A 57,671-nucleotide genomic window follows, 5' to 3' on the forward strand; every position below is an offset into this window, starting at 1 on the left:
ATAGATAAGACTCAACTTTTCACCTGCTGATACTTCTGATAAAAATACATCGGTATCATTCCAAAATTTAAAAAAGTAAGAAGCCAATAAAAACAATAACACCTCTGTAAGGCCAGGTTAAAAATTCAAACATAGCGCCAATACCTAAAACAAAAAAAGTAAAAAAGCCAACAACATAAAATGATTTTTTCATAGTATTTAGTTTCAAAAAATGAATGAAATTTATGGAATTAAAAAAAACGTAGCAGCAACTAATTGCCGTTGCTTAGTTCTCTCCTTCTTTTTTAAAGAAAACATCTTTTATAGTACCTTCACTATACAAGACCATCCCTACAACATGACCTTCTTCATCTCTAGTAAAATGATACAGTGTTCTATTGTTATTTCCAAATGCATCTAACTGAATCGGATGCAAAGGTATATTTTCATTGTTTTTATAAGATAATTTAAAGGCATTATCCGCAACAAAAAAGCGATAGGTAACGTCCATTTCTTCCGAAAAATAAGAACCTACAAAATCATTGTTGTTAACCATTTCAGAATCTATTAATGTAGCACGTTTAAAATAAAAAGGAGTACCACCAAATAGAATAACCATATCATGACTGGTTGCAGGTGTAAAATCATATTTCACTTGAGTACTATTTTTTCTATGAAATTTATTTTCCGCAAATGGTATTAATGAGGTTGCACTTCGACCTATCGATCCTTCCGATTTTAGGGTATCATTCTCTACAAATATTCTAATAGTCATATCACTATTAATTTCCTTATAATCACTAGTGTATTTATCTAAGGCTACTTGCTTAAAAACTTCTTCTTCTTTATTAACTTCTACATTATTATTTTCATCAGATAGAAGAATATCTAAAATTTGATATGCAATGCTTGGCGCATTAATAGATTGCAAATTAGTGAGCACTACAATACCTAATTGCTTTTCTGCAATAGTAATTAATTGCGTACGTCCACCAAAACTATACCCTCCATGACTTGCAACTATATTACCTTTGTAATTATCTATCATAATACCGCGTGCATATTTTGCTTTTTCACCGTCATTTAAAACCTCGGTGGTTTTCAAAAATTGAGACAAAGGTTTAAACTCCAAAATTTGTTCATTTAGCATCTGCATCCAAATAGCCATATCTTGAATAGAAGACCCCATGCTACCTGCACCATAACTTAATTGATTACTAGAAGAATACACAAATTCATTATGCTGTTTTTGGTAACCAACCGCTTTATTCTTAATTGTTTTACCATTTTCTACGCGCACAAAAGTAGCATCCATTTTTAGTGGATTTAAAATATGATCCTTTAAAAATTCATTTAAATTTTGTCCAGATATTCGTTCAATAAGTACTGCTAATAAAGTATAATTAGTATTAGAGTACGCTACTTTTTCACCTGGAAGATTACATAACCCCTTTTGCTTACACGCTAATTCAAACACCGTATTATTATCATAATAGGTATTGTCATAATCAAATCCAGACAAAGACATTAATGCATGATAATTTCTAATACCACTTGTATGATTCAATAAATGCTTAATTTTTATAGGTTGCTGATATTCTGGAAACTCAGGCAAATACTTTCTTATATCATCTTCTAAACTAATCTTACCTTCCTGAACCAATACCCAAATAGCGGAAGCTGTAAATTGCTTTCCAATAGAGGCTAAACTAAAAATAGTAGCATCCGAATTTTTAATGCCATAATCCAGATTAGCCAAACCAAAACCTTTACTGTATATACTTTCTTTTCCAGATATAACTTTAACACTTAAGCCTGGAGCATCTGCACTTTGATATTTTTCAAGAAGTTGATCAATCTCTGAAGTATATTTATTTTGAGCACTTAAAAAAGCACAAATCAATATACAAAAAATAGTAGGATACTGTTTTAAATTTCGCATTGTTTATTATTTGGAATTGTTTTTAGCCTAAGAAAATTTGTGAATAGATTTTTTATATCGACCATATAAACTAACTGGAGCAAGAAACATTACTAAAACAGCACAACTCAAAAGCATAAATAAATTGGCATAGGGCCAATGCATGATTTTAAATATAAAACCTAATACCAGAAGTATTATTAAAAGAAGACCTCCAATAAACTGAAGCTTACTTAAAACTGTCATTTGTTGTTCTATTTTCTGCAAATTGCTTTCTAATTGCAAATTTTTAAAACTCGCATAGCCTCCAAATTTTTGCAAAGCTTCTTGATATAAAACATCAAAATCTGCTCCATCTTTACTTTCTATATACGTACAAATATGATCTACCAAATCTTCTCTTAAGCTTTCTGATTGCACACCATAAAGCTTTAAACTCTTTTCTATAAAGGCAATGTGTTTTTGTTGTATTTGCATTATATAATAGGTTTAGGGTTAAAAATTAAATTCAAAGTCTCCATAAAGTTATTTATTTCTTGTGTCATTGCTTCGGCCACTTTTTTTCCTTCCGAAGTAACCGAATAATATTTCCGAACGCGTTTACCTATATAAACCTTCTCCGTTTCTAAAACGCCTTTAGCTTCCAGCTTATGCAGAATAGGATATAATGCGCCTTCTGATATATCAATCTTACCAGAAGTCAACTTCTTCACTTCTTGTGTAATCTCATAACCATACATTTTATCACTTTCGCTAATCAGTTTTAAAATGATAGGTTGTAGTGTTCCTTTTGTTAATTCTTTGCTATACATATTTCAAATATACATTTTATTTAAATGCATTGTAATAAAATTACAATAAATTTTATCTTTTATATTTTCTTTACACTAGTTTTATGAAACAAAACGTAAATTTGTAGCATGTTAGATTTGAAGAAAATAAGAGCCGATTTCCCAATACTTAAAAGACAAGTAAATGGTAAACCGTTGGTGTATTTTGACAATGCAGCAACATCACAAACACCACAACAAGTAATTGATGTTATTGTAGATTATTACAGTAACTACAACGCGAACATTCATCGTGGTGTGCACGCATTAAGTCAAGAAGCTACAGATAAATACGAAGCAGCAAGACATACCATTCAAAACCATTTTAATGCAAAGCATGCACACGAAATAATTTACACCTCAGGTACTACAGAAAGCATCAATTTAGTTGCTCATGGTTTTGCTTCCATACTACAAAAAGGAGACGAAATTATTGTTTCTGCCCTAGAACATCATAGTAATATTGTGCCTTGGCAAATGTTATGCGAAAAAATAGGTGCTGTTTTAAAGGTTATACCAATGAACCAAGATGGTGCACTTGTTATGGCTGAATATGATAAATTACTAAATAACAATACCCAACTTGTTTTTGTAAATCATATCTCTAACGCATTAGGTACCATAAACCCTATTGAAGAAATTATTGAAAAAGCACATCAGGTTGGTGCAGCTGTTTTAATTGATGGCGCACAAGCTTGTCCGCATATAAAACCAGACGTACAAGCACTAGACGTAGATTTTTATGTAGCATCGGCACATAAAATGTGTGGACCAACAGGAGTTGGTATGCTTTACGGAAAAGAAGCATGGTTAAATAAACTACCTCCTTACCAAGGTGGTGGAGAAATGATTGCTGAAGTTTCTTTTGATAAAACCACTTACGCAGGATTACCACATAAAATGGAAGCAGGAACGCCAAATATTTGTGGTGGTATTGCTTTTGGTGCAGCAATAGATTATATGAATGCTATAGGTTTTGACGCTATTGCAAACTATGAACACGAACTTTTAGAATACGCCACCAAATCACTTTTAGAAATTGAAGGTTTAAAAATTTACGGAACCGCTAAAAATAAAACTTCGGTTATTTCTTTTAATCTAGATGGTATACATCCTTATGATGTTGGTACTATTTTAGACAAACTAGGAATTGCTGTTAGAACAGGACACCATTGCGCACAACCTATTATGGAGTACTTTAAAATTCCAGGAACCGTTCGTGCATCGTTTGCATTTTATAATACCAAAGAAGAAATTGACGCCTTAGTTGCTGGTGTAAAAAAAGCTAAAATGATGCTTTCTTAAAGTTTGGCCTCTTTTTTGTATATTATCTTTTAAATTTTAACAAATGAAAATTATGAAATTCATTACGATACTATTTAGCATTTTTACACTTAACTCGTGTGGAAACTCTAAAGCAACAACAAATATGCAAGAAAACACAGACGCTAAACAAACCCAAATACTTACTGGCAAATACTTAATTTCTTCTCTAGTAGCTATGGATGAATTACCAGCAGACACGCATTTAAGTTTTGATGAAACTACAAATCGCGTTTCAGGATATGCTGGATGCAATAGATTTTCGGGAAATTATACTGTAGAAGGAAACCATATTGAGTTTACCAATATTATTGCTACAAGAATGTATTGTAAAGAAACAATGACTGCAGAACAAAACGTAATAAACGCCCTAGAAAAAGCAACTACATTTACTATAGCCAATAATGAATTAACATTAAATAACGAAAATGAAATTTTAGTACAAGCAACCAAAAATGTAAGCACTAAAATAGCAAAAGAAGAAGATTACAGTATAGAGTATACTGCTGTTACAAGAGGAACATTTATAAATATTGTAGTTAAAAATGATAGTATTACTTTTCAAAAAAATAGAGGTACAAAACCAGAAACCAGAACCTTTAATACACAAGAAAAAAACACTATCTACGCTAAAGTAAATGAGGTAAATGTAAAAGAATTACCTAGTCTAGAAGCACCATCAAAAGCACACCAATATGATGGAGCAGCTGGAGCTATTTTAACCATTGTTAAAAATGGCCAAACATACAAAACACAAACTTTTGATCATGGTCAACCTCATACAAAAATTGAAGATCTAGTAAGTACTATTTTAAGTATGACGGAAAAACAATAATTATAATGATGAAAATAATACTAAATTGTATTTTTGCTTAAAATAAAAAACCATGAATATTCAAGAGGTACAAAACGAAATAATTGAAGAGTTCTCTATGTTTGAAGACTGGGAAGAACGCTATCAATACATGATAGATTTAGGAAAATCTTTACCACTTATTGAAGAACAATACAAAACCGAAGATAATATTATTAAAGGTTGCCAAAGTAAAGTATGGGTACATGCAGAATTAAAAGAGGATAAAATAGCTTTTACTGCAGATAGTGATGCTATTATTACAAAAGGAATTATTGCTATATTAATTCGCGTTTTTTCTAACCAACACCCAAAAGATATATTAGAAGCAAATACCGATTTTATTGACCAAATAGGACTTAAAGAACATTTGTCTCCTACAAGAGCAAACGGTTTAGTAAGCATGATTAAGCAATTAAAATTATACGCTATTGCGTATCAAACACAATTAAATTAGTTGTTATTGCTGCAAAGGCAAGAAACTATTTATAATAAAAACATTTCCGTTTACACGGAAATAAAATAATAAAAATTCCCGTTTTTATGGGAACATAATACATTTTCCAATGAGCGAAACTATAGATACATCTGTATTAGGAGAAAAGATTGTAAAGGTTTTAAAAACTATTTTCGATCCAGAAATTCCTGTAGACATATATGAACTAGGACTAATTTACGACGTTTTTGTAAACGAAGATTATGATGTAAAAATCTTAATGACTTTAACCACACCAAACTGTCCTGTTGCAGAAACACTTCCGTTAGAAGTAGAAGAAAAAGTAAAATCTTTAAACGAGGTAAAAGATGCAGAAGTAGAAATCACTTTTGATCCGCCTTGGTCTCAAGATTTAATGAGCGAAGAAGCTAAGTTAGAACTTGGTATGCTTTAATTAAAATTAGCCAATGCCAAGACGTAAACTAACATCTCTTAAAGATGGTGAAAAAACCAATTTAAAAAAATCGTTTAGCGCGTTGGTTTTTATTCCACGGTTTTTTAAAGAAATCTGGAAAACCAACAAAAAACTATTTCTATTATCTGCATTTTGTAGGCTTATTGGTGCCCTTTTACCTGTTGTAATTCTGTGGATTGGTAAAATAATTATTGATGAAATAATTCTTCAAACGAAAACAGATGTTTCAGATTTAACCTTACTGTGGACCTATGTTGCCATAGAATTTGGTTTAATTATTCTTTCTGATTTAGTAAGTAGAGCCATTTCATTAACAGATAGCCTGCTTGGTGACTCTTATTCTATAGACTCTTCTGTAAGAATCATAAAAAAAACAAATCAAATAAACATTAGTCTTTTAGAAGACTCTGAGTTTTATGACAAGCTAGAAAGAGCAAGAACACAAACAACAGGTCGTGTTGGGTTAATGTCTAACGCATTAGGCGAAGTACAAAGCTTAATATCTATTTTAACCTTAGTTGCTGGTTTAATTTATTTTGAACCTTACCTAATCATACTTTTAGTATTAAGCATTATACCATCTTTTATAAACGAAATTTGGTTTAGCCAACAACAATATTCACTGGCAAGAGGATGGACTGCAGAACGCAGAGAACTAGATTATTTACGTTTTATTGGAGCAAATGATAAAACAGCAAAAGAAATTAAACTCTTTGGCTTAACAGATTTTGTGGTAGATAGATTTAAAAACCTATCGCAAGAATACTATGATCTTAATAAAAAACTAGCAGTAAAACGCTCTGCATTAGGATTTGTTTTTAATGTTTTAGGTACTTTAAGTTATTATGGCGCTTATGTATTTATTATTTACAGAGTTATTTCTGGTGTAATCACTTTAGGTGAGTTAACCTTTTTATCTGGATCTTTTAACAGGCTTACCAGAAATTTACAAGACTTCTTCTCAAAGTTTACACGCATTACAGAAAGCGCATTATACTTAAAAGATTATTTTGATTTTCTAGACATTTCAATAGAACCAACACATAAAGAAGACATACCACTTCCAGAAACAATACAAGAAGGCTTTACATTTAAAAATGTACGTTTTGCCTATCCAGGATCTGAAAACGAAATATTAAAAGGTATTAGTTTCACTATTAAAGCTGGAGAAAAACTTGCCTTTGTTGGTCAAAACGGAGCAGGAAAAACAACATTAACCAAGTTACTATTGCGTTTTTACGAACCTACTTCTGGTGAGATTTTATTAGACGGAATTAATATAAACCGATTTAATAAAGCTGCCTACCAAGAATATTTTGGTGTTATTTTTCAAGACTTTTTTAAATACGAATTTACAGTTAGAGAAAATATAGCCATTGGTGATATTGATGAAATAGACAATCAATCTAAAATAGAAAATGCGGCAGAACTTAGCTTAGCTAATGAAGTTGTAGAAGATTTAAAATTTGGTTACAACCAACAATTAGGAAAACGCTTTGCAAAAGGACAAGAACTCTCTGGTGGTCAATGGCAAAAAGTAGCATTAGCAAGAGCATACATGAAAGACGCCAAAGTAATGATATTAGATGAACCTACTTCTGCATTAGATGCTAAGGCAGAAAGTGAAGTTTTTGATCGTTTTATTGGTTTAACACAAGATAAAACAAGTGTTATTATTTCACATAGATTTAGCACTGTTAGGCAAGCTAATAGAATTTTAGTTCTTGAACAAGGACGCGTTTTAGAAATTGGCACACATGAAGAACTAATGAAAAACAAATCTTTATATGCCGATTTATTTACGCTACAAGCAGAAGGCTACCAATAAATTGTAAACACTTATTTTTTAAGAATTCTTCTTAAACTCACAAACAACAAATAGTATAAAAACACGTATCTTAGTATTATGGCTAAAGAAATTATAAACCGCGTTGCAAATAGCAAACTAGAAGTTTTTGACTTAGAAGATTATTATCCGCAAGGAAAACGCATACTTTTTGATATAAAAGACTGGCTTTATGAAGGTTTTGTTTTACGAGAAAAAGATTTTAGAGCCTTAGTAAAAGAACATGATTGGTCTTTATATCAAGATGCTTATGTGGCACTAACTTGTACTACAGATGCCATAGTACCAGATTGGGCGTATATGCTTTTAAGCATTCATTTAGAACCTTTTGCTAAAAAAATAGTTTTAGGAAACCTGGAAACCTTAGAGGTTTCTCTATATCAAGACATTATCCATGATTTAGATATTAGCGCTTTTAAAAATAAACCAGTAATTATAAAAGGATGTTCTAAAAAACCTGTTCCATCAAGCGCTTACATAATGATTACCAACAAGTTAAAACCTTTAGCAAAATCTATTATGTTTGGTGAAGCATGCTCTTCTGTACCTCTATTTAAAAACACTTCATCGATAAAATAGGTTATTTTATCTATTTTAGTAAGAAAATACAAGAAACCTTGTAAACAATTGTTCGCTTAATACTTATTTTTGCGCGTTCAAAAAAACAATCAAAATGAAAAAAATATTTTTATTAGTTGCATTATTTATTGGAGTAGCTTCAGTAAACGCACAGACAGATGAAAACAATTTAACTAAAGAAGAATTAGCTGCTAAAAAAGCAGAAAAACAAGCAATTGCTGATGCTGCTCAAGCAGAAGCTAATGCTTTACAAGCACAAATTGATGCTTTACCAGGCTGGAGAACAGGTGGAAACATTTTACTAACTTTTAACCAATCTGCATTCAACAACGAATGGACTGGTGGAGGAATTGGTAATACTGCTGGCAACTTATTAATTAACTACAATGCAAACTTAATTAAAGGAGATTACATCTGGGATAACAACCTTATTGTAGATTATGGTGTATTAAAAAACAAAGGAGATGAAAGTTTTACTAAGTCTAATGACAGAATAGAACTAAACTCTATTGCAGGAAAAAAAGCTAGCGCAAACTGGTTTTACTCTGCTTACTTTAATGCTAAAACACAATTAGATAGAGGTGCAGATGGTAATACTCACTTTTTCTCTCCTGCTTATTTTCAAGCTGGACCAGGCATGTTATGGAAAAAATCTAATAACTTAAATGTTATGATTTCTCCTGCTGCTGCTAAATTAATTATAGTACACGATGAGTATACAGATGCTGCTGCTTACGGATTAACAGATGAAGAGTTTAACGATGCTGGTGGTTACTTTGGTGTTGAATCTGGTGACACTACTCGTTTTGAGTTAGGAGCTGCTTTAAGAGGGTACTATAAATTAAACATTGTTAAGAATATTGCTATGGAAAACATCTTAGCATTATACACAAACTATTTAGAAGATCCTCAAAATGTAGATATTGATTATACTATGAATCTTGCTATGTCTATAAACAAGTACATTTCTGCTAACTTTGTATTTCAAGCAATCTATGATGATAATGCCAACAGTAACGGTTTTCAAATTAGAGAAGCTTTTGGTTTAGGATTTAACTACGGTTTCTAAAATATTAGAAAAAGAAAAATTACACTATTAAAAACGCGCTTTAAAAAAAGCGCGTTTTTTTTGTTTTATAAGAGCTACACCTTCCTTCTTGCGCTCAAGGAAGCTTAAGTGTATTGTAATAAAACAAAAAGGCTTTTTAGTAAAATAAGCGAAGCGCATTTTTTAGAGTATACCCTTACAAACAATCTATAACTTTGCTGTACCTAACTATAAACAGTACAGATGAGCGCAATAAGGATTGCAACGGCATCCTTTTTAAAATGTAATGTCCATACCTTAAGTATACCATTAAACAAAAAGATTAGCACCTAATAAACTACTAGCAGTACCTTTTTAAAAAGATATAGTGTAAAGCCTGGTTGCTTTTGGTTTTTACCAAAAGCAAATTGCCCTAAAAACATTAAAAAGCATCTTAATTACTTTTAAACTTTCTTTTTTTCTTTTTGTTTCCAAACAGCCTTTTAATAAAACCGTCTCGTTTTTCTGGGTTACAGTTTAGAGCTTCTAAAACTTCTGTAGGAGCACTTTCAAAGTGGCTCTTGGTGATGCTATTAAAGGCAGCATCTGCATTTAATTTCTGGTAGAATTTTGCAAAAATTGGTAAGGCAGAATTTGCTCCTTGTCCCATTCCTGTGGTTTTAAAACCAATATTGTAATTGTCATTTCCTACCCAATTTATAGTTACCAATTTAGGTGTAATACCTACAAACCAACCATCTTTATTGTCTTGGGTAGTTCCTGTTTTACCTGCTATGTCATTTTTTAGTTGGTAGCTTGTTCTTAATCTAGATGCTGTACCTTTATTTACAGTAGATTTCATCATTTCTAAGAGCACTTGTCTGGTGTAATCACTATATGCCTTAACTTCGTTTACTTGCGGCTTAAAAGAGGCTATTTCCTTTCCGTTTTTGTCTTCAATTTTTGTAATATAATATGGTTTTACTGCTTGGCTATTGTTTACATAGCTTGCATAGGCTCCTGCTAAATCTTTGATATTTATTTCAGCCACACCTAATGCTAAAGAAGGTTGGTTTGGAAGTTCTTTTTCTATGCCTAACTTTTTTACTTGTGCTAATACCTTTTGTATACCTACTTCTTGTAACACTTTTACTGCAATGGTATTTACAGAGGTACTTAAAGCGCGTTCTAAGTTATAGTTAAGAAATGGATCTTCTTCGTTAGCTCCAGAGTTGGTTGGTGTCCAGTTTTTATAATTGGTGTAGGTTATTGGTTTTACAGAAAAATAGGTACAGGGTTGCATACCATTTTCTATTGCTGCTGTATACACAAAAGGCTTAAAAGTAGAACCTACTTGACGTTGGCTTTGCGAAATATGATCGTATTTAAAATAACGATAGTCTATACCACCAATATAACTTTTTACAGCTCCTGTTTCTGGGTCTATAGCAATCATTCCTGTGTTTAAAAACTTTAAATAATGCTGTAAACTATCTTTAACAGATACGTTTTTGGTAGTGTTTTCTTGCCACTCAAAAAGTTCTATATCTTGTTTTACTGCTAATTTTTCTTCTATTTGTGCTTTAGTTAAACCTGCTTTTTTATAGCTTTTATAGGTTGGGGATTGTTGTATTGCTTTATCTATTAATGCTTTATTGGTATACCAAGGTGCTTGTGTACCATACGATTTTTCAAAAGCTTTTTGCAAATGGGTTAGATGCTCTTTCATTGCCTCTTCGGCAAGTATTTGCATGGTATAATCTAAGGTGGTATGTATAATTAGCCCATCGTTATAAATATCATACGCTTCGCCATTTTCCTTTTTATAATCTTTTAAAATAGTGGTTAGTTCTTTTTTTACTTGTTCTCTAAAATAAGGTGCAACACCTAAATCGTGATTAAAAGATTGATAATCTATGCTAATGTCTTCTTTTTGTATTTGTTGTGCCTTTACAGTATCTAAATAATTATATTTTACCATTTGATTAAGTACTACATCTCTTCGTGCTTGGCTGCGTTTTACATGTAATCTTGGGTTATAACTATTATTGGCTTTTAAGGTTCCTACTAGTGTTGCAGCTTCAGAAATGGTTAATGCAGTTGCCGATTTATTAAAAAACTTTTGCGAAGCACTTTCAATACCATAGGTGTTATCTGGAAACGGAACTGTATTAAAATACTGTGTAAGAATTTCTTTTTTAGAATAAATGTTTTCCATTCGCTTAGCAATAATAGATTCTTTAAATTTATTAATAAGCATACTTAAAAACACATAGTCTTTTCTTCCAAATACATTTTTAGCCAATTGCAAGGTAATGGTACTACCTCCTCCAGAAGACCGATCTTGTAAAAGTATGGTTTTAAAAAACACACGAAGTAAGCTTATATTATCTACCCCATCATGTTCATAAAAACGAACATCTTCTGTAGCTACTAAAGCATCAATAAGATGTTTTGGTAAGTCTGTATATTTTAATGGTTGCCTATCATAGATAAAGTATTTACCTATTAGCTTCTGGTTTGCATCTAGTATTTGTGTAGCTTCGGCTTGTTTTAAAGAAGCTAGTGTAGCATTTTCAGGTAGTTTTCCGAAAACACCAAAATACACACTTGCATACAACCCAATTACAAATAGTATTGCTGATGCAACAGCAAGCAAAGGCCACTTAATCCACTTTTTTTTTATCCATACTTGTATTTTTTGCATAGTATTGAAACGTAAAAAATCTTGAATTATTAGTTAAAACTAGTATTGTGTAAAGAAATAATTACTCTTCCTCTTCAGAATAGTCAGGATATAGAAAATGGTTATAAGGGAAACGGGTTACATGAATTTCACGCACCTCGTCATAGACACGTTTTTTAAATTCTTCTAAATTCTTTTTATTTAATGCAGATATAAACAAAGCATTGTTTTTACCAACTCTATGCATCCAAGTATTTTTCCATTCTGCTAAAGAATAATGCTCTTCGGTACGTTCTGCTATTAAATCGGTTTCATCATAAGGTTCTGCTTTATAAGCGTCAATTTTATTAAAAACCATAATCATGGGTTTGTCTGCACTATCTATTTCACCTAAAATTTTATTTACAGACTCTATATGCTCTTCAAAATTAGGGTGTGAAATATCTACCACATGCAACAGTAAATCTGCTTCTCTTACCTCGTCTAGGGTACTTTTAAAACTCTCTACCAGTTGTGTTGGTAGTTTACGTATAAAACCAACGGTATCACTTAATAAAAAGGGTAAATTTTGAATAACCACTTTACGCACTGTAGTGTCTAAAGTTGCAAAGAGTTTGTTTTCTGCAAAGACTTTACTTTTACTAATAACATTCATTAAGGTAGATTTACCAACATTGGTGTATCCTACAAGTGCTACTCGAACCATTTTACCACGATTACCACGTTGTACAGACATTTGCTTGTCAATGGTCTTTATTTTGTTTTTAAGTAGAGTTATTCTATCTCTTACAATACGTCTATCGGTTTCTATTTCTGTTTCTCCAGGTCCACGCATACCAATTCCACCTTTTTGTCTTTCAAGGTGTGTCCACATACCTTTTAAGCGAGGAAGTAAATATTCGCATTGTGCTAATTCTACTTGAGTTCTGGCATAACTGGTTTGTGCTCTTTGTGCAAAAATATCTAGAATAAGGTTGGTTCTATCAAGCACTTTACATTGTAAAATTTTACTAATATTTCGTTCTTGTGCTGCAGAGAGTTCATCATCAAAAATAGCAGTACCTACTTCATTTTCTTCAATATATATACGAACGTCTTCCATTTTTCCTGTACCAATAAAGGTTTTAGGATTTGGCATGTCCATTTTTTGGGTAAAGCGTTTTAAAACCTCTCCTCCTGCTGTATAGGTTAAAAATTCTAATTCATCTAAATACTCTTTAGACTTGTCTTCATCTTGACTTTTAGTAATTACTCCTATTAAAACTGCTTTTTCAAGCTCTATATTTTTTTTCTCTAGCATACGTAAAATTAAAGTACAAAGTTAATGAATTGTAAGCAGTTTAATTTTTATATTTTTGAGGAAAGATAAATACTCCTTTAACGCAAAGAATAGAGACTTAATAAGCACATGTTTTTGATCTTATTCTAATAAAAATAAATACGAACATGCCTATACTGCAAACCCAACAATTAGTTTAATGAATACTTTTTCTGAATTTACTGTAAACACCAATTTACACACCGTTGCTTTTTATAATACTGAAAATTTGTTTGATGTTTTTGATGAAGAAAAAAAATATGACAATGATATGTTACCCACTGCAGATAAGCGATGGACAGTAAAAAGGTATCAAAACAAATTAACAAAGTTGGGCTATGCTATAGCTAATATAGGAAAAAAAGAAAACGGAAAACATCCTGCGCTTATAGGATTAGTAGAAGTAGAAAACGCTACTGTTTTAAAAGGATTAATTGCCTCTAAACATTTAAAAAATTGCAATTATGATTTTGTGCATTACGAATCTAAAGATGAACGCGGAATTGATGTTGCTTTGCTCTATGACACTACCGTATTTACTGTAGAAAGCTCTGAAGTGTTTGCGTTAGAACTGTATAACGATAAAGGTTTACCAGATTACACTAGAGATATTTTGTTGGTTTCTGGGTTACTTGCTGGTACTAAAATACACGTTATTGTAAACCATTGGTCATCTAGACGTGAAGGCGAAAAAGAAACCGAACATAAACGAATGGCTGGATCTAATAAGGTTGGTGAAATTATCTCTAACTTAAAACTACAAGATCCAGATGCTAAAATTATGGTTCTTGGCGATTTTAATGATGACCCTTCTAGTAAAACGATAAAACGATTAGTTACTGCTTATAACTTATTTAACCCAATGGAAACCTTACGTTCTTACACCAGAGGAACTATAAAACACCAAAGAAGATGGTATTTGTTTGATCAAATATTAATTACTACTAACTTTTTTGAAAAAACTAAAAACACTTTACAATACGAAAATGCTAATATTTTTGATGAAGATTTTTTAAAGGTAACTACTGGTAAATATAAAGGTTCACCATACAGAACCTACGCTGGAAAAAAATACCAAGGAGGCTATAGTGACCATTTTCCTGTGTATGTAGTTTTAGCTAAAAACCCTTAGTTTAAAGGAATATGAACGTGATAAAATTTTAAAACAATTTTCTAAATAAGCAACGACAAAGCAATTAATTAAACACGGTGTTACCTGCAGGTTTTTATTATCTTAATTAAATCATCTGTACTTAAATTTCTCTTTGGTTCGTAAATTACTGTACCTGATTTATTTTTCCATTTTTCTATTTGAATACCTTCATTTTTAAATCTGACCTTTAAACTAAAATCTTCTTTTTCAATTTCTAAAAATCCTCCTTTTATATTTTTGTGATATTCACTTTTTATGTTTTTTCTGTTCAAATCACTTTTGAAGTTTTGTAAAAAAATATTTCTTTTTGAACGAATTTCTCTATTTTTTATAGTTTGTATAAAATCCTTGTAATAATCATATTGCTCATTGACAATATATTCATTCGGATTTTTCTCAATTTTACTGTCAATTCGTTTAATGAAATGGCTTAAAATAATTTGTTTAAATTCATTATGGTTTTCAAAATATTTTTCAGCTTTATCAATTGCTTTCTTTTTATATGGTGTTAGAATGAAGTAATATTTTTTCTTCTCATTAAATTTATTTTCATTATCTATAAAATTTTTATATTCTGTCAAAGGATTATTTAAATCGTGATTTATTTTGAATTCAATACAAACTACAAATGTGTTAGTAACTATCAAAATATCAATTCTTTTTTTAAATTCTGTCGGTTGCTCAACAATAACTTTAACTGATGTTATTTCATAGTCTGGAATTTCTGGAGTTGATTCTTCATTTGAATTTTTCCCAATATTTGTAAATTTCGTTTCGAGTAAAGCATCAAGAAAAAGAGTTCCTAAATTATGATTTTCTTTCGGTCTGAAAAAGAATGCTAAAACATTTGCAAATGGAACTTCTTGGTTATGAACTTTTAAAATTTCCATAAAAGTTTTTCGAGGTTCTTTGAATATAATTTCTTCTATGTTTTCCATCTATTTTAGTTTCTTTTTTAAGCAGAATTTTAAATTAAACGCAGGTAACTAATAACTAAAAGAATCTTTTTTTTGTTAGGTACTTACATATACCTAACAAAATTTTAAAACTAAACCGCTTGATAAATAACAACTGCTAAAGCAATACAAGCAACAGGAAGCAACCACAGCATAAACATACTATACGTTGCTGTTTTTTTTCTAAGCATTTTAGCGTTTAATACTTTTCTTTTTTGTCCTGCATACTGCATCCAGTTTTTAAAGAAAATAAATATACCTATTAAAATAAATATAACAATTGCTTTGTCTTGAGACATAGTACTCATGTTCATTTGCTTAAAAAAACCAGCAAAGAAAACACCTAGAAGCAATATTAAAGCACATTGTAAAACCGATATATAAACGGTTGCTAGTTGGTTTGCTTTTTTGCTTTTAGCATCTTTATAATGCTTAAAAACGCTAAAAAATAAGGTATCAAAAAGAGTCATACATGGTTGGTTATTTAAAAACAAAAAAACCTGCTAAAATAAATTAGCAGGTTTATATTTTAGGTTTATTGTTAAGACTATTGTCCTAATACTTTAACATTATCAATTTCAAAAGTACCAGTAAAATCATCAACATCACCTCCTGTATATTTAAAAGCAACGTTAACAGAACCTGTATATGTACTTAAATCTACAATACCTGAACTTACCCAGTTTTGGTAATATTCTGAATCTTCAACTATTTGTGCATCTAAAGTAGACCATGTAGCAGTTAATACACCAGCTTCAGTACCATCCCAATCTGTAGAGATTAATACTTCTAGCTCACTATTATCAGAGAAGCTATTAGAAGATTCGAAGTTTAAAAACTCATCACTAGTAGCATCTAAATCAATTCCTGGTGTAATTAACCAAGTAATATTAGAAGTATCTCCAGAGTTATAAGCACTCATAGAAGCAATAGTTGTGTTATTACCAGTATCTGAAGAAGAAACTGCTCTCCAGTTGTAACCACCTTCTTGTGCATATGCTAACCATCCGTTAGAAGCTATCGTTGTATATGTTGGCATAGATTCGAAATCTTCTTCAAAAACAACAGAAAAATCATCTTCATTCCATAATACACATCTGTCTTGATCAAAAACTACATCTTCTAAAGAGTTTAAAGCTAATACTAAATCATCTCCACCATAAGATTTTGTTACAATACCTGAGATAGAACCACCTTTATCTACTGGTAAAGGAGTATTATAAAAATTAGCAAAAGAACTAGTTTCTACTATAAAGTTAGAATAAGAAAAACCATCACAAGATTGTAATGTTCTTTGTGTATCAAAATCTTCTGAAGAATCTCCGTAAAGCTCTCCATTTAAATAAGCAGGAAATTCTGCATTGTCAATTTTAACAAACATACCAACATGAGTTTCGTTGATAGAAGATAAGTTAATATCTAAAGCAGTAATTACTTCTGTATTTGTAGATCTTAAAATATAATCTGGAATTTGTGTTGCAGTAAATTGCCCTACTTCATCATCATCTGTTTTACCACCAATAGCAATAATTTCAGAAGAAGTTAAACCAACATAAGTACCTTGAAGTTTAATATAAACTTCTCTACCTTGGTTATACTGGTTATAAGAATCTGCTTGGTTTAATACTACTTGTATTGCAGCAGTTGGGTTTGATGGGCTATCTTGAATATAAAATTCTTTGTAAAAGTTACCTGTTACATCAGAAGAAGATACATAACCTTTAACCACTACATTAGATGTAATTTCATAAAACTTATCATAATCAAATCCTGATTGAGTATCTTCATATGCTGTATAAAGTTCTTTAACCTGGCTTATGGTTAACTCAGTTACACCACTGTTCACGTCTGCTAACTGCATTAATAATTCTGTTAATGCTTCGTTTTCTTCATCTCCTAAACTATTAGGAACTGTATAATCGTCATCTTGTACACAAGATGTAATAGCTATAGCAGCTACCATTGTAAGTATAAGAGTTAAAAATTTATTCGTTTTTCTCATGGCATTATTATTTTTAATTTTTGAATTGTTGAATCCTTTACAATTCATAATTCTAATGTTATTATAATTAATTTTTCTTTTTCTAAAATCTAAAGTACACATTTACAAAGTAATTAGCACCACGACCATACCAATATTTTGACCCGAACACACGTGTTGGGTTGGCATTATCGTCTCTTAGCTCTCTATAATTTGCGTTTCTTCCTTGTTCAAAACCACCAGTTTTATATTCTTTATCTAGTAAGTTTCCTACACTTGCAAAAAAGCCAACATAGTATTGGTCAATTTTCCAAGATTTACCACCAACAAGGTTTACCACCATGTATTCGTCAAATTCTTCTTGTTTTAATAATTCTGTTGCAACTTCTACATCATAATCATTAAATGGTAAGCCATCAGCATCTAAGTAAAAGTTTTCTGTTCTAGTTAATGCATTTACATCTACGTAAGCATTAGAGAAAAAGTTTGCTGTTGCACCAAACCACCAGTAATCTGGATCTCTATATTCAAAACCTACAGATGCTGCACGTTGTGGTCCTCCAGCAACTTTGTAATCTTTAAGATTTGCTTGACCATAAGAAATAGAACCACCTTCAGACTCAAAACTTGCAGAAGTTAGGTATAAGTCTGGGTTGTTATCATAAGTATATTGACCAACGGAACCTGCTGCTTTTAATTTAATAGTAGGTGTTACTTGTGCCTCAATACCAAATTCAACACCAATATTCTTTTTGTTTATTCCTGTTAAAACTTCTTGTACAAAAGCCGAAGTTTCATTTTCTGCAATTGCATCACCACTTAATCCATCTGCATAATAGAAACCAACTTCATTAGCATCATTAACGGTAGAATAGAATCCTGTTAATTTTGCTTTTACAATTGGAGATCTAAAAATATAACTAGCATCAAAAGAAGTTACTTTTTCTTCTTCAATACCTCTTACTATGTTATGATTTTCTCTTGAGTTAGAATACGTATTACGTAATGAAGGAGCTCTAGTAATATAACCACCATTAACATCTATTAAATGCTTACCAGTAATTTTATAAGTAAATCCTCCTTTAGCTCCAAAACCATTAAATGTAAGTTCTTCACCTTTTCCGTAAGAATTATCAGCAAATCTACTATGTTGCCATAACCCTTCTCTTTGGTAGGTTGTATTTGTTACACTACCAGAAACGAAAAAGTCAATTTTGTTGTATTTAAATTGTGCTTGAGCATATCCTGAAAGTACATCAGCAAATAAATTATAGTTGTATCTAAATTTATCTCCTTCTCCTACTAATCTGTCTGGATTTTGCGCATCATATTGGTAGTTATCAAAAGAATCTACGTTTAATGCTCCAACTGTAGAACCTAATAAGTCGATGACTTCACCAAAGTTTTCCGATTTTAGTTTCTTGTAATTAAGTGAAGCATTTACTAAAATGTTTTCATTAATTTCTGAACTTAAGATAGAGTTAACAGTAAGTTGTTTATCATCTGCACGGTCTTCATATAAAACATATGCAGCAGGAACACTACCATTAGTATCTATATTATTGTTTTGGTTAGCTGTAAGAATATACTCCCAATCAATTTGACCATCATTTAAAAACTCTTGTTGTAAATCATAAGCAGTTGCAGTATCTGGTCCATCAGGATCTGATAATGGGTAACTTGGCAAATCTTGGTAGTATGCAGGACTTGGGTTAGTACCTCCAGAATAATCTAAACGACTGTTTCCTAATTTACCAAATTGGTAACCAACATTAGTATTTAATTTTGTTTTAGAAGAAATATCCCAATAATGGTTTAACATTAAGATTGGCTCTTCTACTTCTTTTATACGTGAGTTTCTTTTCTCACCATCTAACCATCCCCAATATTCGTTGTATTGAATACCTTTAAGGTCGTATACTTCTTGTGTATTTGGTGATGATTTACCTCTTCTGTTTGGTGCGTAAATTGTAGTAAAGTTTAAGCTATGCTTATCACCAAATTGTTTTTCAACAGATGCAAAAAACGAGTTAGAGTCATATAATGAAGCATCTTGATATCCTTCATCTCCCCAACGTCTTCCAGCCATAATAGAATAAGCCCATCCGCCTTCTAAAGCTCCAGAAGAATAACTAGCCATTAAACGGTTAGTATAACTTCTGTTAGAAGAAGAGTATGTTACACGACCACCTTCTCTATAAGAAGAAGCTCTTGTATTAATATTAGTTGTTCCTAAAATACCACCAAAGTTATATGCTGAAGGTGTTAAACCTGTTGTTAACTCTTGGTTACGCATTACATCATTAAGTCCACCCCAATTACTCCATTGTGGTCTACCATTATAAAGTTTATTCATTTCAATTCCGTTAATTAAAACAGAACCATTGTCAGAATCTAAACCTCTTACTTTAAAGAAAGAAGAACTAAACTCAAAAGCAGCTGTACGTTGAAAAACGTCTTGTGAAGAGGAAAGTAAACCAGAAATATTATCTGCTCCACTGGTATCATCATTTAACTCATCATCAGAAAGTGCGATGGTAAATAAATCGTTTCCAGCAAGGTCTCTTTCCATAACCATATCATTTATGGTTAATGTTTGACCTTCATTAACTACTATTGGGTAACGTTGCGGTACGTAACCATCTTTAGTTAATCTTAAAACTTGTTCGCCTAATGGCAAGTTACTGCTAAACGAAAACACCCCTAGCTCATTTGTTTGAGTAGACTGTTTTGTTTCTTCAATAGTTACAGTAACATCTGAAATAGGCTCTTGAGAAATTGGTTGTTTAACACTTCCTGTTACCATCGTTTGCTGTGCAAAGGTGGTAAAGCCTGATAAAATTCCGAAGAAAAGAATTAATAATCTTTTTTGCATACTTAAATTTATAGTTAGTAAACTTTTAATACATTAAATAAATATTATTTAAAGCACGCAAATTTACATTTTTTATAATAAATATTTACATTTGGCAGGAGTTTTGTATTAACATAACTATAACATAACATTTGCATTCATGAAAAATTTAAAATTCTGGCTTACAACACTGTGTTTAACAGTACTTTTAACTGTAGAGGCTCAAGAAAAAAAGAAATTCAAAGTCCACACTGTAGGATTTTACAATCTAGAAAACTTATTTGACACTATTAATGACAAAACGAAGTTTGATGAAAGAAGTCCTATAATGGAAATGAAAACCAAACGATCTGAAGTTTACCTTCAGAAAGTTAAAAATATGGCACATGTAATTTCTGAAGTAGGTAAAGACGTAACACATAACTCTCCTGTTTTATTAGGAGTTAGTGAGGTTGAAAACAGAGAGGTTCTAGAAGATATAGTAAATGATTCTTCATTAATTCATCAAGATTATGGTATTGTGCATTACAATTCACCTGATGTAAGAAGTATTGATGTTGCTTTATTATACCAGAAGAAATTTTTTACCCCTTTATCTACAAGTAGTCATGAATTAAAGATTTTTGATGATAGCTCAAACGAAAGAATTTACACTAGAGACCAACTATTAGTTAGTGGTAAATTAGAAGGAGAAATGATTCATGTAATTGTTAACCACTGGCCTTCAAGAAGTGGTGGAGAAGCTAAAAGTAGACCAAAACGTGTTGCTGCAGCTAAACTAACAAAGAGACTATTAGATTCTTTACAATCTATAGATCCTTACGCAAAGGTTTTTATTATGGGAGATTTAAATGACGACCCAACCAATGCCAGTGTAAAAGATGTTTTAAAAGCACAAAGTAAAAAAGAAAAGGTTGGCTTAAAAGGGCTTTATAACCCATATACCAACATGTATAAAAAAGAAGGATTAGGTACTACAGCATATAGAGATGCTTGGAGTTTATTTGATCAAATTATGGTAACCCAACCACTACTTGAAAAAGACTATTCTTCTTTTAGATTGTATAAAGCAGGTATTTTTAACAAAAACTATTTAGTAAACAAACATGGTAGATATAAAGGATACCCAAAGCGTAGTTTTGCGGATGGCGGATTTACAAATGGTTATAGTGATCATTTTCCTGTATACACCTATCTAATTAAAGAAATTAGCGAATAATACTTAAAGCTTATTCTATTTATTTTTATATTGAACGGAAGATAATACGCTTTTGTTCAAAAAAGAAAAAACAAATACATATCTAGTGCGTAAATCACTAAATAACAGTAATAAAAAAGGCTTCCTTACACGGAAGCCTTTTTATTATAATACCATTTAAATAGAGACAGATAATCTTTGTATAACAACTAAAAACTCTTTCTCTTATAATGTATATAGTGTTAACAACAAATTATTTTAACCTAACCAAACACTCCAAGGTATTCTAGACAAAACCAATAATAAGGCTATAGTGTAAAATATAGCAATGGTTTTATGTTTTGGCTTTGAGGTTAGTTTCTTTTTGTGTTTAGAATATCCTATAGTAATAAAAGTTACTGCAAGAACACCAACAAAAGGATGTTCTACAGCAAGAAGTCTTGCAAAAGAAGACAAGCCTCCCATACCATTATTAACAATGTTTTGTACACCATTTGGTGAGGTAAAATACAACACCAAACCTATTAATAATTGAATATGCGAAACGATAAGCGTAAACAATGCTATTCTAAAATCTTTAGCTTCATACTCTTTATCACTAAACGTTTTAATTAAGCTATTTACTACTGCTAGTATTAAAATAATAAGGACTAAATAAGCCCAATAAGAGTGAAGGTTTTTTACAATACTGTACATATAATTTATGTTTAATTAGTTTAAAAACAAAGGTAGCAATAATTAGGTATAAAAAAACCTCTTCAAATAAATGAAGAGGTTTTTAAATAAATAAATTTCAAAAATTAGAATTTGTATCTAATTCCAAAGTTCCAAGTTCTTCCGTTTCCAAAGTACACTTGGTTGCTTTGATTAATACCTAAGTAAGTAGCATCTCCAGCTTCTGCTTGAATTGCTGTACTAGATTGAGAGAAATACTCTTCATCTAATAAGTTGTTAATATTAAATCTAAAGTTTACAGAGTTAGACTTGTCTTTTCCTACTAACATTTTGTAAGATAATCCCATGTCCATTAAACCATAACTTGGTAATTCTAAGTTTTCTTTAATTGCTCCAACATCCGCGTATAATTTATCGTAATGTCTGTAATCTGCATCGATTGAAAATCTTTCAACGATTTCAAAATCTGCTCCTAAACCAAAAGTTGTTTGTGCAGCACCACCAACTTCACCACCATCTACATCTTCCATTTCAACAGATAATGTTTCTAGGTTTTCATTTCTTGTTGTTGTTTGTGCATCACCTACATACTCCCAGTTACCAACAGAAGCAAAACCTTTGATTCTTAAAGAATTAATTGGTTTAACTTGTAATTGTAATTCAGCACCAGTGTGTAATTGCTCAACACCTTCATTGGTTCTGTAAAACAACTCATTAGTATCTCCGTCTGTATAAGATGAAGACTCTACACGATCTTTCCAGTTTGTTCTATATACATCTAATGCTGCAGAGAATACAGATGATGTGTATGAGTAACCAACTTCTAAACCTAATATTTTTTCGTTTTCTGTTAGTGGATTAACCTCATTAGTATAGTTTAAGTAAATATTATCGTGGTAAGGTTGACGTGAGTAGTACCCTCCATTAACATATATTTTACTGTTTTCACCAATAGAATAGCTACCACCAGCTTTAATATTAAACCCAGTATTATTTACTGTTTCAGATTCTTCATCTGCTTCTACATAGTTAAATCTATCCCATCTTACGTGGCTTTGTGTAGAAACGGCACCTTGAAAAAAGGCAGAAAAATTATTTTTAGCATACTCTAATTGACCAAATACTCCTGCATAGTTAATACGCTCATCATAATCATAATCAATTCTCTCATCCTCATCTGCATAGTTAAATACTGTAGACCAAGGATTAATACTGTTAGTAGAAGAAACAATATAGCTATCTGGATACTGCGCACTAGTTTGTCCTTCTTCAATACCGTTAAGACCTAATAAGTCTACTATTTGTCTGAAGTGAGTACCTTTGTACGTACGTAAATCTGCACCAAAGTTTAAGCTTAAATTATCTGATAATTGATTTTCGTAGTTAGATACTAAACCGTACCATGCGTGGTTGTTCATAGAAGCACGAATTGCAGTTCCTACATAAGGACCACTTCCGTTTCCAATACCACCTGCTACTTCTTCATTAGCAGCTATTGTAGCATCCCAATCAACAAGACCGTCTTCTGTTGATGCAGTGTAAGCTCCGTAACCACCAGTTCCTCCTCCACGTCCCCATGAAGCATAAACTACAGTTGATAAGCTTGATTTTTCATTGATTGTCCAATCCCAGTTTAAGTTAGCTACTGGTTTGTGGTAAAAGTTAGTTCTTAAACTTAAGTACTCACCATTGCGGTACCCATAGTTATAGTTATATTTTTTACCATGTTCTAAATAGTCAGAGATGCTTTTTCTATAGTTTTGGTCATGTTGTTGTGGCGCACCTGTAACTAAAAAGTTTAAGCTGTGCTTATCATTTACTTTATAACCAAAAGAGATAAAATATGTTTGTCCTTCTCCTTTCGTTCCAAAGTTATACCCATCACCTTGCCAGTGAGATAACATAACTGTTGCACCAAATCCTTTATCATTTGTTCCTGTGCTATAACCAGCAGCAGTTTTTAAGTAGTTGTTGTATCCTGTAGAAACAGCAGCAAAACCACCTTCTCTTTTCTCTGTACTTTTAGTTACGAAGTTTACCGTACCACCAACAGAAGAAATAGCTAATTTAGAAGAACCTAAACCTCTTTGTATTTGTACTGCATTAGCAATATCAGAAATACCAGACCAGTTAGACCAGTACATTTTACCGTCTTCCATACCATTAATTGGCTGTCCGTTTAATAAGAAAGCAGTGTTATCTTGGTCAAAACCACGAACACGCATGTTTGTATCTCCAAAACCTCCAGCTTGACCAGATACGTATACAGATGGTGTATTTACCAAAGTAGCGGTAACATCTTGCGTTCCTATTTTTTGTTGAATTTCTGCAGCTTTAATAGTAGAAACAGCAACAGGTGTTTTTCTGTCTTCTGCTAAATCAATAACTCCAGACCCCATAACAACAACTTCTTCTAATGAGTTATCACTAGCTAAAGTAATGCTACCTAAGTTGGTGTTACCATTAAATTTTAGTGTTACTGGTGTGTAACCTACATATGAAATAACAACCTCTCCCGAGTTTGCTTGCGTTGTAATTGTAAAATTACCATCAAAATCTGACGACGCACCATTTGCAGTTCCTTTTTCTATAATGTTCGCTGCCGGAAGTGGCGCGTTCATTTCGGCATCAATAATAGTACCTGTAACCGTACTTTGTGCCATTGCTCCTGTAGTAACAAAAGCTACTACTAAAAATAAAAATCTTGAAATTTTTTTCATTTTATTAAATAAGATTGGTTTAATTTTTTGGCAAAATTACATCTAATTAATGGTTTAACATTAACTTAATGTTAACATTTTTTTTAAAGCCTTAATTTAATAAAATCTAGTAAAGTATTTATTCTTAAGCAGAAAAAGCTATAAACAATCTTTTTAACAATTATTTTGTTAAATTTTTATAATGCTTTAATAAATTTAAAGTAGAAGAGTCGTGATTGGCAAAACTATCGTTTTCAAATTCTTTTAATATTTTTCCTGCAAGTTGCTTACCAAGCTCTACACCAAACTGGTCATAACTAAATATATTCCAGATTACTCCTTGTACAAATATCTTATGTTCATACATAGCAATAAGTTTTCCTAAACTTTCTGGTGATAGTTTATTTACAAAAATAGTATTGGTTGGTTTATTTCCTGCAAAAACTTTAAAAGGCACAAGTGTTGCTTCTGCTCCTTCTGCTATTACCTGGTTTGTATCTTTTCCGTTTAAAAGCGCTTCTGTTTGTGCAAAGAAGTTAGACATGAGTTTGTCTTGATGTTCTTTATTACCATGCAAAGATTCTGCAAAACCTATAAAATCTGCTGGTATTAATTTTGTACCTTGATGTATTAGCTGAAAAAAGGCATGTTGTGCATTGGTTCCTGGTTCTCCCCAAATAATAGTACCTGTTTGGTAGCTTACTGGTTTACCGTTTCTGTCTACACTTTTTCCATTGCTTTCCATAATACCTTGCTGTAAGTATGTAGCAAATTGGTTTAAATACTGTGAATACGGAATGACAGCTTCACTTTCTGCTTTAAAAAAGTTATTATACCAAACACTAATTAATGCTAACACAACAGGAATATTACTTTTAAAATCTTCATTTTTAAAATGGGTATCCATTTTGTTTGCTCCTAGAAGTAGTTTTTCAAAGTTTTCATTTCCTACTGCTAAGCTAATAGTTAAGCCAACAGCACTCCAAAGAGAAAAACGCCCTCCTACCCAGTTCCACATTGGGAAGATATTATTTGCATCTACACCAAAATCTTGCACCTTTTCAAGATTTGTAGAAACTGCTACAAAATGCTTAGCTATATCTTCTTGTTTTGCGCTTTTTAAAAACCATTTTTTTAAAGTAGTTGCATTAGATAAGGTTTCTTGAGTGGTAAATGTTTTAGAAACAATTACAAACAGTGTCGTTTCAGGATTTAGTTTTTTAATTACTTCATTTACATGGTCTCCATCTACATTACTAACAAAATGAGTGGTTAGCTGGTTTTTATAATATTGTAATGAATCTACTACCATGGCAGGACCAAGGTCTGAACCTCCAATACCAATATTTACAACATCTGTAAAGGTTTTGTTTGTGTATCCTTTTTTGTTTCCTGAAATAACGGCTTCAGAAAAATCTTTTATTTTTTGTTTTACCGAAAATATTTCGGGCATTACATTAACACCTTCTACCTTAACATCTGCTTCTTTTGGTGCTCTTAATGAGGTATGTAGCACTTCTCTTTTTTCGGTTTCGTTTATAACTTCACCCGAAAAATAAGCTTGCATGGCTTCTTTTAACTGTACCTCATCTGCTAATTGCAATAAAAGTTTAAATGTTTCTTCTGTGATTCGGTTTTTTGAAAAATCTACATAAAAATCTTCCCATGAAATGGTAAACTTTTCTGCTCTTTTTGCATCTTGAGCAAATAAATTTTTCATTTCAACATCTTGCACTTTATTAAAATGTGCTTCAAGGTTTTTCCAAGCTTTAGTACTTGTTGGGTCAATTTTTGGTATAGCCATAGTCTAGTGGTTGTCTTATGAAATTAAATTAGTATCTATTACTTCTTCTAACGGTTCTGCTTTATACTGAATATTATCTAACTGCACTTTAAGAGGTTTGATAAATTCTAGATATTTTGATTTTAAGCTATCTGAAATAGGTTCTGCTTCTGGTAATTTTTCTTTAAAAGGATCTACTTCTTTTCCGTTTTTCCAGAAACGATAGCACACGTGAGGACCTCCTGTATTTCCAGTCATACCAATCCACCCAATAACATCTCCTTGTTTTACAAACTCTCCTTTTTTAACGTTTTGTGCTTTCATGTGCAGGTATTGCGTTTGGTAGGTAGCATTGTGTCTTATTTTTACAAATTTACCATTACCACCTCTTCTGGTAGACTCAATAACAGTTCCGTTTGCTGTTGCAAGAATTGGTGTACCAATAGGTGCTGCAAAATCGGTTCCTCTATGCGGACGAATTTTGTTACCATAATAAGCAATACGTCTTTTTAAGTTATAGCGAGATGAGATACGGCTAAACTGAACTGGTGCTTGTAAGAATGCACGACGTAAGTTTTTTGCCTCTTCATTAAAATAATCTTTAATTCCTTTTAAGCTATCGGTTTCAAATTGAAAAGCATAAAAAGGTTCTTTATTATGTTCAAAATAGGCTGCTTTAACCTCTGCTACACCAGCATAAATACTATCATCAATATATTTATCTGTATAAATTACTTTAAAACGATCTCCTTTTTGTAAACGTCTAAAATCTATAGTCCAAGGGTAAATTTCATCTGCTAATTTATAAGCTAAACGCACACTTACGTTTTGATTATCTAATGCTTCGGAAATATTAGAAGTAATTACACCTGCAACTTCTTTTTCAACAAACTTTATAGGTTTTTTGCTGGTGTATGCATGAATAGAGTCTTGAAAATTAATTACTACGTATTCTTCTTTATTAGGTTGATAGATAAAACATTTTGGCTTTTCAAGCGAATCCCCTTTGGTACATAAAAGTGTGTATGGTTTACCTACTTGTAGTTTTCTTATATCAAAAGTATCTTTTGCTACTTCAGCTATTTGAAAAATGTCTGGGTAACCAATATTATTTCGTTCTAATATTTGCCCAAAACTATCTCCTTTTTGAATAGTATCTCTTTTAACAACATAGTCGTCTAGATTAAAACCAAATTCTATGGTTTCTTCAGGTTCTACAATTGCTATTTCTTCTGAAATGATTTTTTTAGGTTCTTTTTTACAACTATACAATAAACTTATAGTTGCTAATGCTACTAGGCATTTTTTCCCCAATCTTTTAATTCTTGCTCGCTCCATAGTTCTGGAAAAAATATTCTTCTTTGGTATTTAGGATGCATGTATTTTACCCATTCACTTCCTCCTGTTGCTTCTGCTGTTTTACCATTAATATTAAGGTAATGGTTTGCGGTATTATAATGAGCCATAACCCATTTAATATTTACAGTGTGGTCATAATGACGCATGGCATCGATTAATTCTTGATCTTCTTTAACGTGATTTGGGAGCTCTTTAAATATGGTCCACAAATTATGTGTGTTATAGAATTGCGCAAATCTAAGAAATTCGTCTTTATATTTTTCTTCAAAAACTGTTAATAAATAGCTTTTTTCACCAGTTTTATAGTCTTTTCCTGCTGCCTGCCAGTATAAATGATCAAAAGCATGCTCATAAGAGGTGTTTCTATCTATGGTTTCTCTAAATCTATTATCAATAAGGTTTATAAGTTCTGTAGATGCAAATTCAATTTTACGGTATTGTGCACTTTGAAAACCACTTGCTGGTGTTAAGGTATTTCTAAACTTGTTGTATTGCTCGACATCCATACCGTCTTTCATTATGGTAAATGAAGAGGTAAGCATATCAAAATAACGACTGATACGCATAATTTTTTCGGTAAAGAATACTGCTTCTATATCTTCTTTTTTTGCTACTTGGTCTATTTCCCAAAGTATCATTTTAAACAACAACTCGTTAATTTGATGATACATGATAAACACCATTTCATCTGGTAAAACAGAGCGTTGTGTTTGCAAATCTAACAAAGCATCTGTTTGAATATAATCCCAATAATTTATAGGTTTACTGTATAGTAACCCTTGTAAATGCACATCTAAATCCTGGCCTATATTATCAAATTTTTCTTTAAGTTGGTTGGTTATATCTTTGTTCATTAATTTTCTGTAATAATATTAAAAGGGTGTTTTAAACCTTTAAAAGCATTTAAATCTGCTCTAAGAGAACCTACTGCAAGATCTGCCTTTATACGTAAAGGTACTTTATTTTTGTCTTTTGAAACCCAAAGTGTTAAACTTTCTTCTTCTTTAAAGACACGTCCTGCCATAACATATGGTCTAAATTTTACTGTTTTTACTTTACCAAATTCTGTTTCAATAATTTCTTCTCCTAGATACTTTAATTTAAAGCCGTAGTTTTCTTCATCAAAAAACATATCGGTTTGAATTTCGTCTCCATATTTTAAGCTTGCAATTTCAATTTTATTTCTTAAATAATAATACATAGAGACCATGTCTTGTACATTTGGTTTTGTATCTACTACAATTTTTTTCTTTTTCTTTTTGTTGTGTACATGCGCTTTATTATTGGCTTGATCAAAGTCTATTTCTATGTCTTTGGTATGGCCTCCTTCATCTATATTTCTAATAAACTTATAAGGTAACAAGGTGGTTTTATCAAAGTAGCTTTCATACCTATCTTTTACCTTAAAAAACCATTTAATTGCTCCTGTTGTCCAGCCCTTACCTACTACGTGATATACTGGTTTGTTTTCAATAGAGCTATCTTTAACGGTTAGCGTAGCGTTACCTGCTTTAAAGAAGCCACTATAACTCATTTCAAACCGAAACCACTCTCCTTCCTGAAAAGCACTTTCTTGCTGCGCAAACGCATTACTTACTGCTAAGACTGTTATTAATATAAATAGTATATTTTTCATAGTTAGTTGTAATTGAATCTGTAACTTTTAATCTTAAGAAATATTGTTAAGTTTTAATAATTACAATTACTATTCCAAAAGTATAAAACAAAAAAAACTCTAAGCGTAAATTGTTAGAGTTTTTAATGTACTGCATGTTAAATAATTGTTATAGTGTACCTCTTTTTGCCTGTTCTCTTTCAATAGACTCAAAAAGGGCTTTAAAATTTCCTGCTCCAAAACCTTTAGCTCCCATTCTTTGAATAATTTCAAAAAACAAGGTTGGCCTGTCTTCTACTGGTTTGGTAAATATTTGTAACAAATAGCCTTCTTCATCTGCATCAATCATGATACCTAAGCCTTTTAGCTTTTCAATATCTTCACGTAACTCATGGCTAAATTCTTCTAATCTTCCAGGTACTGCTTTATAATATTCTTCTGGTGGTGTAGATAAAAACTCTACTCCGTTTGCTCTTAATTGCGAAACGGTTTTAATAATATCATCTGTAGCAACTGCAATATGTTGTACTCCTGCTCCTTCGTAAAAATCTAAATACTCTTCAATTTGCGAGCGTTTTTTACCTTCTGCTGGCTCGTTGATTGGAAATTTAATTCTTCCGTTTCCGTTAGACATTACTTTACTCATTAATGCCGAGTATTCTGTATGAATTTGTTTGTCATCAAAAGATAAAAAGTTTTCAAACCCCATTACATCTTCGTACCATTTTACCCAAACATCCATTTGGTTCCAGCCTACATTACCAACCATATGGTCTATGTATTTTAAACCTGCTGTTGGCGGATTGTAATCGGATTCCCATTTTTGGAAACCTGGCAGAAAAGCACCCTTATAGTTTTTACGTTCTACAAACATATGCACGGTTTCTCCGTAGGTATAGATTCCTGCTCTTACTACTTCACCATGTTCGTCTTTTTCAACGGTTGGCTCCATATAAGATTTTGCACCTCTGGAGGTTGTTTCTTTGTATGCTTGTCTTGCATCTTCTACCCAAAGCGCTACTATTTTTACACCATCACCATGTTTTACAATATGGTCATTAATTGGTGATTTACTATGCAAAGGTGTCGTTAGCATTAACTTGATTTTATCTTGTGTTAACACGTAACTTACCGAGTCGGTAGATCCTGTTTCTAAACCTTTGTAGGCGTGCGATTGAAAACCAAATGCAGTTTTATAAAAGTGTGCTGCTTGCTTTGCGTTACCAACGTAGAATTCTACATAATCTGTTCCTAAAAGCGGAAGGAAATCTTGTGCTCCTTCAAATATTTTTTCTAAACCGTAGTTTACTGATTTTATTTCTTTTGCCATCTTTAGATGATTTTAATGTTTGTTAAAGCTATTTGTTTGCAAAAATGCCTAGCCCTGATTGAGGCTTTGTTGGAGCTCCTTAAAAAGAGCGACTGCCGAAAGCAGGAAATAGCTTCTAATAATTAATAATTTAATGTTCTAACCAAGATCTTAGATACTCTTCGTCTGCAATTTTCATTGCTTCTTCGGTAACCATTAAAGGCTTAAATGTATCTACCATTACTGCTAGCTCATCGGTTTTTGTTTGCCCAATACTGCGCTCTGTAGCACCAGGATGCGGACCATGTGGTATTCCTGCTGGATGAAGAGAAATATGTCCTGCATCTATATCATTTCTGCTCATAAAATCGCCATCTACATAATATAAAACCTCATCACTATCTATATTACTATGGTTATAAGGTGCAGGAATAGAATCTGGATGGTAATCATACAATCTTGGTACAAAACTACAAACTACAAAAGCGTCTGTTTCAAAGGTTTGGTGTACTGGAGGCGGTTGATGAATACGACCTGTAATGGGCTCAAAATCATGAATAGAAAATGCGTACGGATAATTAAAGCCATCATAACCTACTACATCAAAAGGGTGTGTTGCGTAGACCATTTCAAAAATATCGTCTTGTTTTTTTACTTTAATGGTAAAATCTCCTTTTTCATTATAGGTTTCTAATTCTTGTGGCTGACGTAAATCACGTTCGCAAAAAGGAGCATGTTCTAGTAATTGCCCAAACCAGTTTCTATATCTTTTTGGTGTATAGATTGGTCTTCTAGACTCTACAATAAACAATCTGTTATCTTCTGTATCAAAATCTATTTTATAGATAATCCCTCTTGGCACCAAAAGATAATCTCCATATTTAAAATCTAGATTACCTAAATGTGTGCGTAGTTTACCTGTACCTTTATGAATAAAAATAAGCTCGTCTGCATCTGTATTTTTATAAAAATAATCTTGTGTAGATTGTTTTGGTGCAGCAAGTATTATAGTACAATCACTATTGGTAAGTACTGCTTTTCTGCTTTCTAAATAATCGGTTTCTGGTTTTACTTGAAAACCTCTAAAACGATAGGATTGTATATGGTTTGCTTTTGCAATTTTTGGAGCAACACTGTATTGTTTTTTAATTTCTTTTACTTGTGTTGGTCTTTGCTCGTGGTAAGAGTTTGTAGACATACCATCAAAACCAATGGTACCAAATAATTGTTCGGCATACAAACTACCATCTGGTTTTCTAAATTGCGTGTGTCTTTTTGGTGGAATTTTTCCTAATTTATGATAAAACGGCATTCTTTTAAAATTTAAAGTTATTAAATACTTCTTTTAAAACGGAATAAAATAATGCACCATCATTCTGGATTTCTTTTAAGCAGAAATTTTAAAAAAATTAATATGTCTTGCCAAAATGGTTTCATGTATTACAAATATCGTGAAAATTTCTGAGATTTTTTTTTAAAACCAAAAACCTACATTAAAAAACCACATACCTTCTTTGGTTTCTGGAGACCAAGAATATTTTGCTTCTACAGGACCAAAAAAAGTATCTAAGCCATAACCTACTGCATAGCCAGAATAATCTGGAGAGCTAAACCACTCACCAGAATCAAAAAGGCCATCACCTATATTGGCGTAGTTTGCTGCAAAATTAACATGGTTCTTTTTATAAAACTCGTAGTCTAAATCAATAACTCCTTTTACATAACTATTTCCTACTAAGGATAGGAAATCATACCCATAAAAAGATTTAAAATTATTAATAAAAGTATTACCATAACCACCTATTACAAAATCTAGGGTTCTGTTTTTGTTTTCTCCTATTTTAAACCCTCCTTCTGTACTTAAATTTACTGTAAATTTTTCACTAAAACTTTTAGCATAGCCTATTGTTGCTTTACCAATAGAAAACTCTGTAAAGTCATTATTAAAATCTGACGAATACAAATAGAGGTGAAAATCACTATCAAAATAAACACCATCATTTGGAAAATATTTATTATCAAAAGTATCTAGTTTTAATTTTCCGAAAAGACTTAAATAACTACTATTATCAAAAGCGGTTTCTTCTTGATTTGCATCGGTAAGTATCGTTTCGGTTTTAATTTTTAAGTGTTTATGTTCTGCTCCTAATGTTAATGAAAAATCTTTTCTAAATAAGGTTTGCAAATAAAGCTGGTTTGTAAAATCATTAAGCTTAACATCTACTTGATTCACATTAATTGTTAATAATTGATCTGGCGTTAAAATAGTTTCTGCAGATACATTTTGTTGAAATTGATTGTATCTAGAATGCACACCAACACTCCAATAAAAACCTTTATCTATATAATAATCAAAATTATACCTAATATTATCACCTACTATAAAATCTAAAGAAGCAACATCATTATTAAAGAGTATTTTTTTTTGAGTTACATTAAGCAAAACACCACTTTTATATAAATCATCATAATGAATACCTAATTTAAGTAACGTATTTAATTTACTTTCTCTTAAATTAATATGTAAAAGATACCCTTGTTCTGTTATAGATGGAGTAAGACTAAAACTTATGTTTTCAAAATTATTGGTTGCTGCAAGATTATTTACACCTTCTTGAAAGGTATTATAGCTTATTTTTTCACCAGGCTTAAGTTTTAATTTACCTAAAACATAAGCTCTTGTATATTTCTCTAAATCATTAATAACAACACCAGTAATTTGCAAACTATCTACAGCTTGTATTCGTGGAAGCTGTTTTTTCTTCATTTTTTGTTTTGCAGCAATTTCTTTTAATGCATCTATATGCTGGTTTGTTGCTGCTGTGCCATTATCAATAATAATCCTACCTTCATCAAAAGAAACTACATTAAAATCGGTTATATCTGGCTTTATATAAATATCTGTTTTTACAGACTTGGTTTTTAAATCATTAATGGTTCTATAATTATTTATTTGAAGTAATATTTTGGTTGCAGATTGCAAATCGTCTCTTGTTTTTAAGTCATCTTGAACATCTACACCTATAATAAGATCTACACCTTTAGCTTTTAACTCGTCTAACGGATAATTATTAACAACACCACCATCTATTAAAACCTTATCACCAATTCTTACTGGCTGAAATAAGGACGGAAAAGCACCACTTGCCAAAACAGTTTGAGACAGATTCCCTTTTTCTAAATACACAGCTTCTCCTGTTTCAACATCTGTTGCTACGCAAAAAAACGGAATTGGCAGTTTACTAAAATCATCTATATCACTTACGTGTAAGGTTAATTTGGTTAACAGACTTAGTATGTTTTGCCCTCTTGATAACCCTCTTGGTAATTTGACTTTAAAATTTTTAAAAGGAAGACTTACGGCATATTTTTCTGAATTATCACGCTCATAAAACGTTTTTGCTTTTCGCGGAAGATTATCACCAATAAGATCATCAAAATCTACAGATTTAATAATAGAGTCTATTTCTTTACCAGAGTAACCTGAGGCATACATAGAACCTATAATTGCGCCCATACTAGTTCCTGCTATGTAATCTACACGAATTCCTAAACTATCAATAACCTTAAGCACACCAATATGTGCAAAACCTTTGGCGCCTCCTCCACTTAATACTAATCCTACTTTTAGGTCTTCTTGCTCTTGATTTTGAGCCAGACTAAAAAGACTAACAAAAAGAGCCACTACAATTAGTATGTTTTTCATTTAGTATGGTAATAATTATATATTTTTTCTGCTCTGGATACTCCTACAACATTTTCTAACTCATCTAACTTAGCATTAGAAATTCGTTTAACAGATTTAAATTTTTTTAGTAATTCTACAATGGTTTTTTCTCCAATACCAGGAATACTTTCTAGCTCTGTATTTAACGCTGTTTTACTTCTTCTATTTCTGTGGTGTTCTATACCAAAACGATGCGCTTCATTACGCAAATGCTGTATAATTTTAAGCGTTTCGCTTTTTTTATCTAAATATAACGGAATTGGATCTTCTGGGTAAAACAATTCTTCTAAACGTTTCGCTATTCCGATAATTGCAATTTTTCCTCTTAAATTTAAGGCATCTAAGCTTTTTAATGCTGAAGAAAGTTGCCCTTTTCCTCCATCTATAATAATAAGCTGTGGTAATGGTTGATTTTCTTCTACTAAACGCTTGTAACGTCTATACACCACTTCTTCCATAGATGCAAAATCATCTGGACCTTCTACTGTTTTTATATTAAAATGCCTGTAATCTTTTTTGCTTGGTTTTCCGTTTTTAAAAACCACACAAGCAGCAACAGGATGGGTTCCTTGAATGTTTGAATTATCAAAACATTCAATATGTCTTGGGGCTTCACTTAAACGTAAATCTGCCTTCATTTGTGCCATGATCCTTTTTACATGTCTGTCTGGATCTGTTATTTTCACCTGCTTAAAGCGTTCCATTCTAAAATACTTGGCATTTCTAATAGACAGGTCTAAAATGTGTTTTTTATCGCCTAATTGCGGAACCGTAATTTTAATATCCTCACCTACATTTACCTTAAAAGGTACATAAATTTCTTTAGAGTTAGAGTTGAATCGTTGTCTAATTTCTGTAATTGCTAACTCTAATAATTGCAGATCGGTTTCATCTAACTTTTTCTTAATCTCTAAGGTGTGTGAGCGTATAATAGAACCATAAGAAAGTTGCAAGAAATTTACATAACCAAAACTTTCATCACTAACAATACTAAACACATCTACATTGCTAATTTTGGGGTTTACAATGGTAGATTTTGCTTGGTAATTTTCAAGAACTTCTATTTTTTCTTTTATTTTTTGAGCTTCTTCAAACTGCATCTCTTCGGCAAATTGTTTCATTTGCTGTTTAAATTGCGATAGCGAGTCTTTAAAATTTCCTTTTAAAAGTTCTCGAATAGCAATAATATTTTCACGGTATGCTTGTTCGGTTTGTAAGCCTTCGCAGGCACCTTTACAGTTTCCTAAATGATACTCTAAGCATACTTTATATTTTCCAGAGTTAATTTTTTCTGGAGACAAATCATAATTACAAGTACGCAATGAATATAGGCCTTTTATTAAATCTAAAAGCGTAGAAACGGTTTTCATACTTGTGTATGGCCCAAAATATTCACTACCATCTTTAAACACTCTTCGGGTAGAAAACACTCTAGGAAAACGCTCTTTTTTTAAACAAATCCATGGGTAAGATTTGTCGTCTTTAAGCAAGACGTTATATCTAGGTTTGTTTTTTTTAATGAGGTTATTTTCAAGCAGCAAAGCATCGGTTTCTGTTTCTACAACAATATGTTTTACACTTGCTATTTTTTTTACTAGCACTCTAGTTTTACCACTATCATGTGTTTTTGTAAAATAGGAACCTACGCGTTTTTTTAAATTTTTTGCTTTTCCTACATAAATAAGCGTACCTTCTTCATCAAAGTATTGGTATACTCCTGGAGCATTTGGTAAGGTTTTAAGTTGTATTTTTAAAGCAGGTTCGCCCATGTTGTAAATGTACTTATTTTAATTTTTTTAAAGAAAAAACAGCATGCTTTTAATGTATATTTTTAATAAAAAAAGAAGCTTTTTTCAATTACTTAATTATTACATTGCGCCACATTTTGAAAAATAGTAAATGACTAAAAAAACAATAGGGAGAGTAGACAAAATAGACTTTCCGAAACTAGACTTATACAACATAGATGCTAAAATAGACACAGGAGCTTACACTTCTGCCATACACTGTTCGCAAATAATTGTAGATGGCAACCATTTAAAATGTACTTTTTATAGTAAAGGACATCCTAATTTTAGCGGAAAAGAAGTCACCTTTGAATCGTACACCAAAACAGATGTAAAAAGCAGCAATGGTTTTAGAGAAAACAGGTTTAAAGTAAAATCTGAAGTCGTTTTTTTTGGAAAAACATATAAGATTAACTTAACTTTAAGCACAAGAGAAGACATGAAGTTTCCAGTACTTATTGGTAGACAATTTTTAAAACAAAAATTTTTGGTTGATGTAGACCAAGAAAATATATCACACAATTTAAAAACATTATGAACATAGTTATTTTATCACGTAATGCAAATTTATACTCTACCAACAGATTGGTAGAAGAAGGCGAAAAACGTGGTCACCAGGTAGAGGTTATAGATCCTTTAAAGTGTGATATTATTATTGAGCAAGAAAAACCAACCATTTTCTACAAAGACAGATACCTAGATTATGTAGATGCCATTATACCACGTATTGGTGCATCTATAACTTTTTATGGTTGCGCTGTAGTTAGACAGTTTGAAATGATGAATGTTTTCACCATTGTTACTAGTGATGCTATACAAAGATCTAGAGATAAACTGCGTAGCTTACAACGTTTAAGCAAAGCAGGAATTGGTATGCCTAAAACAGTTTTTACCAATTACAGTAGAGATGTAGAAGAGGTTATTGATCATGTTGGTGGTGTTCCTGTAATTATAAAATTACTAGAAGGAACCCAAGGACTTGGAGTAGTTTTAGCCGAAACTAAAAATGCCGCAGAATCTGTTTTAGAAGCCTTTAACGGTTTAGAAGCCAGAGTAATTGTGCAAGAATTTATAGACGAAGCTAAAGGTGCAGATTTACGCGCTTTAATAGTAGATGGGCAAGTTGTTGGCGCTATGAAAAGACAAGGTAAAGAAGGAGAGTTTAGATCTAATTTACACAGAGGCGGAAGCGCAAACGTGATTAAACTTAGTGAACCTGAATTAAAACTAGCAATACAATCTGCTCGCGCATTAAAACTTCCTGTTTGCGGAGTAGACATGCTACAATCTAGTAGAGGTCCTTTAATTTTAGAAGTAAACTCTACTCCAGGATTAGAAGGTATTGAAGCTGCTACTGGAAAAAATATTGCTAAAAATATTATTACTTATATTGAGAGAAACAGACATTAGTAAATAGCTAGATAATTTATGACAAACCACAAAGAAGCAATTACCATTCTTGGAGAAACCATAGAACTTGGAGAAAGTAAAGAAATTTCTTTTGAGGTTGCTAAGCTACACACCTTTAACTCTGTTGAAGTTCCTGTGTTTATTGAACGCGCAAAAAAACCTGGACCTACGGTTTTATTAACTGCAGGAATTCATGGTGACGAGGTTAATGGTGTTGAAATTGTGCGAAAAATTATTGCAAAAGGTATTAATAAGCCTAAAAAAGGAACCATCGTTTGTATTCCTGTTTTAAACGTTTTTGGATTTATAAACCTTTCCAGAGAATTTCCAGATGGCAGGGATTTAAATCGTGTTTTTCCTGGTGCTTTAAAAGGCTCATTAGCAAGCAGAGTTGCCTACAAATTAATACATGAAATTGTACAAGAAGTAGACTTTGTTATGGATTTTCATACAGGAGGTTCCGGACGCTTTAATGCACCACAAATTAGAATTATTAAAGGAAGTAAAACCCTAGATCAATTAGCCATAAAATTTGGAGCGCCTTTTGTATTGTATTCTAAAAACCTAAACAAATCATTTAGAAACACCTGCCATAAACTAGGAAAACCAATACTGCTTTTTGAAGGTGGTAAATCTTTTCATATAGACAATAACGTTACTAATCATGGTGTAAATGGTATTAAGCGCGTGCTGCAAGGCCTAGACATGCTTTCTCCAAAATTTAAAGTATCTACACCTAAAACCAACTGTGTTTTTATAAACGAAAGCAAATGGATTAGAGCTAAATACTCTGGCATGTTTAAAGCTACAATACCTATAGGTAGCTTTGTAGAAAAAGGAGATTTTATTGGCAATATTACAGATCCTTACGGTAAGTTTAACCATTTTGTAAAAGCAGATAATGCTGGTTATATTATTAACGTAAACGAGTTACCAATTGTGTACCAAGGAGATGCACTGTTTCATATTTCTAAAAAGTTATTATGACAAAAACAGAACTACGAATAGCATACCGAATAAAACGCAGAAATGTAACAGAGGAGCAATTAGAAAACTATAGTTTACAAATTGCTAACCAGCTCTTGCAATTAGATATTTGGAACTTTTCTTTTTACCATCTTTTTTTAACCATTACAGAACAACACGAGGTAAATACAGACTATATTTTAAATATATTATCTGGAAAAGATAAAAACATAGTGCTTTCTAAAAGCGATTTTAAAACAGGACTGCTAAAGCATTTTTTACTTACAGATAATACCACAATTAAAAAAAACAAATACAACATACCTGAACCTGTAGACGGAATAGAAATTACAAACGATAAAATTGAAGTTGTTTTTGTACCTCTTTTAGCGTTTGATAAAAACGGAAATAGAGTAGGTTATGGCAAAGGGTTTTACGATACTTTTTTAGCTTCTTGCAAACCAGAAACTATAAAAATTGGACTTTCCTTTTTTGAAGCTGAAACGCGAATAATTTCAGATATTTTTGAAGGAGATATTGCTTTAGATTATTGTGTTACTCCTACTGAGATTTACAGGTTTTAATCTTTAGAAAAAGCTTTTTTATTAAACACAATAAGCATTATAAAACCTGCACTTATTGCCATATCTGCAACATTAAAAACAGGCTCAAAAAAAGTAAAATACTTGCCTCCATAAAATGGCAGCCACTCTGGTAAATACCCTTTCCATAACGGAAAATACAGCATATCTACCACTTTACCATGTAATAAACCATCATAACCACCTGTTTCTGGTAAAAAAGTTGCTACTTGATGATAACTATCACTAAACAACAAACCGTAAAAAGTAGAATCTATAATATTACCCAAAGCACCTGCAAAAATTAATGCAATAGCTAGAACAAGTACATTTGGACTTTCTTTTTTTATTGCTGTAACCAGCCAATAACCAATACCCATAATAGCAACAATTCTAAAAAGTGTAAGTGCTATTTTTCCTGTTCTATCGCTAATAAAAGAAACAAAATCGCTAATCTTAGTTCCCCAAGCCATACCATCATTTTCTATAAAATAAATTTTAAACCAAGTAAAAACCTCTACGCTTTCGCCAAGTAAAAAATGAGTTTTTATATATATTTTACTAATTTGATCTATTAGCAAAATGACAACAATAAGGATAATTGATTTTTTTAGTGACATAAATTTGTCTTCTTATTTCTATTTAATAGACTTTTACAAGCCTAATATTACAACCTCTTAATAAAATGCTTTTTAGCAAAAATAGAAATATTATTGACTTTTAGTTAGTGTTATATTTCCGTTTATGGTTTTAATTACAATTTGGTTTGCTCCAGTATCTATTTCTTCCTTTTTAATAGTACCGTTTTTAGAGGAAGCCACAATAGTAGCGTTGTTGGTTTGTAATGCTATATTACCACCTCTAGTATATATTTTAGCATCACCATAAAAAGCATTAAAAAAACAATTACCAGCAGCAGCATTAACACGCACTTTTTTATAATGTCCTTGTACAACAACCAAAGCGTTATAAGCGTTTAAAAACACTTGTAAGTTTTCTGGCACAACCAGAGTAATTTCAATAGAAATCACCTTATGCGCACTTAATTTATCATTAGCATCTTTAAAAAGCGGTTGCTTTCTTGCCGCTATATACAGGTTATTATTACTATTTTCTGTTACTATAACTACATTTTCATTATTTTCTCCTTCTACTCTTGAGCTTACCGTAATTTCAGAAACTGGTTTTGCTTCTACAGTAATTTTAAACACATTTTCCCCATTAATATTTATGGTTGAAATGTCTTTAGATAAAAATGTTTTCTCGCTTATGTTTTGCGCTTCTATAACCGAAGAAAAACAAAAAATAAATATGTAAAATAAGTTTTTCATTTTAGGAATACGCTTCGACTGTTTTTAGAAGCATAAAAATAAAAACGCTTCAAATAAATTGAAGCGTTTTTTATACTTGTATTGTAGGAAATTCCCATTTTATGGAAATATATTATTGCATGTTTTTAGCTTCAATGCTCAAAGTAGCATGAGGTACTAACTTTAAACGCTCTTTACTAATAAGCTTTTTAGTTACACGGCAAATACCATAGGTTTTGTTTTCAATTCTAATAAGAGCATTTTTTAAATCGCGAATAAACTTTTCTTGTCTAATAGCAAGTTGTGAATTTGATTCTTTACTCATCACAGCACTACCTTCATCAAAAGCTTTAAAGGTAGGCGAAGTATCTTCAGTACCATTATTATGGTTATTCATGTACGCACTTTTAATGAGTTCTAAATCATGCTTTGCTTTTTGAATTTTATCTTGAATTAACTCTTTAAACTCTGCTAAATCTTTATCCGAATATCTAACGTTTATGTCTGTTGCCATCGTTTTAATGTTTTTTAATAAATAATTTGGTAACTACCTCATCAAAAGCAATTTCTATACCATTATCTATTTGTTCTACAATCTCTAACTCTTCGGTTAAGGTTTCTGTTTTAATATACTCGATATTAGCTGCAATAGCCTTAACAATTTGGTCATCTTTTTGAAGCTGTACATTTATTCTATCTGTAACCTCAAACCCTGAGTCTTTACGTAAGTTTTGAATTCTATTTACTAGTTCACGAGCAATCCCTTCTTTACGTAATTCTTCTGTTATGGTAACATCTAAAGCAACGGTTAAGTTTCCTTCATTTGCTACAAGCCAACCTTCAATATCTTGTGAGGTAATCTCTACATCACTGATTTCTAAAGTAATACTTTTTTCGTTAATTACAACGTCTAAAACACCATTTTGTTCGATTTTTTTTATGTCTTCAGCAGTAAGTTTCTGAATTTGAGCAGCAATCGCTTTCATATCCTTACCAAAACGAGGTCCTAATGCTTTAAAATTAGGCTTTATTTGCTTCACTAATATATCGGAAGCATCCTCTAAAATCTCTACATTTTTAATATTTACTTCATGTTTTATTAAATCTGCAACTGCTAAAATCTCTTCCTTTTGTGCTGCTGAATCTACAGGAATCATGATTTTTTGTAGTGGCTGACGTACTTTAATTTTTTCTTTAGCTCTTAATGAAAGTACTAAAGAAGAAATTGTTTGTGCAGCTTCCATTTTACGTTCTAGCGCTTTATCTATTAACGCTTTATTGCTTTTTGGAAACTCTGCCAAATGTACGCTTTCAAAGGTTTCTGTTTGTGTTGTTTTTGTTAAGTCTTGGTAAAGTTTATCCATAAAAAATGGTGCAATTGGCGCTCCAAGTTTAGCTATGGTTAACATACAGGTATATAAGGTTTGGTATGCCGAAATTTTATCGGTTTGGTAATCGCCTTTCCAGAAACGTCTTCTACTTAAACGCACATACCAGTTACTTAAATATTCTTGTGTAAATTCTGAAATTACTCTTGCAGCTTTTGTTGGCTCATATGCTGCATAAAATTCGTCTACTTTTTGAATTAGCGTGTTTAATTCTGAAAGAATCCAACGATCTATTTCAGGTCTTTCGTTTAACGGAATATCTGCTTCGGCATAACTAAACTTATCAATATTAGTATATAATGTAAAGAAAGAATAGGTATTATATAGTGTACCGAAGAATTTACGTTTCACCTCTTCAATACCATCGACATCAAATTTTAAATTATCCCAAGGGTTTGCATTTGCAATCATGTACCAACGTGTAGCATCTGCTCCATAGGTAGATAAGGTTTCAAAAGGATCTGTTGCGTTTCCTAGACGCTTCGACATTTTTTGTCCGTTTTTATCTAAAACCAATCCGTTTGACACTACGTTTTTATAGGCAACCGAATCAAAAACCATAGTAGCAATAGCGTGTAAGGTATAAAACCACCCACGTGTTTGATCTACTCCTTCTGCAATAAAATCTGCTGGAAAGGACTTATGTTCATCAATTAATTCTTTGTTTTCAAAAGGATAATGCCATTGCGCATAAGGCATAGAACCAGAATCAAACCACACATCTATTAAATCACTTTCGCGTTTCATAGGTTGTCCTGAAGCAGAAACTAGTATAATTTCATCTACAATATTTTTATGTAAATCTATTTTAGCATAGTTTTCTTCAGAATTGTTTCCTACTTCAAAATCTTCATAAATAGCTGCCTGCAAAACACCTGCTGCAACAGCTTTTGCCATTTCGGCTTTAAGCTCTTCTACAGAACCTATACATATTTCTTCTTTACCATCTTCTGTTCTCCAGATTGGTAACGGAATTCCCCAATAACGAGAACGAGATAAATTCCAATCGTTGGCATTTGCTAGCCAGTTACCAAAACGACCTTCTCCTGTAGATTTAGGTTTCCAATTAATGGTTTCATTAAGCTCATGCATACGCCCTTTAACATCTGTAATTTTAATAAACCAAGAATCTAGAGGGTAATACAGTATTGGCTTATCTGTACGCCAGCAATGCGGATAATTATGTTTGTATTTTTCAACCTTAAAGGCCTTATTTTCTTCTTTTAATTTAATGGCTATCTCTACATCTACAGAGCGTTCTGGTGCTTCACCATCGTTATAATATTCGTTTTTAACATACTTACCAGCAAACTCTTTCATTTCTGGTCTAAAACGACCTTGTAAATCTACTAGAGGTACTAAGTTATCATTTTCATCCTTTACTAAAAGTGGTGGCACCTCTGGTGTTGCTTGTTTAGCAACTAAAGCATCATCTGCTCCAAAAGTAGGTGCTGTATGTACAATTCCTGTACCATCTTCTGTAGTAACAAAATCTCCTGCTATTACTCTAAATGCATTTTCAGGAGTATCATTTGGTAAGGCATAAGGTAAAAGTTGTTCGTATTTAATACCAACAAGGTCTTTACCTTTACATTCTTTTACTACGTAGTACGGAATTTTTTTATCGCCATCTTTATATTCTAAAAGTGCTGCTTTTTCTTCAACTCTTTTAAACTTTCCGTCAAACTGATTGTTTACTAAGGCTTTTGCCAAAATCACATTCATTGGTTTAAATGTGTATTGGTTGTAGGTTTCTACTAAAACATAGTCAATTTTTGGCCCAACGGTTAATGCCGTATTACTTGGCAGTGTCCATGGTGTAGTTGTCCATGCTATAAAATGTATATCTCCTTCGTTTTGTAAAAAATCTGGCAAGGTACTTTCAACAGCTTTAAATTGCGCAACAATAGTAGTATCTGTAACATCTTGATAGGCTCCTGGCTGGTTTACCTCATGCGAGCTTAAACCTGTTCCTGCTTTTGGGGAATAAGGCTGAATAGTATAGCCTTTATACATTAATTTTTTAGAATATATTTCTTTTAGTAACCACCAAACAGATTCCATATATTTAGGTTCATAGGTAATGTACGGATCATCCATATTTACCCAATATCCCATTTTATTGGTAAGGTCATGCCAAATATCTGTATAACGCATCACTGCTTTACGGCAAGCTGCATTGTAATCTTCTACAGAAATGGTTTTACCAATATCTTCTTTAGTAATACCTAGTTCTTTTTCTACACCAAGTTCTATTGGTAAACCATGCGTATCCCAACCAGCTTTACGCTTTACCTGGTACCCTTTCATGGTTTTATAACGTGGAAAAATATCTTTAATAGCACGTGCTAGTACGTGGTGTACTCCTGGTAAACCGTTTGCTGAAGGAGGTCCTTCAAAAAACACATAAGGTTCTGCTCCTTCTCTAGTAGTTACACTTTTTTCAAAGATGTTATTCTCTTGCCAATAGTTTAAGATTTCGTCTGCAACTTTAGGTAAGTTAAGTCCTTTGTATTCAGGAAATGTCGTGCTCATTGTATCATTTACTTTTAAGAGTTGCGAAATTAATGAATTCTTGTGAAATGGTTAATTTAAAAACATAAAAAAAGCCAAAACATAGGTTTTGGCTTTTTTTGCTCGCAATAAGTAATGCAAATTACTCCACAACTATCTTTTTTCCTATGGTTTGATGAGTTTCTGTTTTTATGCTTACTATGTATACTCCTGCTGCTAAATCCCCTATTATTATTCCATTTTCTAATGTATTATTAGGAACACTTGTTTTCATGTAAACGGTTTGCCCTAACATATTTACTAAACTTAGTGTACTAGCTGTTGCATTTAATCCTTTTACATACAGCAAACTATTGTTGTTATTGTAATAAATTACTGTATTGTTATTTACAGCCACCTCTTCTGTACTTAGGGTTTGGCTTGAAAATACAATTTCAAAACGCTCATCAAACACTCCTGCTGTAGAGGTAAAGGTGTAAGCAGTGTCTTGACGTAAATTATAATACACATTAGTTAAATTATCACGTAAATACACTTCTTGATCTTCTGCTATGTTTATTGTTTCGGTTAACTTTATACTATAGCTATTGTTTCCAGATGTTTTTAAAGCTAATGGTACTATCTTATCATCTGTGATTTCTGCATAAGCTTGAATAGACATATACTCATCCTCTAATATTAAATATAAATCATCGTGATTGTCGTCTGTATTTTTTGCTTCGTAACCATAATTATAGGCATCTGTAGTATAATCACTAAAACCTAATAACAATTCTCTTTTGCTGGCTTGACCATCTAAGGCATTAAACTCTAATCGTAGTTTTTGCATAATTGGCTCGTTAGATACGGCATCTGTTGTTCTAAAAAATACAGAACCGTTGGTTTCTGAACCATTTGCATCTGCTTCTTTTACAAATACACGTTGGCTATTTTTAAAGACTACTGCTCCACTGTTTTTTATTTCTGCCATAAACCCTTGCCCAACTGGCAGGTATTTGGTTGGTAGTTTGGTGCCATCTTGCGACCCATTATTTCCTCCTTCGCCTCCTTCAAATTGATAAGCGCGCACACTTCCTGTTTTGTTTACTTGCGCATAACCACCTTCGTACTCTGTTGTTACATGCGAGGCGCCATCCCATTGTTGCCACAACTGAATACTTCCTTCTAATACCGAGGCATTATCTTCTAAAAAGCTATGAATATCTATTGCTGAAGCATATGGATTTCCTAATAGATATTCGGTTTTTGATACTGCTGGTACTGATCCTGCTCCGCCTACATCTGATACATTTAACTTTATTGTTCCATTGTTTGGTTTACCTTCAAATAAATATTGTTGCTCGGTACCAACTCCCATGCCTTTATGAATATACCCTACTCCTGGATTGATTGCTGTGGTTTGGTTTACGCTTCCCCAATCATAATACGTTACTCCGTTTTCATAGGTATACATCCAACGTGTACTCAACCTATCGGTTTGGTGGTTACCACTTATAAATTGAATAGCACTACCATCTCCTTTTTTTAACATATTAACACTAAAGCTTGTGTTATTGGTATTGTTGGCTGTAGCATTATTATTAGATAATGCAGTTACACCTGTTTGCCCTACTGGTGAACCCCAATAGTTATACCAATAGTAACTTGAAGCACCTTCTTGGCGTCTTAATATTTTTCCGTTTGCAGAGGTTACTAAATCACTATTAGCTCCTTGTATTAATTGCGAGTCGTCTTGTAGATCTAATGCGCCATTTAGCTCTAAATACCAACTATTATTTACTTGATTGTCTCCGTTTACGGTAAAGGTTTTATCTGTGTCTACAAATAATCCTATGTTTTTCACGGCATGTGCTGCATCTACATTATTTTTAACATGAACAATACTCCAATCTTTATTATTGGCAACATCTTCAATATCCCAAACACCACCATGTAACCAGGTATTCTCACTTACCCAATCGCCATCATTAATCGTTTCATATGGCATTGGAGCTGTTTGCTCTTGAAGGGTGGTAATGTTTTTTAAGTTTAAGGTATTACCATTACCAGAATAATCTATTGTGGTACTGTTTTTAATATCTGCCATAGAGTAATAGGCTATTAAATTACTCCATGAAACAGTAGCATTAGAAGTCATATCTATTATATCTTTTGGTATAACTCTTCCCCTTACTTTTCCGGATGCATTTTCAATCTCCTGATACACCATACCTTGTATTTGATCTTCGGTTAAAGCAATATCAAACACTCTTACTTCATCTATATCTCCTTTAAAATATTGTTTATTTGTGGTGTTTCTTGACAATCTACCTATTTCAAAACTACCGTTCCAACTACCTGTACCTAATATGGTTTGCCCAACTTGAGTTTCTGTTGTGCTAGTGGTACGCTTTACGCCATCTATATAAATAGTTTGGGTTCCTGTTGCTCCTGAAAAGACTCCTGTTACATGATGCCACTCATTATAAGCTACTTGTATACCGTTTACTGTATTTGTTGTTCCTGCTGTAGTTCTTGTACCAAACATTAACTTATTACCATTTTCAACATATAACCTACAAGAAATATCTTCGCCTGCTATTGTTTTAGTATCTGTATTTCCTGTGTCTATTTTTACCCAAGCCATTATAGTGACTTCGCCCAAACCATTAATTAAGGTATTACCTGTTAAATAATCATCTACACCATCAAAATCTAAAGTTGCTGATACTGGTGGATTTATATCAAATAAATCACGATAATCTAAATCACCTCCTGCAAATAAGTCGCCATCATTATCTGGTAAAACAGACAAATCTGTTGGGTCTTCAATTGCTTCATTAACATCCCAAATAGCATCATTTGTCCCTGATGTTTCAAATATATTATCAAGTCCGTCATTATCATAATCACTTCCGCTTAACGCATTAGCCATTCCATTTTCTTGTATATCTGGAATACCGTCATTATCTGAATCACTATCGATATAATCTGGAATACCATCATTATCTGTATCCTCTAAAGTCAAACCTGTTGTATAGAGTGTATCCACTCCTGTATAAGAATTTACAGAATTTGACGGACTAAGGTAACTAAATGTAGATTGAGCTTCTACATTATCTGGTATACCATCATCATCACTATCAATATCTAAAAAATTATAATTTCCTGTATTATCTGTATTTATTGGAGTTGTTCCTGTACCAGCAGAAGTAGGAATTCCCATAGTAGAAGACGTTAAACCCTCTGCACCATCGGCATAACCATCATTATTAGCATCTATTCCTCCTGATTCCACAACATCAAAAATACCATCATTATCACTATCTAAATCAAAATGATTAGGAACACCATCATTATCAAAATCTAAATTAGCACAGATCCCAAAACTATTTAAGACACAAAAATCAGCATCTTGGTAATTTGGGATTCCATCAAGATCGTGATCTGCAGAAGGATTAATTCCTCCTGACTCTACAACATCTGTTATCCCATCGTTATCATCATCTAAGTCATCTACATCACTAAGCCCATCTTTGTCATTGTCTGGTAGTGTTAAAATAAACATTTTACCATCACCATTATCATAAGACGCAGCTGTTAAAGTTGCTTTTGTAATGGTAGACCCTGTAGGAGCGATATCATCTAGGTAAAAAATAGCAATACCCAAAGTAGCTCTATTTAAAACAACACGATCACTAAGCCAATAATCGGAACCTGCAGGTGGTGAATTTACTGCTCCAGGAGTTCCTATATTACCACTACTTCCTGTACCTCCAAAACCCCATTTTGTACCTCCACTATTAACAAAGGTTTCTCCTAAAGATTGCTCAGGACCTCCACCAACTGGTATACCAAAAAACTCAATATGATAACAATTATTTGCATTTTGTTCTGTTATAGCTATTACACCACTAGAACTAGCAACAATACCTCCATCATAGGTTAAAGTTGCCCTTTGTGCATTTGTACTATTTTCTGCGGCAAAGTCATTGCATATATTTTGTCCATTATAATTGGCTGCAAAATAGTAGTTAAGGTTCAATGATTGAAAAGCGTCTAACGCTGTAGTGTTCCATGATGCACTAGCACTAGTATTTTCAATAATAGAACTATTAAGCGTAATGGTATTATTTGATTGTGCATTAGTACCTGGTTGTGTAAGTTCATAGCCTGTTGGTACACCAAAATTTAAATAAACATTACTATTAACAGTAATACTTTCTATAGTTGCGGGTTGGTTATAATTTGTTTGTGTATCGCTCCATTGAAAACTTACACCAGACTGAATACTAGGTGCATTTGTTTGAGCTAATAATGAGGTACTAAAAATAAAGCACACCAAGAAGTGTAGTAGGTTCTTAAACATGATTTGGTAGATTTTTTGGGGTTGTAATCTATTCAAATCTAAGCAATTACATTTCACCTTTATTAAATCGCACTATTTTTTCGTTGAAATACTACAGTTCTCCGTTAAAACACACAAAAAAAGTAAAAAGTCGCTTAATTCTTGTAAGTAAAAACCTTACTTTAAGACAATTACACCTCTACACATAAAAGAATACTACTACTAGGTAAGTTCAAAAACTAAATCTTCAATTTTTGATACTAATTGAATTTTGATTCCTTTAGGCTGGATAGAAATCTTATTGTATTTTGATACAAATATTTTAGAAAAACCTAATTTTTCGGCCTCTAAAATACGCTGTTCTACTCTTTGAACTGGTCTTATTTCACCAGAAAGCCCTACTTCTGCAGCAAAACAATAATTTTTTGGTACTGCAACATCTTCATTAGAGGATAATATAGCAGCAACAACTGCTAAATCTAATGCAGGATCCTCAACAGAAATTCCTCCAGTAATATTTAAAAACACATCTTTAGCTCCTAACCTAAAACCTGCTCGTTTTTCTAGAACTGCCAAAAGCATATTGAGTCTTTTAGCATTAAAACCCGTTGTACTTCTTTGTGGTGTACCATATACAGCAGTACTTACAAGTGCTTGAATTTCTATTAACAAAGGACGTAAACCCTCAATAGTAGCAGCAATAGTATTACCACTTAACTCTTCGTCATTTTTAGAGATAAGTATTTCAGATGGGTTTGTTACCTCTCTTAAACCAGAACCTTGCATTTCATAAATACCAAGTTCATTAGTAGAACCAAATCTATTTTTATTAGCCCTTAATATTCTAAAGATATGATTTCTGTCCCCTTCAAAATGAAGTACAGTATCTACCATATGTTCTAATATTTTTGGTCCTGCAATGTTACCATCTTTAGTAATATGCCCTATTAAAATTACAGGTGTTGCTGTTTCTTTTGCAAACTTAATAAGCTCTGTGGTACACTCTTTTATTTGTGAAATACTTCCAGCAGAAGACTCTATATACTCACTATGCAACGTTTGTATAGAGTCTACAACTACCACATCTGGTTGCAGTGTAGAAATTTGCTTAAAAATGTTTTGCGTTTTTGTTTCGGTTAAAATATAACAGTTATTACTATTAGGATTAATGCGTTCTGCACGCATCTTTATTTGCTTCTGGCTTTCTTCTCCAGAAACATATAAAGTACTATAAGGAAGTTTTAATGCTATTTGAAGCAGTAAGGTACTTTTTCCTATTCCTGGTTCTCCTCCCAAAAGAATTAGTGACCCAGGAACAATACCACCACCAAGCACTCTATTAAATTCTTTATCTATAGTATCTAATCTTGCATCATGAGACGCATCAATTTCATTAATTTTTAATGGTCTTGCACTTTGTTGGGCAGTAGAGGTTTCTAGTTTCCAGCTACTTTTTTCTGGTTTTTGCAAAACCTCTTCAGTAATAGTATTCCATTCTTTACATGAGGTACATTGCCCTTGCCATTTAGCAAATTGATTGCCGCAGTTTTGACAGAAAAAAGTTGTTTTTACTTTAGCCATACTTACTTTCCGTGGAAACGGAAATTTTATTAATTAGGTATAAAATGATGCTTATTTATTACTTATAAATAACCTTTAAAAGTTCTTGAAGTAAAAATTTAATACCCAAAGTCTGCTTTAATGGCATCCGACTTTTCAAGCATTAAATCTTTAGTTAATCCTGCAATTTCTTCTAACATATAAGCAGACTGATAGGTTTTCATTGCTTTTTTAGGATCATTTGTTTCTTCATAAAAACGCGCCATATAATAGTTACCTAACATGGTTTCTGGGTATTGCTTACGTGCTAGTTTTCCTAATTCTTCGTAATAATTATATTGCTCGCTTTTGTTTATTGCAGCTGCTATAGCTTTAAAATCATTTACAAGTATTGGCTTTTTTATTCCGAATAAATCTTCAATAGTTTGATACTTTTCTAACAAATAGGTTACAGGAGAACCTTCTAACTTAAGTATAGTTTCTTTGTATTCTTTTTTACTAATAGGCTGGTATACCAAGAAAATACTCTCTAAGGCTTTTGGTACAGCATGTGCTGGCAAGGCGTAATGCGAAGGGCCTTCAAAAGTATCAAAATTGTAAAGCACGTTTTTATTATCAAGCGCTGATAAATTTGCATGTAAAGCTTCTGTTTTTTCTTTTATAAATTTTACATCATTTGTAGATGTTGCTAAATAATAAAAGAGTTTGGTTTCAAAACCTTGCAACCTTTCTGGTAAATACGTTTTCATATTGGTTGCCAAATCTGGACTTATACTAATATAAGCCTGAAATAAAGGTGAAGCCTTAAACAAAAAGGAGTTAATAAAATTGGCTGTTTCACCATGACCAATAGCTACATTAAAATTTTCTGTTCGGTATGATTTTTCGATATAAGGAATAAGCTCCATACCTACAAATTCAAAAAAATCTGCTCCTGTATCTATTGGCATAGAACTTTGCTCTGAATAGCTAGTATCTTCGCTTCTTGTACTTGATTGGTTTACACCTATAACAATTGCTTCTGGCATGTCTTCCCAATAAGAATAGTAATCTACATTTCCTGCAACAATCTCAAACATATAATCCCCATCAAAAACCACAATTAAAGGGTAGTTTTTGTTAGTATCTTCATCATAACCTCTTGGTAACTGAATTTTTATTTGGCGTACATCATTAAGTTTTTGCGAATCAATAGTTTCGTACTGTACTTGTGCTTGCGTAAATTGAAATGTAAAAAGTAATAGAATTGCGTAGATTAATGCCTTCATTTTTGCGTTTTTGAGAATTTAAAATGCAAGTTACAAATAATTTTTTTCTGTTGTATAACAGATAAAACAATAAAAAAAACTCTCCAATTACGGAGAGCTTTTTTTAACTATATTTTTGTTGCAAAACCCTTATTTTAAAAGGTTTGTTGCTTCATCAGGAAAAACTAAAGCCGGCTTAAAGGTTTTTGCTTTTTTAAGTTTCATAAAAGCATACGTAATTAATATAAGTACATCTCCTGGTGATACCAACCTAGCTGCTGCACCATTTAAAGTGATTTCACCAGAATTTCTTGGACCAGGAATTGCGTAAGTTTCTAAACGAGCCCCATTATTATTATTTACAATCTGCACTTTTTCACCTTGAATAATATTGGCTGCATCCATTAAATCCTCATCAATAGTGATACTCCCTATATAATTAAGGTCTGCTCCTGTAACCTTAACCCTGTGAATTTTCGATTTTACTACTTGTATTTGCATTTGGCAAAGATAATTAATTTAGCGCGATATTATCTATTAATCTAATATCATCAGCATAAACTGCTATAAACGCTCTGTATTTTTTTTTGTTAGATTTTCTTTTTACTGTCTTTAGGGTTTCTATATCTGCAATTATAAAATATTCTAATACTAATAAATCCTGTTTTGCAAATTGCTTAGTTACCCATTCTGTTACTTTAGTAGCACTTTCTGTGCCAAACTTTACTTTGGCAGCCTGTAATGTTTTATAAATAAATGGAGCTGCTTTTTTGTATGCTGGTTTTAGTCTTGTATTTCTAGAACTCATCGCCAAACCATTAGCTTCTCTATGAATAGTACATCCTGTAATTTTCACCGGAATACGCTGCTTTTCTACTAATTTTTTAATAATTGCTAGTTGCTGAAAATCTTTTTCACCAAAATAAGCGTTGTCTGGAGTAACTATCTCAAACAAACGCTTAACAATAGTACCAACTCCATCAAAATGACCTGCTCTAAACTTACCTTCCATTTCATGCTCTAATCCATCAAAATCAAAATGTTGTGAAACCACATTATTTTGATAAATATCATTTGTTGTAGGTGCATAAATTAAAATAGCATTAGACAATGTTTTTAATAATGCTGCATCTTTTTCTAAAGTTCTTGGGTATTTTTCTAAATCTTCTACATTATCAAATTGGGTAGGATTTACAAAAATACTCACTACAACTACATCATTATCGGCTAATGCTTTAGCCACTAAAGATAGGTGTCCTGCATGTAATGCACCCATAGTTGGCACAAAACCAACTGTTTGATTATCAAGCTTTAAACGCTCAATATTTTTTGTAATTTGTTTTATTTCTGAAAATATCTTCATTATTAATAAAAAATTAACGCGTGCAAACTTAAGATTTTACTCGCAGACTGCATAAAATTTTGTATTTTTGCGTGTTTTTTATTTTGAATTTTTAAAAGTAACTAGTATGTAAATAAAGCTTATTACAGCTTTTAGAAACAACAAAAGCTTACAATAGAATACAAAAAACCCGAAACACATTAAAAACAACTATATGAAAGATAAGAGGATATTGTATGTATCATCTGAGGTAGTACCTTATTTACCAGAAACTGAAATTTCTTCAATGTCGTTTGAGACTCCTCGAATGGTAAACCAGCAAGGTGGTCAGATTAGAATATTCATGCCTAGATATGGAAATATTAATGAAAGAAGACATCAACTACACGAAGTAATTAGACTTTCTGGAATTAATTTAGTAATTAATGATTTAGACATGCCACTAATTATTAAAGTTGCATCTATACCAAAAGAACGTATTCAAGTATATTTTATAGATAATGACGAATATTTTAAACGTAAAGCTACTTTAACAGATGAGGATGGAAAATTATTTCCTGATAATGATGAACGAGCTATTTTCTTTGCCAAAGGAGTAATTGAAACCGTTAAAAAATTAAACTGGTCTCCAGATATTATTCATGTTCACGGTTGGCTAGCTTCTTTATTGCCATTATATCTTAAAGAATATTACAAAGATGAACCTTTATTTAATGAAAGTAAAATAGTTACCTCTATTTACAATCAAAACTTTGAAGGAACGTTAAATAAAGACATGTCTAACAAAGTGAAGTTTGATAACATAGATGGTAACGCCATTAAAACGCTAGAAAAACCAAGTTTTGTTAACTTAATGAAAGTTGCTATTGATTATTCAGATGCTTTAATAGTTGGTTCTGAAGAATTACCAGAAGACATAGAAAAACACTTAGAAGAATCTAAAAAACCCGTATTAGAATTCAAAACAAAAGATGAGTTTAGCGAAGCTTACACCAACTTTTACAACACAGAAGTTTTAAGCTAACAGCATCAAATTACTATGAAAAAGACAATTAAAGCCCTTAAAATAACAAGTGTACTCTCACTAATTTCAATAGCGTTTATAGCTTGTGATAAAGACTTTTCAACCTTAGATAGTGATATTCAAGGAGCACAGAATTTCTCTACAGATTCTGAAAAAATCCCTGTTATAGCATATACTAAAAAATTTAACCCTGTTCAATCTAACGGGTTATCTTCTAACCTATTAGGCGTATACAAAGATGATATATATGGCTTAACTACAGCAAGTGTAGTTTCTCAAGTTTCACTTTCTTCTTATGATCCTGATTTTGGTGACGAACCCGAATTAGAATCTGTAATTTTATCAATACCTTATTTTTCTACAGCAGGAGATACGGTTGATGGTGAAACTACATACACTATAACACAACAAGATTCTTTGTTTGGTAATGCACCAATAAAATTATCTATTTATAAAAACAATTATTTCTTAAAAGATTTTAACGCAGAAAATATAGAAGAATACGAAATCTATTACTCTAATGCCAATACCACAATAAATTTTGACAATCATACAGATGAACTTTTGTTTGAAACTGATGCATTTGTGCCAAGCGAATCTGAAATCACATTAAATGACGAAACAGATGATGAAGAAAAGCTAACACCAAGATTTAGAGAAGAATTAAATAATGTAGATGGTTTTTGGGAAGATTTAATTTTTTCAAAAGAAGGCATGACTGAGTTAAGTAATGATAATAACTTTAAAAATTATTTTAGAGGTCTTTATTTTAAAGCGTCTTTACCAGATGGTGCAACAGAAGGAAACATGGTAATGCTTGATTTTAGCAATGCAACAATTGAACTAAACTACACCAATGAAACAGACGAGCTAGATGATGATGGTAACCCTGTAAGAGAAGAGCAAACTTTAGAAATTAATTTTTCAGGAAACCGTTTAAATATATTAGAAAATGATCCTTCTGTAACCACTTTAGCAGATGCAGATGCTGCTGCCAACCCAACAGAAGGTAATGAAAAATTATACTTAAAAGGAGGAGAAGGTGCCATGGCTGTAGTGGATTTATTTGGTGGTCCCGATTCAGATAACGACGGCTTATCAGATGCTTATGATGATTTTATTGCAACCTACAAAGACCAACGTCTTATAAACGAAGCTAATTTAGTTTTTTATGTAGACCAAACCGCTGGTTTAAACGACGAACAAGAACCTAGTAGAGTTATTATATATGATTTAAAAAACAACATTCCTGTTGTGGATTACTTTTTAGACTTAGCAGATGTTTCTGATCCAGAATACTCCATAGAATACCACTCAACAGTATTAGAAAGAGATAGTGATAACAATGGAGTAAAATATAAAATTAGGTTAACAGAGCATTTAAACAACATTCTTCTAAGAGATTCTACAAACTTAAAATTAGGGTTAATGGTAACCACTAATATTAACGAGGTTTTACAATACAGTACTTTTGATAGTGAGGATAAATTAACATCAGGTACAGTAATGTCTCCAAAAGGAACAGTACTACATGGTAGTAATGAAAATGTTGCAGAAGAAAACAGAGTACAGTTAGAAATTTTTTATTCAGAACCAGAAAACTAATTTTTTATGTGTGGTATAGTAGGTTACATAGGTCATAGAGAAGCATATCCAATTGTTCTTGAAGGACTAAAACGCTTAGAATATAGAGGATATGATAGTGCAGGAATTGCCCTTTTTGATGGCACAGACCTAAAAGTATCTAAAACCAAAGGCAAGGTAGCAGATTTACAAAAAAAACTAGAAACCGAAATATCTATGACTGGTAATCTAGGTATTGGTCACACACGTTGGGCAACACATGGTATACCTAATGATGTAAACTCACATCCACACTACTCTAACTCTGGCGATTTAGTAATTATACATAATGGTATAATAGAAAATTACGCTGCCCTTAAAACAGAATTAACCAAAAGAGGATACACTTTTAAGTCAGACACAGATACAGAGGTTTTAATAAACCTTATTGAAGACATAAAACTAAAAGAAAAAGTAAAACTAGGTAAAGCAGTACAGATTGCGCTTAACCAAGTAGTAGGCGCTTATGCCATTGCTGTTTTTGATAAAAATAAACCAGACGAAATAGTTATAGCTCGTCTAGGAAGCCCACTAGCAATTGGTGTTGGTGAAGGCGAGTTTTTTATTGCAAGTGACGCATCTCCTTTTATAGAATATACTAAAAATGCCATCTATCTAGAAGATGAAGAAATGGCAATTATTAGAATAAATAAAGAGGTTAAAATTAGAAAAATAAAAGATGATACTGTTGTAGCTCCTTATGTTCAAGAACTACAAATGAACCTTGAGCAAATTGAAAAAGGAGGTTATGAACACTTTATGCTTAAAGAAATTCATGAACAGCCAGACGCTATAAGAGATACTTACAGAGGTCGCCTTCTAGCTAAAAAAGGAATCATCAAAATGTCTGGAATAGATGATAACATAGAGAAATTTACTAATGCAGACAAAATAACAATTGTTGCATGTGGTACCTCATGGCATGCTGGATTAGTTGCAGAATATATTTTTGAAGACCTAGCAAGAATACCTGTAGAAGTAGAATATGCTTCAGAATTTAGATATAGAAACCCTGTAATTACAAATAAAGATATTGTAATTGCAATATCGCAGTCTGGAGAAACAGCAGATACTTTAGCTGCTATTAAACTTGCAAAACAAAACGGAGCTTTTGTTTTTGGTGTTTGTAATGTAGTAGGCTCATCTATTGCTAGAGAAACACACGCTGGTGCATATACACATGCTGGCCCAGAAATTGGTGTAGCATCTACAAAAGCATTTACTACACAAATTACAGTACTAACTTTAATAGCTTTAAAACTTGCAAAAGTTAAAGGAAAAATAACAAATTCTGATTATCATTACCATTTACAAGAACTAGAGTTAATTCCTGAAAAAGTAGAGAAAGCACTACAGTCTGACCAACATATTCAAAATGTTGCAAAAATTTATAAAGATGCTAAAAACTGCCTATACTTAGGAAGAGGCTACAACTTCCCTGTTGCCTTAGAAGGAGCATTAAAACTTAAAGAAATTTCTTATATACATGCCGAAGGATATCCTGCTGCAGAAATGAAACATGGCCCAATTGCTTTAATTGATGAGCAAATGCCTGTATTTGTTATTGCAACCAATAAAGGACATTATGAAAAAGTGGTAAGCAATATTGAAGAAATAAAATCAAGAGCTGGAAAAATAATTGCTATCGTTACAGAAGGAGATACTAATGTTAAAAAATTAGCAGACCATATTATTGAAGTACCAGAAACGCTAGAATCTTTAACACCTTTACTTACTACAATACCGTTACAGTTACTGTCTTATCACATTGCAGTAATGTTAAATAGAAATGTTGATCAACCTAGAAACTTAGCAAAATCAGTAACCGTAGAATAAAAAATAAGCTTTTTACTTAATATCTGCTTACTGGTTACTTTTTAAGAATTTCTCAAATTTTAGCTATCTCAATTGAGAAAATAATATTATGCGCGCATAATTTTAAGAAAACTTCTTAATGTTTTCATAATATTTATTTATATTGGCTCAAATAATTAAACTAAATCTAAAAAA

General features: G+C 32.0%; 46 protein-coding genes (1 of these 46 only partly in view). 17 read left to right on the forward strand and 29 right to left on the reverse strand.

What is annotated here, in order from left to right:
- Positions 1–67: 67 nt before the first annotated feature.
- The 4 genes from KO494_RS16065 to KO494_RS15075 all read right to left on the reverse strand — a co-directional run bounded on the left by KO494_RS16065 (position 68) and on the right by KO494_RS15075 (position 2,712).
- Entirely contained in the window at positions 68–193 is a 126-nt protein-coding gene (locus tag KO494_RS16065) for a hypothetical protein (RefSeq protein ID WP_256447840.1), read from the reverse strand.
- Positions 194–265: 72 nt separating this feature from the next.
- Positions 266–1,921, reverse strand: coding sequence for a serine hydrolase (locus KO494_RS15065; RefSeq protein ID WP_215968445.1), 1,656 nt, complete (start codon positions 1,919–1,921; stop codon positions 266–268).
- Between the two features lie 27 nt (positions 1,922–1,948).
- Positions 1,949–2,377 carry a hypothetical protein gene (locus tag KO494_RS15070; protein WP_215968446.1) on the reverse strand — a complete coding sequence of 143 codons (429 nt, stop codon included), beginning with the start codon at positions 2,375–2,377 and terminating at the stop codon, positions 1,949–1,951.
- On the reverse strand, positions 2,377–2,712 hold the full coding sequence (locus KO494_RS15075; protein ID WP_215968447.1) for a PadR family transcriptional regulator: 336 nt from the start codon (positions 2,710–2,712) through the stop codon (positions 2,377–2,379). Before KO494_RS15075 ends, KO494_RS15070 begins: the two co-directional genes overlap by 1 nt.
- 108 nt (positions 2,713–2,820) lie before the next feature.
- Here KO494_RS15075 and KO494_RS15080 point away from each other — a divergent pair, with 108 nt between their 5' ends.
- The 7 genes from KO494_RS15080 to KO494_RS15110 all read left to right on the forward strand — a co-directional run bounded on the left by KO494_RS15080 (position 2,821) and on the right by KO494_RS15110 (position 9,311).
- The gene (locus KO494_RS15080) at positions 2,821–4,035 is read left to right on the forward strand and encodes an aminotransferase class V-fold PLP-dependent enzyme (RefSeq protein WP_215968448.1); all 1,215 of its coding nucleotides are present in this window, start codon (positions 2,821–2,823) and stop codon (positions 4,033–4,035) included.
- Between the two features lie 52 nt (positions 4,036–4,087).
- A complete protein-coding gene (locus tag KO494_RS15085) occupies positions 4,088–4,888 on the forward strand; it encodes an META domain-containing protein (RefSeq protein ID WP_215968449.1) in 801 nt (266 codons plus the stop codon).
- A 52-nt stretch (positions 4,889–4,940) separates the two neighbouring features.
- Entirely contained in the window at positions 4,941–5,363 is a 423-nt protein-coding gene (locus tag KO494_RS15090) for a SufE family protein (RefSeq protein WP_215968450.1), read from the forward strand.
- A 109-nt stretch (positions 5,364–5,472) separates the two neighbouring features.
- On the forward strand, positions 5,473–5,796 hold the full coding sequence (locus KO494_RS15095) for a DUF59 domain-containing protein (RefSeq protein WP_215968451.1): 324 nt from the start codon (positions 5,473–5,475) through the stop codon (positions 5,794–5,796).
- A gap of 13 nt (positions 5,797–5,809) precedes the next feature.
- On the forward strand, positions 5,810–7,645 hold the full coding sequence (locus KO494_RS15100; protein WP_215968452.1) for an ABC transporter ATP-binding protein: 1,836 nt from the start codon (positions 5,810–5,812) through the stop codon (positions 7,643–7,645).
- A 78-nt stretch (positions 7,646–7,723) separates the two neighbouring features.
- Complete coding sequence (locus tag KO494_RS15105) at positions 7,724–8,242, forward strand: DUF2480 family protein (RefSeq protein WP_215968453.1); 519 nt, start codon at positions 7,724–7,726, stop codon at positions 8,240–8,242.
- A 94-nt stretch (positions 8,243–8,336) separates the two neighbouring features.
- Positions 8,337–9,311 carry a DUF3078 domain-containing protein gene (locus tag KO494_RS15110; protein WP_215968454.1) on the forward strand — a complete coding sequence of 325 codons (975 nt, stop codon included), beginning with the start codon at positions 8,337–8,339 and terminating at the stop codon, positions 9,309–9,311.
- A gap of 412 nt (positions 9,312–9,723) precedes the next feature.
- Here the strand turns inward: KO494_RS15110 and KO494_RS15115 are convergent, their stop codons facing one another.
- Both KO494_RS15115 and hflX read right to left on the reverse strand, forming a co-directional pair.
- Positions 9,724–11,976, reverse strand: a complete 2,253-nt coding sequence (locus tag KO494_RS15115; protein WP_215968455.1) for a transglycosylase domain-containing protein — start codon at positions 11,974–11,976, stop codon at positions 9,724–9,726.
- Positions 11,977–12,037: 61 nt separating this feature from the next.
- A complete protein-coding gene (gene hflX, locus KO494_RS15120) occupies positions 12,038–13,255 on the reverse strand; it encodes a GTPase HflX (RefSeq protein ID WP_215968456.1) in 1,218 nt (405 codons plus the stop codon).
- Positions 13,256–13,433: 178 nt separating this feature from the next.
- Between hflX and KO494_RS15125 the strand changes: the two genes are divergently transcribed.
- Positions 13,434–14,405, forward strand: a complete 972-nt coding sequence (locus KO494_RS15125; RefSeq protein ID WP_215968457.1) for an endonuclease — start codon at positions 13,434–13,436, stop codon at positions 14,403–14,405.
- 80 nt (positions 14,406–14,485) lie between these two features.
- On the opposite strand, the gene KO494_RS15130 is transcribed toward KO494_RS15125, so the two are convergent.
- The 4 genes from KO494_RS15130 to KO494_RS15145 form a co-directional block, all read right to left on the reverse strand.
- Entirely contained in the window at positions 14,486–15,364 is an 879-nt protein-coding gene (locus tag KO494_RS15130) for a PD-(D/E)XK nuclease family protein (RefSeq protein ID WP_215968458.1), read from the reverse strand.
- Between the two features lie 110 nt (positions 15,365–15,474).
- Positions 15,475–15,852 (reverse strand): hypothetical protein, encoded by a 378-nt coding sequence (locus KO494_RS15135; protein ID WP_215968459.1) that lies wholly within the window; start codon positions 15,850–15,852, stop codon positions 15,475–15,477.
- Positions 15,853–15,929: 77 nt separating this feature from the next.
- Entirely contained in the window at positions 15,930–17,432 is a 1,503-nt protein-coding gene (locus tag KO494_RS15140; protein WP_252730412.1) for a DUF5689 domain-containing protein, read from the reverse strand.
- A gap of 34 nt (positions 17,433–17,466) precedes the next feature.
- A complete protein-coding gene (locus KO494_RS15145) occupies positions 17,467–20,238 on the reverse strand; it encodes a TonB-dependent receptor (protein ID WP_215968460.1) in 2,772 nt (923 codons plus the stop codon).
- Between the two features lie 139 nt (positions 20,239–20,377).
- On the opposite strand from KO494_RS15145, the gene KO494_RS15150 reads away from it, so the two are divergent.
- Complete coding sequence (locus tag KO494_RS15150) at positions 20,378–21,436, forward strand: endonuclease/exonuclease/phosphatase family protein (protein WP_215968461.1); 1,059 nt, start codon at positions 20,378–20,380, stop codon at positions 21,434–21,436.
- 237 nt (positions 21,437–21,673) lie between these two features.
- Here the strand turns inward: KO494_RS15150 and KO494_RS15155 are convergent, their stop codons facing one another.
- The 10 genes from KO494_RS15155 to uvrC form a co-directional block, all read right to left on the reverse strand.
- A complete protein-coding gene (locus KO494_RS15155) occupies positions 21,674–22,111 on the reverse strand; it encodes a hypothetical protein (RefSeq protein WP_215968462.1) in 438 nt (145 codons plus the stop codon).
- Positions 22,112–22,215: 104 nt separating this feature from the next.
- Positions 22,216–24,810, reverse strand: coding sequence for a carboxypeptidase-like regulatory domain-containing protein (locus KO494_RS15160; protein WP_215968463.1), 2,595 nt, complete (start codon positions 24,808–24,810; stop codon positions 22,216–22,218).
- A gap of 160 nt (positions 24,811–24,970) precedes the next feature.
- Positions 24,971–26,593, reverse strand: a complete 1,623-nt coding sequence (gene pgi / locus KO494_RS15165; RefSeq protein ID WP_215968464.1) for a glucose-6-phosphate isomerase — start codon at positions 26,591–26,593, stop codon at positions 24,971–24,973.
- 15 nt (positions 26,594–26,608) lie between these two features.
- On the reverse strand, positions 26,609–27,910 hold the full coding sequence (locus KO494_RS15170; protein WP_215968465.1) for a peptidoglycan DD-metalloendopeptidase family protein: 1,302 nt from the start codon (positions 27,908–27,910) through the stop codon (positions 26,609–26,611).
- Positions 27,868–28,785, reverse strand: coding sequence for a tryptophan 2,3-dioxygenase family protein (locus tag KO494_RS15175; RefSeq protein WP_215968466.1), 918 nt, complete (start codon positions 28,783–28,785; stop codon positions 27,868–27,870). The genes KO494_RS15170 and KO494_RS15175 overlap by 43 nt, the downstream gene beginning before the upstream one ends.
- Positions 28,785–29,567 carry a DUF3108 domain-containing protein gene (locus KO494_RS15180; protein WP_215968467.1) on the reverse strand — a complete coding sequence of 261 codons (783 nt, stop codon included), beginning with the start codon at positions 29,565–29,567 and terminating at the stop codon, positions 28,785–28,787. Before KO494_RS15180 ends, KO494_RS15175 begins: the two co-directional genes overlap by 1 nt.
- A gap of 148 nt (positions 29,568–29,715) precedes the next feature.
- Positions 29,716–30,876, reverse strand: a complete 1,161-nt coding sequence (hppD, locus tag KO494_RS15185; protein ID WP_215968468.1) for a 4-hydroxyphenylpyruvate dioxygenase — start codon at positions 30,874–30,876, stop codon at positions 29,716–29,718.
- 130 nt (positions 30,877–31,006) lie between these two features.
- Positions 31,007–32,167, reverse strand: coding sequence for a homogentisate 1,2-dioxygenase (locus KO494_RS15190; RefSeq protein WP_215968469.1), 1,161 nt, complete (start codon positions 32,165–32,167; stop codon positions 31,007–31,009).
- A 162-nt stretch (positions 32,168–32,329) separates the two neighbouring features.
- Entirely contained in the window at positions 32,330–34,561 is a 2,232-nt protein-coding gene (locus KO494_RS15195) for a patatin-like phospholipase family protein (protein ID WP_215968470.1), read from the reverse strand.
- The gene (gene uvrC, locus KO494_RS15200) at positions 34,558–36,351 is read right to left on the reverse strand and encodes an excinuclease ABC subunit UvrC (protein ID WP_215968471.1); all 1,794 of its coding nucleotides are present in this window, start codon (positions 36,349–36,351) and stop codon (positions 34,558–34,560) included. The genes KO494_RS15195 and uvrC overlap by 4 nt, the downstream gene beginning before the upstream one ends.
- A gap of 130 nt (positions 36,352–36,481) precedes the next feature.
- Between uvrC and KO494_RS15205 the strand changes: the two genes are divergently transcribed.
- From KO494_RS15205 to KO494_RS15220, 4 genes are read left to right on the forward strand one after another with little or no spacing between them, the layout of a single operon-like run.
- On the forward strand, positions 36,482–36,907 hold the full coding sequence (locus tag KO494_RS15205; RefSeq protein ID WP_215968472.1) for a RimK/LysX family protein: 426 nt from the start codon (positions 36,482–36,484) through the stop codon (positions 36,905–36,907).
- Positions 36,904–37,779 carry a 30S ribosomal protein S6--L-glutamate ligase gene (rimK, locus tag KO494_RS15210; protein WP_215968473.1) on the forward strand — a complete coding sequence of 292 codons (876 nt, stop codon included), beginning with the start codon at positions 36,904–36,906 and terminating at the stop codon, positions 37,777–37,779. Before KO494_RS15205 ends, rimK begins: the two co-directional genes overlap by 4 nt.
- A gap of 18 nt (positions 37,780–37,797) precedes the next feature.
- Positions 37,798–38,766: a succinylglutamate desuccinylase/aspartoacylase family protein gene (locus KO494_RS15215; protein WP_215968474.1), complete on the forward strand. Its 969-nt coding sequence runs from the start codon at positions 37,798–37,800 to the stop codon at positions 38,764–38,766.
- Positions 38,763–39,329, forward strand: coding sequence for a 5-formyltetrahydrofolate cyclo-ligase (locus KO494_RS15220; RefSeq protein ID WP_215968475.1), 567 nt, complete (start codon positions 38,763–38,765; stop codon positions 39,327–39,329). Before KO494_RS15215 ends, KO494_RS15220 begins: the two co-directional genes overlap by 4 nt.
- Here the strand turns inward: KO494_RS15220 and KO494_RS15225 are convergent.
- From KO494_RS15225 to panC, 9 genes are all read right to left on the reverse strand, one after another.
- Positions 39,326–39,946, reverse strand: coding sequence for a lipoprotein signal peptidase (locus tag KO494_RS15225; RefSeq protein ID WP_215968476.1), 621 nt, complete (start codon positions 39,944–39,946; stop codon positions 39,326–39,328). The genes KO494_RS15220 and KO494_RS15225 overlap by 4 nt on opposite strands.
- 90 nt (positions 39,947–40,036) lie before the next feature.
- A complete protein-coding gene (locus KO494_RS15230; RefSeq protein ID WP_215968477.1) occupies positions 40,037–40,657 on the reverse strand; it encodes a hypothetical protein in 621 nt (206 codons plus the stop codon).
- A gap of 112 nt (positions 40,658–40,769) precedes the next feature.
- Complete coding sequence (locus tag KO494_RS15235) at positions 40,770–41,150, reverse strand: TraR/DksA C4-type zinc finger protein (RefSeq protein WP_215968478.1); 381 nt, start codon at positions 41,148–41,150, stop codon at positions 40,770–40,772.
- A 4-nt stretch (positions 41,151–41,154) separates the two neighbouring features.
- A complete protein-coding gene (ileS, locus tag KO494_RS15240) occupies positions 41,155–44,559 on the reverse strand; it encodes an isoleucine--tRNA ligase (protein WP_215968479.1) in 3,405 nt (1,134 codons plus the stop codon).
- Between the two features lie 121 nt (positions 44,560–44,680).
- Positions 44,681–48,886 (reverse strand): LamG-like jellyroll fold domain-containing protein, encoded by a 4,206-nt coding sequence (locus KO494_RS15245; protein WP_215968480.1) that lies wholly within the window; start codon positions 48,884–48,886, stop codon positions 44,681–44,683.
- Positions 48,887–49,087: 201 nt separating this feature from the next.
- Positions 49,088–50,446 (reverse strand): DNA repair protein RadA, encoded by a 1,359-nt coding sequence (radA, locus tag KO494_RS15250; protein WP_215968481.1) that lies wholly within the window; start codon positions 50,444–50,446, stop codon positions 49,088–49,090.
- Positions 50,447–50,544: 98 nt separating this feature from the next.
- On the reverse strand, positions 50,545–51,693 hold the full coding sequence (locus KO494_RS15255; RefSeq protein ID WP_215968482.1) for an alpha/beta hydrolase: 1,149 nt from the start codon (positions 51,691–51,693) through the stop codon (positions 50,545–50,547).
- 129 nt (positions 51,694–51,822) lie between these two features.
- Positions 51,823–52,173 carry an aspartate 1-decarboxylase gene (gene panD, locus KO494_RS15260; protein ID WP_203460240.1) on the reverse strand — a complete coding sequence of 117 codons (351 nt, stop codon included), beginning with the start codon at positions 52,171–52,173 and terminating at the stop codon, positions 51,823–51,825.
- 13 nt (positions 52,174–52,186) lie between these two features.
- Positions 52,187–53,035: a pantoate--beta-alanine ligase gene (gene panC, locus KO494_RS15265; RefSeq protein WP_215968483.1), complete on the reverse strand. Its 849-nt coding sequence runs from the start codon at positions 53,033–53,035 to the stop codon at positions 52,187–52,189.
- Between the two features lie 193 nt (positions 53,036–53,228).
- Between panC and KO494_RS15270 the strand changes: the two genes are divergently transcribed.
- From KO494_RS15270 to KO494_RS15285, 4 genes are all read left to right on the forward strand, one after another.
- Positions 53,229–54,038 (forward strand): glycogen/starch synthase, encoded by an 810-nt coding sequence (locus KO494_RS15270; protein WP_215968484.1) that lies wholly within the window; start codon positions 53,229–53,231, stop codon positions 54,036–54,038.
- A gap of 15 nt (positions 54,039–54,053) precedes the next feature.
- Positions 54,054–55,643 carry a DUF4270 domain-containing protein gene (locus KO494_RS15275; protein ID WP_215968485.1) on the forward strand — a complete coding sequence of 530 codons (1,590 nt, stop codon included), beginning with the start codon at positions 54,054–54,056 and terminating at the stop codon, positions 55,641–55,643.
- A 6-nt stretch (positions 55,644–55,649) separates the two neighbouring features.
- The gene (gene glmS / locus KO494_RS15280; protein ID WP_215968486.1) at positions 55,650–57,497 is read left to right on the forward strand and encodes a glutamine--fructose-6-phosphate transaminase (isomerizing); all 1,848 of its coding nucleotides are present in this window, start codon (positions 55,650–55,652) and stop codon (positions 57,495–57,497) included.
- A gap of 173 nt (positions 57,498–57,670) precedes the next feature.
- Position 57,671: a 1-nt sliver of a TonB-dependent receptor domain-containing protein gene (locus KO494_RS15285; protein ID WP_215968487.1), read on the forward strand. 2,732 nt of this gene lie beyond the right edge of the window; just 1 of its 2,733 coding nucleotides falls inside the window; only part of the start codon is in view: it crosses the right edge, with 1 base visible at position 57,671; its stop codon lies beyond the right edge, outside the window.

The organism is Lacinutrix sp. C3R15, assembly GCF_018860825.1.
Taxonomy (GTDB): Bacteria; Bacteroidota; Bacteroidia; order Flavobacteriales; family Flavobacteriaceae; genus Oceanihabitans.

What these genes read in the sequence shown, in the direction of transcription:
- KO494_RS16065 (WP_256447840.1), bottom strand. Translation starts at nt 193, where the DNA reads ATGAAAAAATCATTTTATGTTGTTGGCTTTTTTACTTTTTTTGTTTTA.
- KO494_RS15065 (WP_215968445.1), bottom strand. Translation starts at nt 1,921, where the DNA reads ATGCGAAATTTAAAACAGTATCCTACTATTTTTTGTATATTGATTTGT.
- KO494_RS15070 (WP_215968446.1), bottom strand. Translation starts at nt 2,377, where the DNA reads ATGCAAATACAACAAAAACACATTGCCTTTATAGAAAAGAGTTTAAAG.
- KO494_RS15075 (WP_215968447.1), bottom strand. Translation starts at nt 2,712, where the DNA reads ATGTATAGCAAAGAATTAACAAAAGGAACACTACAACCTATCATTTTA.
- KO494_RS15080 (WP_215968448.1), top strand. Translation starts at nt 2,821, where the DNA reads ATGTTAGATTTGAAGAAAATAAGAGCCGATTTCCCAATACTTAAAAGA.
- KO494_RS15085 (WP_215968449.1), top strand. Translation starts at nt 4,088, where the DNA reads ATGAAATTCATTACGATACTATTTAGCATTTTTACACTTAACTCGTGT.
- KO494_RS15090 (WP_215968450.1), top strand. Translation starts at nt 4,941, where the DNA reads ATGAATATTCAAGAGGTACAAAACGAAATAATTGAAGAGTTCTCTATG.
- KO494_RS15095 (WP_215968451.1), top strand. Translation starts at nt 5,473, where the DNA reads ATGAGCGAAACTATAGATACATCTGTATTAGGAGAAAAGATTGTAAAG.
- KO494_RS15100 (WP_215968452.1), top strand. Translation starts at nt 5,810, where the DNA reads ATGCCAAGACGTAAACTAACATCTCTTAAAGATGGTGAAAAAACCAAT.
- KO494_RS15105 (WP_215968453.1), top strand. Translation starts at nt 7,724, where the DNA reads ATGGCTAAAGAAATTATAAACCGCGTTGCAAATAGCAAACTAGAAGTT.
- KO494_RS15110 (WP_215968454.1), top strand. Translation starts at nt 8,337, where the DNA reads ATGAAAAAAATATTTTTATTAGTTGCATTATTTATTGGAGTAGCTTCA.
- KO494_RS15115 (WP_215968455.1), bottom strand. Translation starts at nt 11,976, where the DNA reads ATGCAAAAAATACAAGTATGGATAAAAAAAAAGTGGATTAAGTGGCCT.
- hflX (WP_215968456.1), bottom strand. Translation starts at nt 13,255, where the DNA reads ATGCTAGAGAAAAAAAATATAGAGCTTGAAAAAGCAGTTTTAATAGGA.
- KO494_RS15125 (WP_215968457.1), top strand. Translation starts at nt 13,434, where the DNA reads ATGAATACTTTTTCTGAATTTACTGTAAACACCAATTTACACACCGTT.
- KO494_RS15130 (WP_215968458.1), bottom strand. Translation starts at nt 15,364, where the DNA reads ATGGAAAACATAGAAGAAATTATATTCAAAGAACCTCGAAAAACTTTT.
- KO494_RS15135 (WP_215968459.1), bottom strand. Translation starts at nt 15,852, where the DNA reads ATGACTCTTTTTGATACCTTATTTTTTAGCGTTTTTAAGCATTATAAA.
- KO494_RS15140 (WP_252730412.1), bottom strand. Translation starts at nt 17,432, where the DNA reads ATGAATTGTAAAGGATTCAACAATTCAAAAATTAAAAATAATAATGCC.
- KO494_RS15145 (WP_215968460.1), bottom strand. Translation starts at nt 20,238, where the DNA reads ATGCAAAAAAGATTATTAATTCTTTTCTTCGGAATTTTATCAGGCTTT.
- KO494_RS15150 (WP_215968461.1), top strand. Translation starts at nt 20,378, where the DNA reads ATGAAAAATTTAAAATTCTGGCTTACAACACTGTGTTTAACAGTACTT.
- KO494_RS15155 (WP_215968462.1), bottom strand. Translation starts at nt 22,111, where the DNA reads ATGTACAGTATTGTAAAAAACCTTCACTCTTATTGGGCTTATTTAGTC.
- KO494_RS15160 (WP_215968463.1), bottom strand. Translation starts at nt 24,810, where the DNA reads ATGAAAAAAATTTCAAGATTTTTATTTTTAGTAGTAGCTTTTGTTACT.
- pgi (WP_215968464.1), bottom strand. Translation starts at nt 26,593, where the DNA reads ATGGCTATACCAAAAATTGACCCAACAAGTACTAAAGCTTGGAAAAAC.
- KO494_RS15170 (WP_215968465.1), bottom strand. Translation starts at nt 27,910, where the DNA reads ATGGAGCGAGCAAGAATTAAAAGATTGGGGAAAAAATGCCTAGTAGCA.
- KO494_RS15175 (WP_215968466.1), bottom strand. Translation starts at nt 28,785, where the DNA reads ATGAACAAAGATATAACCAACCAACTTAAAGAAAAATTTGATAATATA.
- KO494_RS15180 (WP_215968467.1), bottom strand. Translation starts at nt 29,567, where the DNA reads ATGAAAAATATACTATTTATATTAATAACAGTCTTAGCAGTAAGTAAT.
- hppD (WP_215968468.1), bottom strand. Translation starts at nt 30,876, where the DNA reads ATGGCAAAAGAAATAAAATCAGTAAACTACGGTTTAGAAAAAATATTT.
- KO494_RS15190 (WP_215968469.1), bottom strand. Translation starts at nt 32,167, where the DNA reads ATGCCGTTTTATCATAAATTAGGAAAAATTCCACCAAAAAGACACACG.
- KO494_RS15195 (WP_215968470.1), bottom strand. Translation starts at nt 34,561, where the DNA reads ATGAAAAACATACTAATTGTAGTGGCTCTTTTTGTTAGTCTTTTTAGT.
- uvrC (WP_215968471.1), bottom strand. Translation starts at nt 36,351, where the DNA reads ATGGGCGAACCTGCTTTAAAAATACAACTTAAAACCTTACCAAATGCT.
- KO494_RS15205 (WP_215968472.1), top strand. Translation starts at nt 36,482, where the DNA reads ATGACTAAAAAAACAATAGGGAGAGTAGACAAAATAGACTTTCCGAAA.
- rimK (WP_215968473.1), top strand. Translation starts at nt 36,904, where the DNA reads ATGAACATAGTTATTTTATCACGTAATGCAAATTTATACTCTACCAAC.
- KO494_RS15215 (WP_215968474.1), top strand. Translation starts at nt 37,798, where the DNA reads ATGACAAACCACAAAGAAGCAATTACCATTCTTGGAGAAACCATAGAA.
- KO494_RS15220 (WP_215968475.1), top strand. Translation starts at nt 38,763, where the DNA reads ATGACAAAAACAGAACTACGAATAGCATACCGAATAAAACGCAGAAAT.
- KO494_RS15225 (WP_215968476.1), bottom strand. Translation starts at nt 39,946, where the DNA reads ATGTCACTAAAAAAATCAATTATCCTTATTGTTGTCATTTTGCTAATA.
- KO494_RS15230 (WP_215968477.1), bottom strand. Translation starts at nt 40,657, where the DNA reads ATGAAAAACTTATTTTACATATTTATTTTTTGTTTTTCTTCGGTTATA.
- KO494_RS15235 (WP_215968478.1), bottom strand. Translation starts at nt 41,150, where the DNA reads ATGGCAACAGACATAAACGTTAGATATTCGGATAAAGATTTAGCAGAG.
- ileS (WP_215968479.1), bottom strand. Translation starts at nt 44,559, where the DNA reads ATGAGCACGACATTTCCTGAATACAAAGGACTTAACTTACCTAAAGTT.
- KO494_RS15245 (WP_215968480.1), bottom strand. Translation starts at nt 48,886, where the DNA reads ATGTTTAAGAACCTACTACACTTCTTGGTGTGCTTTATTTTTAGTACC.
- radA (WP_215968481.1), bottom strand. Translation starts at nt 50,446, where the DNA reads ATGGCTAAAGTAAAAACAACTTTTTTCTGTCAAAACTGCGGCAATCAA.
- KO494_RS15255 (WP_215968482.1), bottom strand. Translation starts at nt 51,693, where the DNA reads ATGAAGGCATTAATCTACGCAATTCTATTACTTTTTACATTTCAATTT.
- panD (WP_203460240.1), bottom strand. Translation starts at nt 52,173, where the DNA reads ATGCAAATACAAGTAGTAAAATCGAAAATTCACAGGGTTAAGGTTACA.
- panC (WP_215968483.1), bottom strand. Translation starts at nt 53,035, where the DNA reads ATGAAGATATTTTCAGAAATAAAACAAATTACAAAAAATATTGAGCGT.
- KO494_RS15270 (WP_215968484.1), top strand. Translation starts at nt 53,229, where the DNA reads ATGAAAGATAAGAGGATATTGTATGTATCATCTGAGGTAGTACCTTAT.
- KO494_RS15275 (WP_215968485.1), top strand. Translation starts at nt 54,054, where the DNA reads ATGAAAAAGACAATTAAAGCCCTTAAAATAACAAGTGTACTCTCACTA.
- glmS (WP_215968486.1), top strand. Translation starts at nt 55,650, where the DNA reads ATGTGTGGTATAGTAGGTTACATAGGTCATAGAGAAGCATATCCAATT.